The following is a 56,848-nucleotide window of genomic DNA, read 5'->3' as shown; positions in this document are numbered from 1 at the left end:
GATGGGGCGCTCGTGGCGGCTTGGCGTAGCCGCGGAGCCGGGCGGGACGTCGGGAGCGTGTGGCTGGCGCGTTGCGTTGAATGATGCAGCCGGAAAGCTGCCACCAGTTCTGCCAGTCGAGAGGCTTCATCTTGCAGCGACGCCGAGGCCGTGCTGGTCTCTTCCACCAGCGAGACGTTCTCTTGGGTGGCGGAGTCCATATCGGCGATGGCGGTGCTGATCTGGCTGATGCCGGACTCTTGCTCTTTGGCCGCCAGCGCCAGCTCTTGCATCATGTCGTTGACCCGCACGATAGCCTGGTTGATCTCCTCCATGCTTTCGCCATTTTTCAGCGTTTGATCGGCGCCATCGGCAATGCGCGAAGAGATATCCTCGATCATGGTGCGAATCTCCTTGGATGAGTTCGACGTTTTGGTGGCCAGCGAGCGTACTTCGCTGGCCACCACGGCAAAGCCGCGCCCGTGCTCGCCGGCTCGGGCGGCTTCTACCGAGGCATTCAATGCCAGAATGTTGGTCTGGAAAGCAATGGAGTCGATGACCTGAATGATTTCATTGACCTTTTGCGAGCTGCTTTCCAGGTCTCGCATGAGCAGGCTGGTCTGCTCGGACTCCTGCTTTCCATTCGCGGCTTTTTTCGAGGCGTCCTGGGTCAAGCGCTCTGCCTGCGAAGCGGTATCGGCGTTCTGGCGCACGATGGACGAAATTTCATCCATGCTGGCGGCGGTCTGCTGAAGGGCTGCGGCCTGCTGTTCGGTGCGTGAGGCAAGATCCTGGCTGCCTCCGGCGATTTGTCTGGAGCTGCTGGCCACGGCTTCACTGCTGTGAGAAAGCGTGCCTACCATGGTTTGCAATTGGCTCTGCATGTTCTGCATGGCGTTATAGAGCTGGCCAATTTCATTGTTGCCGCGAGACTCAATGGTATTGGTCAGGTCGCCTTTGGCGATACTGTCGCAGACAGCACCAGCCCGCTTTAGGGAACCGCTGATCAATTCGTCTCTGAGCGGCTAAAGCACTCAGGGCGGCATATTCACCGCGTCAACGGTCACTTTCTGGCCACGGAAGGTAGCCTTTTTACCCTGGCAGCCTGGTTATCCAGCTGCCAGGCCAGATTCAAGACACACTGGCCCCGTCAGCATGGCCCTGGCATCGTCCAGCCAGCACCAAATTGCCGAGGGCGAACAGGGTGAACAGCTGCGCCTGGTTCCTGGCCAGCCCCTTGTAGCGCACCTTCCGGTAGCCGAAGAGGTTCTTGATGACATGAAACGGGTGCTCGACCTTGGCGCGGATGCTGGCCTTGGCCTTCTCGAATTCCAGCAGCAGCGCTTTCATGGGACTGTCTTCCATCTTCTTGATGGGGCCGCGCTTGGCGGCAACACAGCAGCGGGAGTCCGGGGCATCCTTCTCTTCGTCCAGGTACTTCCACATGCCGGTGTAGCCCGCGTCGCCGTATACCCGCTTGTCATCCTCCCGGACCAGAGCGCCGGTCATGGTGACATCGGCGACGTTGGCCGACGTGGCGGCGACACTGTGGGTCAGTCCGGTGACCGCATCGACACCGATATGGGCCTTCATACCGAAGTAATACTGCTTGCCCTTCCGGGTCTGCTTCATCTCCGGATCGCGCTGCCTGGCCTTGTTCCTGGTGGAGGGGGCCGCCGCCACAATGGTGGCGTCGACGATGGTGCCCTCGCGCATGAACAGGCCCTGCTCGGCCAGGTGGGCGTTGATTTCCTCGAAGATCCGCTGGGTCAGGGCATGCTGCTCCAGCAGGTGACGGAAGCGCAGCAGCGTGGTCGCATCCGGCACACTCTCGATGGCCAGATCGATACCGATGAAGTCACGCATGGCCTGGCTGTCGTAGATGGCATCCTCCAGCGCTTCATCGGCCAGGGCATACCACTGCTGCAGAAAGTAAATGCGCAGCATGCGCTCCAGGCCAATGGGTGGTCGGCCTCGCTTGCCCGCTGAATTCGGGAAGTAGGACGGCGACAGTGCTGCGATCAGCCGTTGCCACGGCACCAGCTTCTCCATCCTGGCAAGAAACCGCTCGCGGCGGGTGACCTTCTTCTTGTTCTGGTGCTCAGCCTGGGCGAATGAGATCTGTTTCATCGGAGTGGCTCTGTCAGCGGGTGTTGGACGACAGGTCAGATTTTACCTCGTCGGTGGCTATGAGGCAGCTCCGACGGGATTTATGCAGCGTTTCCTTAGGGGACCAACGACCAGTTTATTCAGGCCTATCTGGATCGCGATGTAAATCATAATAGCCAGTAGGATAAGAATACTGCTCAGCACGGTAATGAACAGGCTGAAGCGTTCTGTCGTTGTAATCAGCTCATTCGCTGTGTTTTGGGCCAAGTCGTTAAATAGGCGGACTGTTTCAGTGATGGCATCGAACTGTTGATTGATACGGTCTCGATGCTCCGTAAGGGCATTGATATTTCCACTATTCAAATCGTTCCTGAAGTCAGTGTTAAGAATCTGATGAAATAAACTTTCAAATGAGCTTAATAAGGTATTGCGAGGATCGTCGGTGGGGATCTCGTTGCTCAGTAGCTCATTGAGGCGAGTGTCAGCCAAGGCCAGCGCATTTTGGGCCAAGCGCAATGACTCTTGAGCAGCCTGGCTGTCTCCAGTACGTGAGTACTCACCAAAGCGGGCCAGGCGAATACGTATTTCCATCAGGTTGACTTCGGTGCGGTTTATATAAGTAATTTGATGGGCCGCAATTTCATTTACATAGTTCAAGTTGCGTATGGCACTTCGCTCACCAATAATTCCTGCCGTGGCGATAATTAATAAGGCAATGAGTAGCGAAGCCAAGGCCCCCGCCATGGCAAATTTGACGGTCATGTTTTTGATCATTTCTTTTCCCTAAGGTAGTAGCTTGGTCAGGTTTGTATAGATTTTGTTGTTATTATGCGGGGGCGTGACTTTAGAGTTTGTTGTGTTGATAGTAAAGAGGTTGAGGTTGATTAAATTAAAATAAAAAGAGAGCCATGTGAGGCTCTCCTGAATTATAAATCGATACTTTAATGTCGCTGTTAGAATGCTTCCCATTCCGGCAAGTTTGAACGGTGAGCAGGTGGTGCCTGTGAAGGCTTGGCGGTTTGTTGTACCGGCAGAGAAAGCCCGCTGGTGTCGCGGCTTTCGCCCATGCGCTTTAGCTTGAACTCGCTGACCAGCTCGGCCAGTCGTGAGGCTTCGTCCTGCAATGAGGCGGAAGCAGTGCTGGTTTCTTCTACCAGTGAAACGTTCTCTTGAGTAGCAGAGTCCATTTGTGAAACGGCGGTACTGATTTGGCTAATGCCCGATTCCTGCTCTTTGGCTGCCAAGGCCAATTCCTGCATCATGTCGGTGACGCGCACAATCGCCTGATTGATCTCCTCCATGCTTTCGCCACTTTGCTGAGCTTGGCTTGCCCCCTCGGCGATACGCTGGGAGATATCCTCGATCATGGTACGAATTTCTTTCGAGGAGTTGGAGGTTTTGGTGGCCAGCGAACGTACCTCACTGGCCACCACCGCAAAGCCCCGGCCATGTTCACCTGCGCGCGCCGCTTCCACGGAGGCGTTCAGCGCCAGGATATTGGTCTGGAAGGCAATAGAGTCGATGACCTGAATGATCTCGTTGACACGCTGTGAGCTCTCCTCCAGACCGTTCATCAACTGACTGGTCTGCTGCGATTTGACCTGGCCCGTCTCGGCCTTTTTGGAGGCATCCTGCGTTAGCAGCTCGGCCTGGCTGGCGGTGTCGGCGTTCTGGCGCACGATGGAGGAAATTTCGTCCATGCTGGCGGCGGTTTGTTGCAAGGCGGCCGCCTGCTGCTCGGTGCGTGATGCCAGGTCCTGACTGCCGCTGGCAATTTGCTGTGAACTGCTGGCCACGGCGGAACTGCTCTGGTTCAGGGTGCCAATCATCTCTTCCAGACGCTCCTGCATGTCGTCCATGGCGCTATATAGTCGGCCGATCTCATTGCGCCCCCGGGCTTCGATATGGCTGGTCAGGTCGCCTTTGGCGATGTTTTCACAGATCTGGACCGCTCTTTGTAGCGGGTTGATCAGCAGTCGGTTCAGCGTTACCTGCATGGCGATATATAAGCCAATGGCGAACAGCAATAGCGTACCTACCACTATTGAAAAAATTTGCCCATCACGAACAGCATTGGCGTGTACTTGATTCCCTCTGTCAAGAGCGTAGCGATTGAAGGCTTCGATGGCATCGCTAAACGATGAGAATCTTTGGTTGATAGGGTCCAGTTGCTCCTCGATGGCTTCGAGTTGGCGATTGTGTAGGTCGTTGCGTAACGTATCAGTGATCACTGCGTGATAGGCATTCAGGATATTATCGATCAGCAAACGCCGCTCCGAGCCTTCGACCAGGGCGATATTGCCTAGTGATTCAATGCGCGCATCCGCTCTCGCAAGACTGTCGAGAGCTTCTCGCGTTGCCCGTTCGGCTCCTTCGTGTCTGAGATTACGGTGGTGTTGTACCATCCTCTCCAGGCGAACACGTACTTCCATCAGGTTGGTTTCTGCCCGATTGGCAGCGCTCGCCTGCTGAGCGCTGATTTGATTGATTTCATCTATTGTTTGTGCGGCTTCTCGTTCTTCTTTAATTCCCATGCCGCCTAGTAGCACAATCATACCGAGTAACACCAATAGCGCAGTCGCTATCATTTTCTTGACGGATATACTCTTCATCGAAAGCCTCCATTACTTCCCATACACCTGGGTTGGCATATTTACAGGAACCTTGGAGGTTAACAATTTTCTGTTAAATCAATTGTTAAAAAAAATTAGCCAATAGCTGTGTGTTGATTTAACTGGTTATGTTTTTTTGCGTGTATGATTGTCTGTTTTATGGGTTATAATTCGGTTATTATTTTTTAAATTTATTTTGTTTTTGTGTTTTATTTGTTTGGCATGGATGCTCCATGTAGCTTTTTGTTTCATCCGAACCTTGGTGTTAACTTTCGAATATCAGAAAGAGAGCCCTTGTCGGGCTCTCTTGATACCCACTAAAAACCATCAAAAAGTGAGAAAACCCAATAAGCTAAGGCTAGAAGGCTGCCCACTCAGCGGTGTCTGTGCGCGTCGCAGGATATGCAGGGGCGGGCGTTGGTGGTATCTGAAACGTTCGCTGTACCGACAGCGGGAGTCCGGTGTTGGCGTGGTGCTCGCTGGCGCGTTTGAGTTTGAACTCGCTGACCAGCTCGGCCAGTCGTGAGGCTTCGTCCTGCAATGAGGCGGAGGCAGTGCTGGTCTCTTCTACCAGAGAGACGTTCTCCTGAGTGGCGGAATCCATCTGCGAGACGGCGGTGCTGATCTGGCTGATGCCGGCTTCCTGCTCCTTGGCCGAGAGGGCCAGCTCCTGCATCATGTCGGTGACGCGCAGAATCGCCTGGTTGATTTCCTCCATGCTTTCGCCACTTTCCTGGGCCTGGTTGGCCCCTTCCACGATACGCTGGGAGATGTCCTCGATCATGGTGCGAATTTCTTTCGAGGAGTTGGAGGTTTTGGTGGCCAGCGAGCGCACTTCGCTGGCCACGACGGCAAAGCCACGACCATGTTCGCCTGCACGGGCTGCTTCCACGGAGGCATTCAACGCCAGGATATTGGTCTGGAAGGCGATGGAGTCGATCACTTGAATGATTTCATTGACCCGTTTGGAGCTTTCTTCCAGCCCATGCATCAACTGGCTGGTTTGCTGCGATTTATGCTGGCCCGTTTCGGCTTTGCGTGATGCGTCCTGGGTCAACAGCTCCGCCTGGCTGGCGGTGTCGGCATTCTGGCGCACGATGGAAGAGATCTCGTCCATGCTGGCGGCGGTTTGCTGGAGTGCCGCCGCCTGCTGCTCGGTGCGTGACGCCAGGTCCTGACTGCCACTGGCAATTTGCTGTGAACTGCTGGCCACGGCGGAACTGCTCTGGTTCAGCGTGCCAATCATCTCTTCCAGACGCTCCTGCATGTCGTCCATGGCGCTATACAGGCGGCCCATCTCATTGCGCCCGCGGGCTTCGATATGGCTGGTCAGGTCGCCCTTGGCAATGTTTTCACAAATCTGCACGGCCCGCTGTAAGGGTGATACCAGTTGACGGTTGATAGTCATCTGCATCACGACGTAGATGCCCAGTGCAAGCAGCGCTAAGACGGCGACGGTCACGCCCAGGATTTGACTATCTCTTAATGTTTTGCTGGTAACTTCGGCGCCTCGGTCGAGCGCATAGTGGTTGAAATCGCTGACAGCATTTCCAAACGCCACGAACCCATCGTTGACGGCTTCCTTGTAATTAATTAGCTCGCTGTAGTTGCCGTTGGCAAGATGGCTTCTGAACTGGGGGGACGTGAGATTATTGTAAGCTTCATTAATAGCGGTTAAATAGGAATAACGCTCTGTACCTGGAGTCGTGGTAACGTTATTCAGTCCTTCCATCCGCGCATCTGCAATGACCAGACTCTCTCGGGCATGGCCCAGAGCCGTCTCTACGCGGTCTTCCAGGCCATTGGCGTAGTGTTGCGACAGGCGCTCCAGGCGAACGCGCATCTCCATCAGGTTGGCTTCTGCTCGTGCCGCCGCGCTGGACTGTTGAGCACTGATTTGATTGATTTCTTCGAGACTGAAGGCGGCCTCTCGCTCTCCCTTATAGCCCAGGCCACCGACCAGTAACAGCATGGCGAGTAGTGCCACCAGCGCACCTGAGATCAATCGTTTGACCGATAGGTTTTGCATGTCCCTCTCCTTTTGTGCCCCAACGCCTGAAGTGACGTTAATATGGGTAGTCTCAAGATAGCAGTAGACTTGTTTGTTCTTATGTAAATTTAAATGCTTGTGTTAAACGTTTGAAAACTATAGGTGGCTGTCTATCGCGGTTTTTGTTTCTTTTGGTAATTTTTAAAGGTTATTGTTCTTGAGACCCTGGTGGTTGCTGTCGCCAATGCAGATCACGCATCGCTGGCCAATGTCATTGCGCCCAGGGTCTCAAACGTTTCGTGTTGTTTTCCATTACCTGGCCTACGCTAACTAGTAAGCCTTCCGTGTGAAAAATTGTGTCATCCCGCTCCTTGGGAAGTGTCCTGGATATGGTGCGATCATTTAATAAAAACAATAGGTTGGCGGTATGATTTCGGGTGGCTGCTTAAATGGAAAAACCTCCCAAACAATCGAGGTGTCCCATGCTGCTCCAAAGTCGTTATGAGTTTCCTTCTGCCAAGGTCATTCGCGCCTTGCTCCAGCATACCCATGAGCTCTCCATTCACGCTGATGACATGCCGAACCCCCTGATCGCCGCCGTCTCGGAATTGGATCTCCTGACGGGAAGATTGGTGCTGGAAGCCGAGTACGCAGGCCAGCATATCGAGCGCTATCTTGGGCAGGGCTGTGTCAATCTCGATATCGAAGCCGTGAAAGGGCAGTACCTGCTGGAACGCGAGGCCTACAGCCTCTCCAATGTGGCTGCCAAGTTGCTCAAGACCGATCGAGCTCATTACCGTTTCGAGTGCCAGCTACCTGAGTCGGTGTTCATTCATGATCACCGAGGTGCCATGCGCATACCGTTCATTCTGGGCATGCAGGCGCGCGTCAATCTCGAAGTTTATCCCCATCAGCTCAGTATCGATGGGCGTGTGCGCAACCTGTCGGTGGGCGGGTGTCTGGTCGATACGCGTCTGACGGATTGTCTGGCGTTGAGCGTCGATCAGGAGATTCCTGGTGTCACCCTCGAGTTTCCCAATGGCGAAAGTTTTTTTGCAGAAGGGTGTGTTCGTCACATTCGCCCTTTTGGGCATCATGGCCATGCGGCGATAGGGATTCAATTCGTGCGGCTTTCGGCAGCCCAGTCGGAGGCCTTGTTTCGATACGTGACCGAAGCCGAACACGAAGCTGGTTACCGCACAGGGGCAAACGACAAGATGGATTACCATTCGACGCTGTTCATTGCCGGTGCCAAAGAGAAGAAAATTCAGCAGCGTGAGGCCCTGGAGCGAGACAAACGCTCACGCCAGACGCCCATGGAAAAAGGCGTGCTCGACGTATCGCATCATATGCAGGTGGGGCTGATGTATACCAAGACGCATGATGCATTCCCCGGTGAGGTGCTTTACGACTGCGTTGACACCCTGCGTTATCTGATCGAGTTGGACCGCAAGGCTCTGATGTTTGCGCTTGCCTGTTTGAGAGATGAACCCGAATGGGTGCGCCATGCGGTACAAGCGGCTTGCCAGTTGGCCGATATGCTGTTGACCAGAGACCCTTATGACCCCCAGATTCGCGAAGCGATGCTGGGCACTTTGATACATGACATGGGCAAGCCGCTATTGGTGGGGCCTCAGTTGCCCTCGTTGAAAGTACACATGAATCCTGTACAGAAGGAGATTCTGCGCGGGCATGTGTCGGCACTGCGCCAGAGGCTCATGGAGCTCGACTGGAGCCCCAGTCCGGTGTGTCAGGAGATTATCGACAATGCCAACGAGCGTCTGGATGGTTCCGGCTACCCGAAGGGTAAACGCGGCGATCAGTTATCCGAGTTGATTCGCCTGCTCAGTGTCATCAAGGCCGTCAACAAACTGACCCACGGTCGCAATGGCATACCGCCCAGAACGCCTCTGGACGCCTATCGCATGATTTATGAAGCGGACAGGGCGTACGATAAAACCATTCTGGTGGAGTATATTCAGGCCTACGGCCTGTATCCCATCGGCAGTCTGGCGAAGTTCTCGGGGGGCTTTCTGGCGTGGATCATGGACATCGATGGCAAAGGTATGCCCACCCAGGTTCAGGTCGTCAAGAACCTGCGTTTCCCCGATACCAATATGCATACCGTGATGGGGAAGGAGGACATGCTGCAAATAGGCAAGCTGGAAGGCGTGGTTCACCCCCGTGAATACGGGATAGAGCTCAAATCGTAAGCATCCACCCGAAGTTGTACTAGGCATCTTTCACCAGCCGCTTGTGCATGACGTAGGTGTCCACCAGTCCCAGCGACGGATGGCGAAACGCCTGGGGTACGGTGCCGACAATGGCAAACCCCAGCCGCTGCCACAGGGCGACTGCGACGTGATTGCTGGCCACGACGGCATTGAACTGCATCGCCTCGAAGCCAGCGTCACCGGCCAGTACCTGAGAGTGTTCGCACATGGCGCGGGCCACGCCTTTGCCGCGTGCATGGGGTGTCACCATATAGCCGCAGTTGCAGACATGCTTGCCGGGGCCTGCGGCATTGGCCTTGAGGTAATAAGCCCCCAGCAGTTGACCTTGCTCGTCCTTGACGGCCAGGCTGTGCAGCGGCAGCGTACACCATAGGTGGTAGGCATCATCAAAGGTGATGTCGGGGTCTATCGCGTACGTTTCCTGTGCCGCTACAATACTCTGGAACGTTGGCCAGAACAGGGCGAAATCGTCGCGGGTCATCGGGGTAAATGCAAAACGCTGCATGAGTATTCCTGCATACAAGACATGGCATACGCTAGCATAAGCGGATGCCTGAAAGCGTCAACCGAAAGATGGGGAGCCGTCACATGACCCTCGAGAGTGCCCTGACCTATTTCGTGGCGATCTTCGTCTTCGCCATTACTCCTGGCCCCGGTATCTTTGCGCTGCTGGCCAAGGGGATGTCCCAAGGCGTGCGCGCCTGCTGGCCGCTGGCTGTGGGCATGACCGTGAGTGATGTCATCTATCTGATGCTGGCCTTCTATGGGCTGGCTGCCTTGGCAGAAAACTGGGGTGAAGCCTTCACCGTGTTGCGCTATGTGGGCGCGGCTTACCTGTTTTATCTGGGCTGGAAAATGTGGACGGCCAGCGTCACGCCCCCGCGCCTGGAAGGCGGTACGCCCGTGGCGGCCACATCCGCTCGTGAGGCCCTCAAGGGGCTTACCCAAGGGGTCCTGATCTCGGCCTCCAACCCGAAGGTCATCCTGTTTTATCGCGTTTCTACCCGCCTTCATTGACCTGACCACGCTGAACCATGGCGACATGCTGCTGGTGGTTGGGCTTACCCTAGTGGGCTTGATGATGGGGCTGATGCTGGTGGCGTCGTTTGCCTCGTCGGCACGGCGCTTTTTCCAGTCCGAACGCGCCCAGAAGGGCACCAACCGCACAGCAGGTTCCTTGATGCTGGCGGCAGGTGCTTTCTTGATTGCCAAAGGCTGAAGGTCACCAGGTGAACGTGTCAGGCGTCCTTGACGACTGACGCGACGATCTCATAACTGCGCAGGCGGTCCGCGTGCTGATAGAAGTCACTGTTGATCATCAGCTCGTTGGCCTCGGTACGTGCCTGGAAGTCGGCCAGCTGCTCCTTGACCGTTTCAGGGCCACCGATGATGGCCGCGCCAAGAAACTGGGCGACCTGGGCGCGCTCCATGGGGCTCCAGTCCAGATGATCGACCGGGGGTTGTGACTGCGTCGGACGGCCGCGAATCAAATTGAGAAACTTCTGCTGGGCAGTCGTGGCCAGATAGTGGGCCAGGTCGTCGCTGTCGGCCGCTATCACGGGTAATCCTACCATGGCATAGGGTTCCGCCAGATGCTCGGAGGGCTGGAATTGGTCGCGGTACAGGCGCAGCGCTTCGAAGAGATAGCCCGGCGCAAACTGCGCAGCAAAGGCGAAGGGGAGCCCTAGCCTGGCGGCCAATTGGGCGCTGTAGCCACTGGACCCGAGCAGCCAGATGGGCACATGGGTGCCCTGGCCCGGCACGGCCTTGACGGTTTGCTGGGGCTGGGCTTCGCCCAGGTAGCGGCGCAGCTCTTCCAGCTGTTCTGGAAAGTCATCGACACCTGACTGGGCGTGCCGCCGCAGGGCACGCATGGTCGCGCCATCCGAGCCAGGGGCACGGCCCAGCCCCAGGTCGATCCGGCCGGGGTAGAGCGTCTCCAGGGTGCCGAACTGCTCGGCCACCACCAGTGGAGGGTGGTTGGGCAGCATGATGCCGCCGCTGCCAACGCGAATGGTGGACGTTTGCCCTGCCACGTGGCCAATCAGCACGGCCGTGGCAGCGCTGGCGATACCCGCAATATTGTGATGCTCGGCCAGCCAGTAGCGCTGGTAGCCCAGCCGCTCCGTGTGCTGGGCCAGGGCCACGCTGTCTTGAAAGGTCTCGGCGACACTGCCGCCTTGACGAATGGGCGCCAGGTCCAGAACAGACAGCGCAGTGTGGGCAAGTTGGCTCATGGTGACACCTGTTTAAACGGTCATGGTCAAGCGGCTTGATTTATTAGCACGCTTTCGAATACACCGTTTATGCGGGTGCCCCTGGCAAATTGCAAGGGGCCAGACGGCCATCAATGGCGTTGGCGCTTGTCATCTTTACGCTGCAGCATCGCGGAAAGGTCGAGAATCGACTGGGCCATGTCGGCCATGCTACGGCTCTGGTCCATGGAGGTCTTGCGTAGAAAGCGGTACGCCTCCTCTTCGCTCATGCCCTGGTGGGCCATGATCAGCCCCTTGGCACGCTCGATCAGCTTTCGTTCTCGCAGGGCCTTGCGGGTATTTTCCAGCTCGTCGCTCAAGCCCTGCAATCGGCTGGACTGAGCTTGCGCCAGCTCGATCAGCGACCGGCTGAGCGGCGAGTGAAGCGCGCTGGCCGTCAGGTCGCCCAAGGGGTGCGAAGGTGCCAGCATGAGCAGCTGTTCGCAGGGGGCAGGCAGCGGATGGCCCGGGGTGCTGGTGGCGTGTTCCAGGGCCCTGCGGGCCTCGGCGATTTTGAGATGGCACAGGGCGGTCAGCTGCGTGTTGAGCGTATCTTCCACCGCCTTGATGGTATCCAGCCGCAGCGTGGTGAGTTCGTACCAGGTTTCGCCCAGCGAGTCGCTGACGCCCATGGGCGCGTTGGCATGCTGGCAGGCGATATCGCGAAGCTCGCGGATGCCCGCCAAGGTCCTGGGCGAAAGCGCCTGCTGCCAAGCGGCCAACGCCTCGGCGGTGGCAAATTCGGCAAAGGTGTCGAAACAGCGCTGCTGCGCGGCCATCAGCTGGTTAAGCAGTTCACGGTGCGCGTCATCGAAGTGCCCCAGCGTAAACCCAAAGGCGCCGCAGGCGCGCTCTTGCCCGGCCAGCTCCTTGCCCTGCATCAGGTGGAAGATAGCTACCAGTGCCCGCGTAATATCGGGGTCTATGGCGGTGTCGGCGGCTTCGAAAACGATGGCCAGCAACCCGCTGATCAAGTGGTTGAACGCCTGCGTGGCCGCATCAGGCGAAATCGTGAACTGATCGATGGCGCGGCGCAGCGCCGGAAGTTCATCCAGGGCTTGCCACACACCCGCTATGCGGCGAAGCAGCCTGGCGGCTGCCTGTGAGCGAACTTCCTGGCCCAGCGCTTCCAGCCGCTGGCGCATGGCCGCCTCGGCACTTTGGCTATGTTCGAGGTAGGTGGCGCGGCGTGCCTTGAAGCGCTTCCCCTGGGAAGCCAGATAAATGGTCGAAGCGCCCCGTTCGCGCTGTAGAACGTGGATGAACTGACTGATATCGCTGACGATATCGGCGGTGGTGGCCAAATGATGAAGGTTGTCGATATCACAGCGCAGCGCGGTCAAGAGTAGCTGTTGGGCAGAAGACATAGTAGTTCCTTGTTACTCGCCGCCTGAAAAGACGGCGCCTCACTGGATGACCAGAGACGCGCCTGCTTAACTGCTAGCGTAAAGAGAGAGCGCCCTGTTCATGACGATCACCGGCGGCCTCACGGTAGGCCTTGGCTTCCTCGGCCTCGGTGGCATCACTGAAGCGTACCACCAACACGCAAGAAGCCAGCAGCAGTACGGTAATGCCCAGATAAAAGAGCCCTTGCTGGTAGCTGAGGCTTTCATTACGAAACAAGAACGCGGCGGAGACGGCACCAATGTTGCCCCCAGCGCCAACGATGCCTGCCACGGCTCCCAGCGCTTTCTTGTTGATGAAGGGGACGACCCCGTAAGTGGCACCTTCCGCCATCTGCACGAACAGGCTGAACACCAGCATGATGCCAATCGCCATGCTGAGCACGTGCATCTGCGAAAACGCAATCAGCGCGATGCCTTCGCAGATCAGAGCAATGAAGAGCCAGCGCACACGCCCCTTGAGGCCCGCCTGTTTGGCGAACAGATCGGAAAAGACGCCGCCCAGGGTGCGGGCAAAGATATTCATCAGCCCGAACAGGCCCGCAATGAGCCCTGCCGTGGCCAGAGTGAGATCAAAGGTATCGAAAAAATAGATGGCGGCGATGTTGTTGATGGTCAGCTCTACCCCGAAGCAGAGCCCGTACACTACAAACAGCGCCCAGACACGAATATCCTTGGCGGCAGCCATGAAGCTCTGCGCTGCGCCATACTCGCCGCTGGCTTCCGGTAGCTCGCCGCGGGCGCGCAGCTCGCTGAAATTGCCATCCGGTGCATCCTGGGTAAAGTACCAATAAGCGATACCCGTCAAAAACAGCACGACCCCTGGCACCAGCATGGCAAGCCGCCACCCCAGCGCTTCGTTGACGCCCAGCATGAGTATTCCGGAGAAGATGAGCGGCATCAGGATTTGCGTCGTACCGCCCCCCAGGTTGCCCCATCCGGCGCTGGTGGCGTTGGCGGTGCCCACCACATTGGGGGCGAACATCATGGTGGTGTGGTACTGGGTAATGACGAACGAGGCGCCAATGGCACCAATGGCCAGACGAGCCAGCAGAAAGGTTTCAAAGCTGTTGGCCAGGCTGATCCCCATGACGGGAATGGAGCCCAACAGCAGCAGTCCCGTATAGGTCTTGCGCGGCCCGATGCGGTCGCAGAGCACCCCGATCAGTAGCCTGACCACCACGGTGATCGCCACGGAAGCAATGATGGTGTTGCCGATTTGGGTTTGCGTCAGAGACAGGTCTTCACGTACGACAGCCATCAGCGGGGCGATGCCGAACCAGCCAAAAAAACAGATATGAAAGGCAAACCAGGACATGTGGAATGCCCGCATCTGTGGCGTGGAGAAATCGAGCAGCCGAATACGATTGGCTTTGTGGCGGATGTTCATGGGTGGCCTCGGGTAGCATGGAACGAGTTCGTCAACGCACAACGCCAAGGGCACTGCACAGAGACGGGAACACGCCTTCATCGTTGAAGGTCAGGTTCGACGCACTCGTACCCGGCTGGGCCTGGTCCACGCCTATAATACTGGAAATCACCAAGCAAATAATTCGCCACTAGCCATTTTTTAAATATAAAACATTGATTTAATGAATAACGATGGGGGCGCTGGGGGTGTGGTGCCAAGGGGAGTGAGCAGGGGCGCACTCGATTGGGGCAGTAGCGCCGAGTCGAGTGCGCCAAGTTGGCGCAATATCAGAGGGTGCCTGCTCTTGAAGGACTAGCCATGCAGGTACACGGCGTCGATATCCAGCGTCGAGCGCTCACCAATCGCCTCGAAGTGCTCGTTGAGCCACAGCTCTGCAGCCGCTTTGCCCTGGTCGAACAGGTGGCACAGGAACGGCCATTCGGCATTGAGCTTACTGGATACCGACAGGCTCTCCAGTGCCTTGTCGCCACTGATGCGATGAAACAGAGCCTGCTGGTAGCAGTTTTCGATGCCTTGCTCCTCCAGTGCATGCTTGAGCAAGGCAATCATGCGAACTTCCTTGATCAGCGCAGCGTTGAAGGTGATCTCGTTCAGCCGGTTCATGATGGCCGAGGCCGTGGTGGGCAGCTCATCGCGGCGGATGGGGTTGATTTGTACCAGCAGTATGTCGCGCGCGCTGCACTCTTCTATCAAGGGAAACAGTGCGGGGTTACCCATGTAGCCGCCATCCCAAAAGGCTTCGCCGTCTATTTCGACGGCCTGAAACATGAACGGCAGGCATGCCGACGCCATGACGGCATCGACGCTCATCTCTTCACGACGAAACACGCGTTGCTTGCCGGTACGGACATTGGTCGCCGCGACGAAGAGTTTCAGCTGGTCGCACTGGCGCACGCGGTCGAAGTCGATATGCGACGCCACGATGTCTCGCAAGGGGTTCAGGTTCAGTGGGTTGAGCTGATAAGGGGAAACCAGGCGAGTCATCAGGTCCATGGCGACATAGCCCGGTGAATGATCCAAGCTCCAGTTGCCGGTCAGTACGTCCATGGGGGAGCGGCGGATGGGGCTCGCCATGCCCGCCCGGCTGACGGCTTTCCAGAAATCCCGCAACGCTTGCCGAGCCGTCTCCTTGCCGCCGCGAGTCAGCGCGTCGGCCATGACGACGCCGTTCATGGCCCCCGCGCTGGTGCCGCTGATGCCCTCGATGTCGATTCGGTCATCTTCCAGCAGGCGGTCCAGCACGCCCCATGTGTAAGCGCCGTGGGCTCCGCCGCCTTGAAGCGCCAGGTCGAGTTTTTTTGCTGATGCCATGTGATCCTTCCCAAAGTGGCTAATAACGTGCCCTTAAGCATGGCATAAATGAGCACGTTCGGTAGCCTGGGTAGGCACACGGGTATGGTGGCGGTGCTGGCGGTGATCACTATCACGCCATTATCTCATCTGCGCGAGCTGCAGATGGTCATCCTGGCCACAGCGCAGGAAGGAAGAGGTCGCTAGCCACTCTTCATCGGGGTAGTAGGCAAACACGTACTGCTCTTCCTTGAGGCTGTCGATAAGCGGGTAGGTGATGTCTTCGCGAACGGCAGGGCAGCCATGGCTACGCCCCAGTCGCCCCGTCTGGGCGATGAACTCTTCGCTTACATACTCCGCCCCATGAATCACGATGGCGCGTTGGAAAGCGAGGTCGTTCACCTCTGGCTCCAGACCCTCCAGACGCAGTGAGTAGCCATTGCGCCCGTAATAGCTGTTCATGGTGCGAAACAGTCCAATGCTGGATTGAAAGCTTTCGGGGACGTTCGAAAACACCTCAGCCACGGCATCACCCGACCCTCGGCCATGGGACACCAGCTCTTCGAACAGCAAGGCGTGCTGGTGCAGGTCGAAGACCCATAAGCGAGGCTCCGTGGAGGGCAGCGAGTAGTCGATGACCGCCAGGCGCTCGGCGTAGGGGTCGGCACAAGCGATGGCTTGCGCGGCCAGGCGGAGCGCCTCACCGGAGGCGCCAGGCGCCAGTTGTTGTAACTGATGATGAAGGGGCGACACGCCGATGGGAGGCTGGGAAGAGACCTGGGCGTAAAAGCTGGCAGCCTGGAGTGGAGAGGCGCCAAGCCACAGGCTCGTGGCGGTCATCAGGGTCAATAATCGGGGGATATCGGAGCGAAAACGAGTATACAAGGGTGAGAGCATCGAGTGTCATCCTGCCAAAGGTGCGATAAGTCCCCACTAGAAATGACCATGAACAGGCGCAAGCAGCTATGCTGAAGTAAAGTGTCAGGCTATTCGGTCGGTAACGGGAACTGCCGATATCATTGGGCATCAGCGCCATACAGCGCTGCATCATAACGCAAGGAGAGGCGATGAACGATCATCCGCGACTAAGACAATGGGCGATAGGCGCCCTGCTTGGCCTTGTCCTGCCCGGCCCCTTGTTGGCGGTGGCTGCGGAGCCTGCTCCTCCTGGCATGCAACAAGCCTTGTCACAGCAGGTCGAGCGGGCAGGGGAGTCACTGCCGGTGGCAGCGTTTTATCAGCTCAATGGCGGGCAACCGGTTTGGCAGGATGAAGCCCGTGTGAAGGCCCTGGTGGAGGGGTTGAATGGTCTGCTGGATGATGGCCTGAGCCCCGAAGATTACCGCGCGACGACGCTGCTGGAAGAGTACCGGGTTAGCCGCGCATGGGATGCTGCCGCCCAGGCACGCTTCGATGTCGATGCCACTCGGGCCCTGCTGCTGGCGCTGGAGCATCTATCGTCAGGCAAGGTCAATCCTCGTCAGGTGGAACCTGGCTGGGACGCTTCACGCCCAGAGCGCAGTTACGCGCTGCCTCGTGTGCTGAGCGCCGTGGAGCGTCACGATGTGGAATCGGCGCTGGCCATGGCCCGGCCCAGCTCACCCGAGTATGCCCAGTTGCGCCAGGCATTGAGTGCCTACCGTCAATTGGCCGAGCAAGGCAGCGTTCCTTACCTGCCCGGTAGAGAAGCCTCGCTGCGGCCTGGCGACCGCGACGCTGATGTGGTCACGCTGCGCCAACGGCTGACCCTATGGGGTGCCTCGGGGCTGTTGGGTGCCGACAGCAGCGCCTATCCAATGATTGGCGTACAGGGGGCGCCGCGCGACCAGCAGCTGTTCGATGACACCCTGGTACAAGCAGTGAAGCATTTTCAACGCCGCCACCAGTTGCAGGAAGATGGCATCGTCGGGGAGCGCACCCGGCTGGCGCTGAACATGCCGGTGGCTTCACGGGTCGACCAGCTACGGGTCAACCTGGAGCGTGCGCGCTGGATACGCCCCGCCTTGCAGCGTGAGCCTCGGGTGTGGGTCGATATTGCGGGCTACCGGCTGCATTACGTGCGTCCTGATGGCCAGCAGTGGGATGCACGAGTGGTCGTTGGCACGCCGCGGCGTGAAACGCCGGTCATTCACTCCACGATCAGCCACCTGACCATCAACCCCAGCTGGACCATACCGCCTACCATCATGCGGGAAGACGTGTTGCCACGGGTACGTGAGGATATCGGTTATCTGGCCCAGCAGAACATTCAGGTGTTGAGCCCCTCAGGGGAAATGCTGGATGAGCAGAGCATCGATTGGCAGCGCCCTGGAGGCGTCATGCTGCGTCAGGTGGCGGGGAGCCGTAACCCTCTCGGGAGGGTCGTGGTACGCTTTCCCAATAACGACATGATTTACTTGCACGACACCCCGGCGCGTGGATTATTTCAGCGGGAGCAACGGGCCTTGAGCTCCGGCTGCGTTAGGGTGGAGGGCGTGGCGGAGTTCGCTCAGATGCTGCTACAGGATAGCGGCAGCCGTCATCAGCTCAATGCGCTGATGAACAGTGGGCGCAGCGATCAGAACGTCAACCTGCCCCAGCGTATTCCCGTAGCACTGCACTACCTCACCGCGTGGCCCAATGCCCAGGGGGAGGTAGTTTTTCGAGATGATATCTACCGCCGAGACCCGGCGCTGCTATCGGCGCTATCCGCACGCGACGCCTGATCCCCCTTCCACGTATGCTACATAAGCGACAGGCCGCCCCTTGGGGCGGCCTGTCGAACGGCGTATCCCGATGAGTTATTGAACGGTGTCGCTATCGTCGTCACTGCTCCGGTTGCTAGCCACGCTGATGGTGCCCGTCTCGCCACTCTCCAGTGCTGCCAATACCGGTTCTGCCTGGCGCTGGAAGGCGATCAGGGTATCGCCACTCAGGCTGGTGTTTTCAGGCAGCTCGACGGTCATGGCGTTGACCGGCGTATTGTTGACGATGACCTCATAATGCAGGTGAGGGCCGGTACTGCGGCCCGTATTGCCGGAAAGGGCAATGCGCTCACCCATGTCGACACGCTGGCCCTGGCTCACCATCGGCTGCGAAAGGTGCAGGTAGCGCGTGCGGTAGCCGTTATCATGGCGAATCACGATATAGCGTCCTGCCGCGTGGTGATTGCCCACGCGCTCCACGCGGCCATTGGCCGGCGCGATGATCGGCGTGCCGATCGGCATAGCCCAGTCGGTGCCGTTATGCGGGCTGACCCGCCCTGTCACCGGGTGAAGGCGGCGCGGGTTGAAATTAGAGCTCAGGCGGTAGTTGCCTTCGAACGGGCGACGGGCAAAGGCCGGGTCCAGGCTGTTGCCTTCCGGGGTGTAGAAGTTGTCGTCAGAGGGGTTGCGCACCACGGTCAGATCCATGCGCTCGCCGTCGTATTTGACCGCCAGAACCCGTGAGTCCAGCGTTTCACCATCGATCATGTCAGACTCGACCAACACCTGAAACTGATCCCCCCGACGGCTGTCGCGACGGAAATCGAGTTTCTTCTCCAACAGGCGCGTCAGCTCGGTGACCGAGCTGCTGCCCAAGCCGGTGGCCTGGGCGGAGCGGGCAAAGCTACCACTCACGCTACCGGCATAAAGCCGCTGTACCGGCTCGCCCTGGCGTTCGATGGTGGTGATGGCAAAGTGGTCGTTGTCACGCTCCAGCAAAATGCCGTCGCGGGTGTTGCGCATCATGCGCAGCGATAGCAGCCGGCCATCTTCGTCCAATTGGTAATCGAAGCTGTTGCCTGCGCGCCAGTTGGTCAGCAGGCGCTGATCGGGCATGTTGTCCAGTAACGCCAGCACCTCACTGTAGCCCAAGCCAAGCTCGTTCTGGGCAACCACGGCAAAGGTATCACCAGACTCGACGATATGCGTCTGCCACTCGGGAACGAAGGGCTCTTCAGCAGCCAGTTCGAGCTCGAGAAACGAAATATCGTCGAACAGCTCGATATCGTAATCTTCGTAGGAAGTGGCATCAGCAATGTCGACGGTGGGGTCGGTATTGAGCATGCCGCTTGCAATCGTGCCCACGATCACGGCCATGTGCAGCGCGCCGTCATCAAGCGCGACGGCCAGGGGGGGCACGCTGGCCATGGAGGCTTCGGCGCTGGTGATCACGTCGAGGTCGACGATCTCGGTCGCCGCCAATTCGCTAAGGGGAATATGGTCACGGGTGGCGTCGAGGGCGCGGGAGGCGCGGTCGATCGCTTCAGCCACTGGTGTGCGCTCTTGCCGCAGCGAAGGGACACCTGGGGCAGAGTCATTGGGGAGTGGTACGAGCACGCTCTCCAGCGGTGTATGAGATTGATTCAGGTCGTTATACGTCGTCACCAGCTTTTGTGCGCCCAGCACAGTGACCATGGTGGCCACTGGTAATAGTAACAATTTATGCGTGCGGGGCAGCGAATGGAGGATTCGCAACATGGGTAAATGGACCGCCGAATTTGTGAAGTAAACGTAACAAGAAAGTGAGCAAACTCGGGAACCATACCCCAAGGAAATAGGGGTGAATAGACTGTATGTTTATCCATAAAATATACTTCCGCTGAAATATGCAAATATTCGCAATGAGAACCGCTCTCGAACACCGTTCGCTAACAAAAGTAACGATCTTGACGTCGCTCATTGGTGGCTGCGTGATGTGAGTGGGCGGTTAACCGTGGACGACAATGAATTGTTCAGAAGAGGGCGTGTAAGATCTGTCTAGTTAAAAAGGCGTTTTAAGCACTTGGCACCCAAAATGAGCGCTTGAAACGCACGTTTTGCGCTGGTCAGTAAGCACCGCCGCTCAAGAAGCGATTGGAACCCACATGAGCAGGGTTTTTCTGGTCATTGCTAATATTTTGAATGTGTTTTTTTGTTTCCTTATGTTTGTTTTTTGAAATCTTGGGCGTTTCTGTGCGTTCCTGTATTGGCCTCTGTATTAGCCCTTGGTGCAAAATTTGCTGTCAGGCCACGTACTCTCGACGTTTTACTGGCATCCTATGGGTTGTTTTTTCGAAGGTGAAGCGGTTTGTTTCGCTGTTTAGCGTCGAGGAAATCGAAATGTCTCGGGTAACACTTGCACAGTGGCAGATGCTCGCCGCCGTGGTCGACCACGGTGGCTTTGCAAGGGCGGCAGAGGCGATCCATAAAAGTCCCTCTACGCTCAACCATGCGGTACATAAATTGGAAGAACAGTTGGGTATCCAGGTACTGGAGCCCGTGGGGCGTCAGGTACGACTGACGGAAGCCGGTGAGCTGTTGCTGCGCCGTGCGCGTCAACTGATCGAGAGTGCGGCGTCGCTGGAGGACGTGGCCTCGCGCTTGGCCGCGGGCCTGGAGGCTGAAATCGTCGTCGCTATCGATCAAATCTTTCCTGCGGCGGCTCAGGCCAGGGCGCTGGAGCGCTTTTCGGAAACCTATCCCCAGGTGCGCGTACAGCTGCATGAGAGTGTGCTTAATGGCGGCACCGAAATGCTTTATGACGGGCGTGCCGACCTGGTGGTCACGGCCATTGAGGCCCAGGGGTTTCTTGGTGAGCCGCTGGTCAATGTGCACTTTGTGGCGGTCGCTCATCCACGCCACCCGCTGCATCAATTAGGGCGCGCGTTGGATCTGCGTGACCTGGCCCAGCATCGCCAACTGGTGGTGCGTGACTCGGCGTTGCGCCAATCGACCAATGCAGGCTGGCTAAAGGCTGAGCAGCGCTGGACGGTCAGCCATGTGGGCACCTCATTGGACATGCTCAAGCGTGGTCTGGGGTTCGCCTGGATACCTGAAACCCGTATCCTCGACGAGCTGGCCAGTGGAGCGCTGAAGCCGCTGCCGCTGAGCGCAGGAGGCGTGCGGGAAGTACCGGTACAGCTTATATTTCGTGACCGTGACCGGGCTGGCCCTGCGGCTCATGCCATGGCCGCTGCGTTGCGGCAGTCCGTCAAGGAGACGTGCAGCCAACATTCGATTCCCTCGAATGAAAGTCGGTAAAACATCCGCTTGAGCCCTCTCTCGGCGAGCGTATCCTGTAAACAGGCTATTTCACACGTTCGCAACGGGAGAAGCATCATGGGGTTATTGGTCAACGGCGAGTGGGTCGATCAGTGGTACGACACCAAAAAGCACGGTGGGGAGTTTGTCCGTGAGTCGGCACAGCTGCGTGATTGGGTAGGGGAACCTGCCGACAGCGGAAGCGTGTTGGAGGGCGATGCCCAGCGTTATCCTGCCGAGGCAGATCGTTACCACCTTTATATCTCTCTGGCATGCCCTTGGGCGCACCGCGTGTTGATCATGCGTCAACTGAAAGGTCTGGAGCCCTTGATCGGCGTCTCCCATGTCAGCCCGCTCATGCTGGACAAGGGGTGGACCTATTACCAGGACGAGGGTTCCAGCGGCGACCCGATCAATCACGTTGAGTTTCACCACCAGCTCTATACCATGACCGACCCGCAGTACACGGGGCGAGTGACGGTGCCGGTGCTGTGGGACAAGCAGCGTAGTGCCATCGTCAACAATGAGTCGGCTGAACTCCTGCGCATCTTCAACCATGCCTTTGACGAGCTGACCGGCAATACGCTGGATTTCTATCCCTCCGACCTGCGTGATGTCATCGATGAGGTCAACGCCGATGTGTACGACCACATCAACAACGGGGTTTACAAGTCGGGCTTTGCCACTGAGCAGAAGGTGTACGAGAAGCATGTCACTGCGCTGTTCGACGCGCTGGAGCGCATGGAGAAGCGCCTGGGAGAGCAGCGTTACCTGGCGGGAGAATGGCTGACCGAAGCCGATATTCGTCTGTTTACCACGCTGGTGCGTTTCGACGCGGTCTACTACGGCCACTTCAAGTGCAATTTCAAACGCATCGAGGATTATCCCAACCTGTCCAACTACGTGCGTGAGCTCTATCAGTGGCCGGGCATTGCCGACACCGTCAACCTGGACCACATCAAGCGCCACTACTATTACAGTCACGACACCATCAACCCGACCCGTATCGTCCCTGCCGGGCCAGCGTTGGACTTTCAGCGCCCGCATGACCGTGAACGTCTACCGGGGCAAGGAGTGCGCCGTCGCTGAGTCAATGCGGCCATCCATGAAAATGGCCACCCGGTTGGGTGGCCATTGCGTACCTGTGTGTCGCTAAACAGCAAACGTATCAGTCGGAGCTGACGGCGTCACGGGCGGACTGCCAGGCACTTTGCGCGCCATCACGCGTGGTTTCCCAGGCATCGCGTGCGCCTGCCTTGGTTTGTTCCCACCAGTCGTGGTTGTAAGTAGGAAAGGCTTCCACTTCTTCGGACGTGGCTTGGAGCATGATCCGGTGCTCGGTATCGCCATCCGCTTCGGTGTGGGTTTCCAGCGTGAAGTGGTCGGTGCCGACAACGATTTCACGTCCGCCCAGCCCCAGTACAGAGCCGCTCTCTATGACCAGTGCAGTAATGCGCATCTCCTCATCGAAGAGAATGTTTTCCACCTCACCGATCTCTTCGCCGGAACCGCCCGCGAAGTAGACATCAGCATCCAGAATGTCTTCGGCTGAATACATACCCTGTGGCTCGGTCTGTGCGTGGGCGCCCATTGCCATGCTGCCCAGAAGTACCGTGCCGATAGCCGTTGTCAGTAGTGATTTACGCATAGCTTCTCTCCATGTTGCTATTGAATCAGCCAAATAGGCATCTATTGGAAAATGGATACGCATTGGCCTGCCTGTACAGCGCCAATGCCGAAACGATCAGAGGCCGTTGGCCCACTCGTCTGCACGGCGCTCGGCTTCTTCACGGGCCAGCCCGTATTTCTGCTGAAGCTTGCCCACGAGCTGGTCTTTCTTGCCGCCGATTTGCGTCAACTCATCGTCGGTCAATTCGCCCCAGCTGGAACGCGCCTTGCCTTTTACTTCGGTCCATTTGCCTTCGATCTGATCCCAGTTCATAGGCATCACTCCTTGAAGTTCGTGAACAACGTGAGGCACCTCTCAGGTTAGACCAATAGTGAACAAGTGCAAGTTTCAGGATGATATCGGTTAAAGTAAAAAAGCTGGTCAGCTCACCAGTGGGGTGGTAGGATGCGCGCTCCTCGCATGTGTTGACCCCTCCATCACGACGGCAAGCGTTGATTCGGTCGCCTCATGGCACCAAGCCGAAACGTTTGCAGGAACATCCCCTCGACTGGATGTTCATTGCTGTGAAGATGGCGCGCCTCCAGCATTTCACCAGACGGGTGAAATCGGCGCAGTAAGGTCGCCACAGCGGTTGGCCCGCAGCGTGCGGTACTGCCAGCCGAATGCCAGGTGCGACCGGCGTCTCCGACTCCACTGATGACGATATCCGCTATGCGGAGCCTTGTTTTTTGCTGCACACCGTGACGTGCGGCATATGACAGAGTCAGAGACGCTTACGATGTTTTTTGCCGGTGATGCCGGCCTACCAAGGTGTGATTAATGACCTCGATTTCTGTCACCTCGCCGAGCTTCGGTGATCTGGCTCTTTTGCCTGCCGTTCTGTCTGCTGTAGAAGCGCAGGGCTACGAAACTCCTTCGCCCATCCAGGCGCAGACCATTCCAGCCCTGCTGGAAGGTCGCGATATGCTGGGTCAGGCACAAACGGGTACCGGTAAAACGGCTGCCTTTGCACTGCCGCTGCTGTCGCGTCTCGACATGCAGCGTCGCGAGCCCCAGGTACTGGTGCTGGCGCCTACCCGCGAACTTGCTCAGCAGGTTGCGGTTTCCTTTAGCAAGTATGGTCAAAACCTGCAGGGGCTCGAAGTGGCTACCCTGTGTGGTGGTCAAGAGTACCGTGAGCAGCTGGGCGCCTTGAAGCGCGGCGCTCAGGTCGTGGTCGGTACGCCCGGTCGTATCATCGACCACCTGGATCGCGGCAGCCTGAAGCTGGACGGTTTGTCTGCGCTGGTGCTGGACGAAGCCGACGAAATGCTGCGCATGGGCTTTATCGACGACGTAAAACGCGTGGTTGCCGATACCCCGAAAGATGCCCAGCGCGTGTTCTTCTCGGCCACGCTGCCGTCTGAAATCGAGCGCATCGTCAATCGCTATCTGGTCAACCCGGTCAAGGTGGCGATCGAATCGCGCACCACGACGGGAGAAAACATCGAACAGCGCCTGGTGCGTGTGGACGGTGGTGCCAAGCTGGAAGCGCTGGCGCGTATTCTGGAAGTGGAGCCGGTGGATGCGGCCATCGTGTTCGTACGTACACGTGCTGCCTGTACCACGCTGGTAGAGCAGCTGACGGCGCGCGGTGTCAACGCCGCTGGCCTGTCGGGTGACCTGGACCAGAGCCTGCGTGAGCGCACCATCACTCGCCTGAAGCGTGGCAAGGTCGATGTCCTGATCGCGACCGACGTCGCCGCTCGTGGTCTGGACGTTCCGCGTATCACCCACGTGGTGAACTACGACCTTCCCCAGGACGCCGAAGCCTATACGCACCGTATCGGTCGTACTGGCCGTGCGGGCCGCAGCGGTATCGCGATCACCTTCGCGGGCTTCCGTGAAGGCCGCAAGGTAGGCTGGATGGAGCAGGCAACGGGTCAGAAAATGACCGAAATGCCGCTGCCTGACGAAGCCGCTATCCGTGCGCACCGTGATGAAGTATTCCACCATCGCGTCGTGGCAGCCCTGACCAAGGGTGCCGAAGAGCAGCGCGCGCTGGTCGAGCGTCTGGTGGAAGAAGGTCACGACGCCGTCGAGCTGGCCTGTGCCTTTGCTGCCATGGCCCGTGCTGACGAAGCGCCGATTGGCCGTCTGCAAGCACCGCGCAAAGAGCGTGCTCCGCGTGAGGGTGCGCCCGGCAAACCTGCTGGTGCTCGCCGCGAGCGCTCCAGTGCGCCCAGCGAAGGCATGACCCGCTACCGTGTATCGGTAGGCCATAAAGATGGCGTCAAGCCTGGCCAGTTGGTTGGCGCGTTGGCCAACGAAGGCGGTATCGAAGGTGCCCGTATTGGCCGCATCGATATTCGCAACGCCTTCTCGGTGGTCGAGCTGCCCAGCGGCCTGCCGTCTACCATTCTGGCCAAGATGGCACGTGCCCGTGTGGCCGGTCGCCCGCTGGAAATCAGCGAAGACCGTGCGCCCGAGCGTGCACCGCGCCGTCGTCGTGACGATGGCGATGCGCCGGTTCGCCGTCGCGAACGTGCGTAAACGCCTGCCGGGCGACTGATGTCGCCCTGGCTACCATCCCCCCATGCCAAGGGCATGGGGGGATTTTTTTTTTGGCCATCCTGAACGTCATATCGCGGCGCGACCAAAAGCGCGCTACAGCATCGCAAACGCACACTACAGCATCGCGATGAACCGGGTCAGCAGGCGCGTGGCGTCGGGGGTCTCCGCGACGTCTTGCAGCAGTTGATCCGGGTCTTCGCCCTGGTCGCGCAAGGCAGCGCGCTGGCGTTCGATATAAGCGCGCATCACCGGCGGTGAAAACTCGGGATGGAACTGGACGCTCCACTGGCGTGGCCCATAGCGCAGCGCCTGGTGGGCATCGTGGCAATTGTGCGCCAGGATGCTGGTGCCGGGGGGAAGCTGCATGACCGCCTGGGCATGGGTCAAGTGGGCCACGAAACACTCCGGGAGTTGCCCGAACAGCGGGTCCTGGCGGCCTGCCTGGGTCAGGCGTACGCTGCGTGTGCCGGATTCACGCCCCGCCGGGTGGTAATCACTCACACCGCCAAACGCAGCGGCCATCAGCTGGTGGCCGTAGCATACGCCCAGCAGCGGCAGGTCGTCCGCCAGTGCCTGCTGTAACCAGGGCTTCAGCGCCTCGCTCCAGGGGAGCTGCTCACTGACCATGCTGTGGGAGCCGGTAATGATGGCTGCCACGATATCCTCCGGCGGCTGGCTGGTGAGGCGTGCATCCCATACGTCGAGGGTCAGGTGGTCGGGCAGGGCGTCCTGCACCTGGTCGATGAACAGCTGTTCGAAATCCCCGTGCTGGTCCACCACTTCGGGGAAGGCGTCGCCGGTTTTGATAATGACTACAGAGGCCATGGTGTTCTCGCTAGCGTGTCGCGATGGATGAGGGATAGCCGAATCAGGGAGTTCCACGGTAAGCTGGGCCACTGATCGTCATTCCCCTTTTACCATACATTAGGAGCTTGATATGCAACAGATTACGCGGGCAGGTCAACCCATGGATGTGGCGGGCACCTTACCGGCGGGGGGGCAGGATGCACCGGCCATGACGCTCACCAACGGCAGCCTGGAAGACGTCACCCTGGCGACCTATGCAGGCAAGCGCAAGGTGCTGAACATCATCCCCAGCGTCGATACGCCCACCTGTGCAACGTCCACGCGACGCTTCAATGAGCTGGCCTCGTCGCTGGACAACACCGTGGTACTGGTGGTGTCTGCCGACCTGCCGTTTGCGGCCAAGCGTTTTTGCGGTGCCGAAGGGCTGGACAACGTGGAGACGCTCTCGACGTTCCGCCACCGCGAATTTCAGCAGGACTGGGGCGTGGCGCTATGCAACAGCAACATGGAAGGGCTCTGCGCCCGTGCCGTGGTGGTGCTGGATGCCGAGGATCGGGTGCTGCACAGCGAGCTGGTCAGCGAGTTGAAGAACGAGCCTGATTACGACACGGCGCTGGCGGCGCTGAAAGGCTAGCGGGACGCCTTGGCTGCCTCCACCAGCGCACGTATCAAACGCTGCTGGGGGCGGTTGAAGATCAGCCACTCCGGGTGCCATTGAACGCCTATCAGGAACGCATGCTCCGTGGACTCGATGCCCTGCACCAGCCCATCGCGGTCACGCGCCACGATCCGAATGCCCTTGCCTGCCCGGTTGACCGCCTGATGATGAAGGCTGTTCACACGACACCAGGTCACCCCCAACAAACGATAGAGCTGGCTGTCGCCCACGATGTCGACGGTTTTGCGGGGCAGTACCGTGCGGCGCCGCTTCAAGCCTTCGTGGGTGGTGTAGATGTCGGGGTCCAGGCTGCCGCCCAGATGCACGTTGATCAGCTGCGCACCTCGGCAGATGCCCAGTACAGGCGTATGGCGGGGTATGAAGCGCTTCAACAGGTCGAGTTCCAGCTCGTCACGGGCCGGGTCCAGGCGCACGTCCAGCTGCACTTCGCCGCCGTACAGGTGGGCTTGAATGTCGTCTCCGCCGCCAATGATCAGGCCGTCCAGGTGCTCCGGCAACGGGCGAGAAGGAGAAAGGCGTAGCGGCCTGCCGCCGTGTCGCCAGACGGCAAACCAGTCGAAGCACCAGGCAAGCTGGCTTTTGTAATCCGAGGTCGTGATGCCGATCAGGGGTCTAGACATGGCCAAACAGTCTGCGCTTGAGGCGCTGCCACCAGGGTTGGCGCTGTTCGGCCATGTACGCCTGGCAGCGGGCGTGAAGGTTGTCCTGATCGTGGGCCAGCTTCTCTACCTCCACCCAGCGGTTCCACTCCATCACGCTGCCCCAGCCCGGCTGCGACAGCTGCGCATTGGGCAACCGGTAATGAAAAGTGGGCCGTGGCTTGGTCAACTGGCCGTGCAGTAGCGGATGAGGGTGCTCTGGGCGCTGGTGGGCAAACAGCGGCAGCAGGTCCAGCTCGCGGTTACGGGTAGGGTTATCGGCCAGGTAGTCGTCGATGAAGGTGTCGAGGTCCGGCTGGTAACGCAGATCCAGAACCTTACGGGCGTACTCCTTGGGAAACGGGTTGGCGTGCGGCAGCACTTCGCGGGTGATATCCACCTTAATTTCTTCACGCAGCCAATTGGCCAGCAGCAGGTAGGCGCGTAGCATGGCGAGCAGGTAATCGACCTCGCCGCGCTCGATCTCTGGGTTCAGGTGCAGGCCGAAGCCGTACAGCAGGCTGGCATCGGTGCCTTTGGCGCCTTTTTCCCGCAAGGTGTCGAACAGAGTGTCCAGCGCTTCGAGCTCTTCCCAGGGGATGGGAGGGCAGACGATTTCGGTGGGCACCAGGCCGGTCACCATGTCACCGATCAGTTCACGGGTCTTTTGGTGGAATTCCAGCCGCCGCTGCTGTTGGCGGGCCCACTCGCTGTCACTGTCCTGCTGTGCGTCCAACAACGTCTGGTCTGGATGGGCGTATTGAGTATCCAGTTCGATCTCGAACATTCCCCAGCGTGTGTCGGCCACCTGTAGCCGATGGGGGCTGACCACGTTAAGCTCACCACCAAACAGTGCCTGCACCACCTCGGCCGTCTCGCGAGGGGGAAGCCCGGCAAACTCGATTTCGACGCCTACGCGTCGGGTCTGGCCGTCCGGGTTCAAGCGTTGGGGAGGAGCCTGCAGCGTCATCTCGATGTCCTGGAGGTGAACGTTTGTAGGTTTAGCCTATCATAATCACACGCTTAGGCTGAGCACGAGAAAAGACACGATTCAACAGTCACTTTCCACGGGAGTCACGCGTGCGACAGCACTGGATAACCAGCATCGTTCTAGGGGCGCTACTCAGCCTGATGATCAGCGTCACCGCACACGCCCAGAGCGTCTCGCTTCCCACGCTGGGGGGCAGTAGTGGCAGCCAAGAGCAGCCGGACGTCACCAGCGAAAATTTCCAGCGCTCCTTGAGCGACGTCATTGGCATGCTCGAAAGCGAGGATCAGCGCCGTGCGCTGCTGGACTCGCTGCGTGAGCTGCAGCTGAGTACCGAGGCCGTGGAAGACGACGGCGTGGTGCGCCAAGGGCTGCTGGGCGCCTTGGCTGATACGCTTTCCGACATCGGTGAACAGGCCCAGGCCGGGGATTCGCCCATCGACGAGTGGTCACGGCAACTGGTCCAGGGCGTCGAGGATCTGCGTGCTCTGAATGCCGGGGCCGAGCAGCGGGATGCTGTCCGAGCCGTGGCAGAAGGTACCCTGCTGGCCGTTATCTGGAGTGGCCTGCTGGTGGCGATGATTGCCTTTGGTCGCGTCGTGGCCAAGCGGCATCATTGGCCGCTGGACCTGCCCCGGGACCCCAAGGCCTGGCTGTTGGCGGTCCACTTCTTGCGGCGCATGCTGCCCTGGGCGCTGGCTTTCGTCATTACACTAGGAGTCGGCCAGCTGCTGCCTTACAGCCCCGGCCGCGCCCTGGTGCTGGTGGTGGCCTATATCTGCCTGTGTGGTCGAGCGCTGTCGGTGGTGTTCGAAACGGTGATAGCGTTCTTCAGTCGCGGGCACCGTTTTACCGCCGTGCAAGTATTACAGCACAAGGCGTTGCGGGGGCTGTTCGTCATCGGCGCGCTGATTGCCTTGGGCGACGCCGTCAACTCTACCCGCCTGATGGAGCTGCTGGGGACCGATCTGTCGGGGCTGGTGTCCGTGCTGGCCAACATGCTGGCAGCGCTGCTGTCGGCGCGTTTCATTTTCAAGTTTCAGCGTCCCATTCGTCATCTCATCTGTAATCGGCCTTACAAACAGCGCCGTGACGCCAGCACGGCCGTGGAGTTGGTTCGCGCGCTGGGCGGGCTATGGCACATTCCTGCCCTGCTGATGGTGGGCGGCTCGCTGCTGGCGATGTTCGTTACCGTGGGCGACGTGGGGACCGCGCTGGCTCGTTCGATCGTGTCGGCTAGCCTGCTGGTGTTGACCCTGGTGATTACCGGGCTGCTGCGTCGTCAGGAAGAGCGTTTGGGCAAGCGGCGCCATCGCCGCCGCTTTAGCCAATATCGCAAGCGACTGGAGCGCTTTGGCTTCGTACTGGCGCATCTGAGCGTCTGGATGGTTTTTGCCGAGCTTTCGATGCAGGTGTGGGGCGGTTCGCTGTTTGGTTTGGGGCAACAGGGAGTGGCCAGTGCGCGTATTGGTCAGGCGCTGGTCAGCCTGGGGGCCACTGTGCTGTTGGCATGGCTGGTGTGGATTTTTGCCGATACCGCCATTCAGCGGGCGCTGACCTCCTCCGCGCGGTCACGGGGTCGGCGCGTCAACCAGGCCCGCGCGCAAACCATCACGCCGATGATCCGTAACGTGATTTTTGTCACCATCCTGATCATTGCGGTGATTGCTGGCTTGGCCAACCTTGGGGTCAACGTCACGCCGCTGCTGGCCGGTGCCGGTGTGATCGGCCTGGCGGTGGGGTTTGGCGCGCAAACCCTGGTGCAGGATTTGATCACCGGCATCTTCATCCTCATCGAGGACTCCCTGGCGGTGGATGACTTCGTCACCATCAATACGTACATGGGCACCGTCGAAGGGCTGACGCTGCGGACGGTCAAGCTGCGCGACCTGGACGGCGTGCTACACATCATTACCTTTAGCCGTATCGAATCGATCCACAACATGTCGCGCCAGTTCGGTATCGCCTTGATGCGGATTCGCATTCCCTATGACATGAAAATCGATGACGCCATCACGCTGATGCAGGAAACGGCTCAGGAGTTGCGCAAGGACCCGATGATGCGTCACTACATCTGGTCGCCGCTGGAGATGCAGGGGGTACAGGCCTTCGAAGATGGCTGCCCGATATTACGGATGCGCTTTCGTACCGCCCCCGAAATGCAGTGGGACGTGTCACGCGCCTTTAATCTGCTGCTGAAGCAGCGCATGGAAGCCCAGGAAATCGACTTGGGTGTACCGCGGCTCAGCGTGCGTATGGAGGCGCGCTCTGAGGCCCGTGGCGACGAGCCCCATGGCACCGACATGACGCTGCAGCATCGCCAGCAGGGTGACGTCGATTCGCCCCAGCATGCCCCTGAACCACCCAGGCCTGCGCCCAGGCCCACCGAGGCCGAAATCCGCCGTGACGAGCGGCAGCGCCCTGAAGGCTCAACGACTGCGCCGCCGCTATCTCAATCCCAGCCCAAGCCCCAGACTTAGGGCAATGCCAATGGCCAGCCCCAAGCCTGTGCCCAGCGCAAATAGCGTGACCAGCAGCCAGGGGCCGCGCAGCCCTCGCCAGCGGTTATATAGCGAGACGGCGTGGCTGACTCGGTCGACCAGTTCGTCATGGCGTGAAATGGCGTGGTCAGGGGGCAGCGAGAAGTCATTGGCCACGTCACCTTGCCAGTGTGCTCCGTGGGTCAATCCAAGGCGCGCGCGCAGGCGGCCGATGTCGCTCAAGGTACCGTGCAGCGCATCGTAGGTTTCACGGTGCGGGGGTACCGTCAGCACCGAGGTGGCGTCCTGGCGCAGTGCGCTGTTGGGGCAGCGCGCCACGGCGGTGTCGATCTGCTGCTCATTGGCATTGGGGGGCAGACTCAGGCGTTGATAAAGGTCGCGCATAATCCGGCGTTAGTCTCGTAGCAGTGAGCACAGTGAAAAAGCATGGTGACAGGCTATTGGTCGGCAGGCTTGCCGATCCATCATGCCTGGTAAGTTTGCATCAGATAATCATACGCGTTTTTGATGCGCTGAAAACGTGCCGAGGCCAGCGCCACCTGATGTTCGCTTTCCGAATAGAAGCGGTCGGGGTGATGCAGCTGCGCCATGCGTCGATAGGCCTTGCGCACCTCTGTCTTGCTGGCGCCGGGCGTCAGCCCCAGCACGGCCAGTGCCCGGGTGGTACGGTTGGGTGGCGGGGGAGGATGAGGGGCGCGCTGATAACGTTCGCGGCGGGCCTGTTCCGCCCGGGCTTGCTCCTGCTGTCGGCGGGCGTGTTCACGACGCGCCTGTTCGGCGCGAGCCTGCTCCTGGCGCTGTTGCTCTGCACGTGCGTGCTCCTTGGCTTGCTCGGCACGCTGCCTGGCCTGGCGCGCTTCCTCCTTACGCTGCTGTTTTTGCTGTTGACGCTGGGCGCGTGCGTGCTGCTTGTCGGCCTTGGCGCGCTGCTGCTGTTCGGCCTGTGCCTGGGCGGCTTGGGCTCGCTCGGCGGCCTGGGCTTCCTGCTCGGCCTTGTGGGCGTAATACGCCGGGTCGTGCACCTGCCAATAGGCATCGCGGCTGGGGTCTTCCGGGGCTCGCAGCGGCTTGCCGGTCAGTTCCTGAAACAGGGTGTTCAGGGTCGTGGGCACCACGTTCAGCAGGTCGGCCAGAAAGCGCAGAATATAGTGGTTGGCCAGTGACAGCTCGCCATCGTCGGTGGCCACCGTGATGGCCTGGTGCATTACGCTGAGGCTACGCTCCCTGGAGCACTCCTTGCGCACGACTTCGGCGGCCAATTGAATGGCGTGAAGGTCCTGGCTATGGGCAATGCTCATGATCGGCCCCAGTTCGTGCCCATGGCGAAACTGCGCGCTGACCTGGGCCAGCCGACGTCGGCGTTGCCCCTCGGAAACGTGCTGACGATGCACGAGCACCCAGCCAAGCAGCAGTAGCGTGGCCGTATCCACTTGGCTTCGGCTTTTTAGCAGCAGCAGCTCAAAGGGTGAAAAACGGGCGATGGGCATCCCTGGGCTCCAAGGCGAAGAAGTAAAGCGCTGATCCATGCCATGCGCTGCATGGCGCGGTCTTCACGGCACAGTCTTCATGGTACAGTCCTGATGGCGCAGCCTTGATGGTATGGCTCTTTGGTATCAAGGTGCGCTGGCAGACGACGCTCTGCCAGCCGTACTCGCGAGCTCATCATGGTATATCATCGAGTCTGGCATGAAAGCAGGAGATAAGTGAGGGTGATCAACGTTGAACGTAAAAATAGCTTCCAACTGCGCTTGTCTCGACGGCTGAAGGAAGAGACCTCACATACGCTGGATGTGTACTTGTTCGTGCCCCAGGAGCTGGGGCTGAGTACGCACATCATCTCCGAAGAAGTATTTTATCACGCTGCCATCAACGTCTCGCGCACTTACTACAGCGACGAGTACCATCTGCCGCTGGTGCATAGCCGCCTGGCCAGCCGTAACCAGCTGGGCAGCGACTCCTACCGCTTGAGCCTCAGTCTCTACGCCTACCAGTACGTGGTGGCGCTGGAGCGCACCACCCAGGGCATGCTCTCCACGGCCCGTAAACTGCGTCGCCTGCAGGGTGAGGAGAAGAGCAGCACCCACGACAAGGCGAACGAGCTTTATGACCAGCTGGTCGAGATGAGCGACCTGAGCGACGGCATACTCAAGCGCTTGCGGCGTAACCCGCCCACCGATGAACGGCTCTATAAATACTTTGCCAATATCGACAACTATCTTTCCTGGTTCACCGAGCAGCAGCTGTTGGCGCTGGTGGCCCACATGCCCAAGGGCGGGAAATTCAGCGAGGTCAAACGACGCCTGGTGACTATCTGCCACCGTGAAGGCGAGTACCGCGAGCAGCAGGAGTACAACGCCGAGCGCGTACGCGATGACCCCACTCGCATGTCCAACAAGATGCGCCTGCTGCGACGGCTGATCGAGTACCCGATCACGCTCAAGCAGCGCTCGCTGGAGCTGGGTAGCGGCGAACAGAAAGCCGTCAAGGCCCTGGCCACCGCGGTGGTCATGGCCTTCGTGTCGTTGGGGGTACTGCACCTGCGCGACGTGATTGGCGACATCACCGCACTGTTCGTGCTGGCCATGGCGCTGCTCTACGCCATGCGCGAAGTGTTCAAGGACGACCTGCGCAATACCCTATGGCGATGGCTGAGAAGAGGCCGACCCAAGTGGCGGCGACAATACATCGACCCTACCCACAATGCGCTGGTCGGTCGGCAGCTCGAATGGTTCGACTACAAGCGCTATACCGCCCTCGACCAGGACATACAGCAGATGCGGCGGCGCACGGTGGCCCAGCGCGAAGAGGTGGTCATGCACTATCGCTCCAGCTCGCGCATGTCCCCCACACGCTTCTTGAGCGGCTATGAGCATACCCGCGAAACCCTGAGCATAGACCTCTCCATGCTGACCCGCCTGATGAGCAAGGATAAGCACCATATCTATCGCCTGAAAGAGGGGCAGGCGGTGCGGGAAAGTGTCGAGCGCCGCCACCTGTTCAACCTGGTGGTGCGCGAAACGGGCAGCGAAGATGCCCCTTACCTGGCGCGCTGGAAAGTCGTGGTCAGCCGCTCGGGCATTGTGGATGTCGAGCGCGTCGCCGAGAACCGCCCCGACGAAGCCCCGGTCTGAAAAGCAATAGAACCTGACGCCAGCGCGTCGGTGGTGTTCGACTAAAATCCAATAAGTAAACGTTTACTCTTTTTGAGTAAACGTTTACTTTTCTCCTCAGCGCTCACGCTCGTGAGCAAGCACCTCTCAACGCTGAGGAGAACGACATGACACTCCGAGTCACCGTATGGGGCGAAAACGTCCACGAACAAACCAACGACGTAGTGGCGCGTATTTACCCCACCGGCATGCACCAGTGCATCGCCGACGGGTTGAATGAAGCGGAAGCGCTAACGGCCACGGCGGTCACGCTGCAAGACCCGGCGCAGGGGCTTGACGAAGAGACGCTGGAGAATACCGACGTGCTGCTGTGGTGGGGCCACGCCGCCCACGGCGACGTGCTGGAAGAGACCGTCGACCGCGTGCAAACGCGCGTGCTGCAGGGCATGGGCTTGATCGTGCTGCACTCCGGCCACTACTCGAAAATCTTCAAACGCTTGATGGGCACTACCTGCTCACTGAAATGGCGGGAAGCCGGTGAGCGTGAGCGGCTCTGGGTGGTGAATCCTGGACACCCCATCGTGCAAGGGCTCGGGGATTACATCGAACTGCCCCATACCGAAATGTACGGCGAACCCTTTGCGGTGCCCAACCCGGACGAGGTGATTTTCATCAGTGCCTTCGAAGGCGGCGAAGTGTTCCGTTCCGGCCTGACCTACAAGCGTGGCAACGGCAAGATTTTCTACTTCCGTCCCGGCCACGAAACCTACCCGATCTACTACGACGAGCAGGTAAAGCGGGTGCTCAAGAACGCCGTCGTCTGGGCACAGCCGGAAGGCTCCCGGTGGATCGACAGCTGCCCCAACGTCCCCGCCGACCAGGCGCCCAACCCGGTCGAGATCAAGGGCGAAAGCTTGCACAAACCCGGTGAGGAGGGCTTCAAATGATCCGTATCGCGATGATTGGCGCGGGCAGCATGGCGGGGGAGCACGCCAAGCACTATGGCCGACTCGAAGGTGTCGAAGTGGTTGCCGTATGCGACCGTGATTTCCCCAAGGCGCAGGCCTTCGCCGAGCGCCATGGCATTGCCGATGTGTACCAGTCGCTGGACGACATGCTGGCCCGCGACGATATCCACGCGGTGAGCAATGTCACTCCGGATGGCGTGCACAAGGCCACGTCGCTGGCGGCCATTGCGGCGGGTAAACACATCCTGTGTGAAAAGCCCCTGGCCACCAATGCCGAGGATGCCCATGAGATGGTCGCTGCCGCCCAGGCCGCCAAGGTCATCAACATGGTCAACCTGAGCTACCGTGACGCCCCCGCCATTCAGCACGCCCGAGCGCTGATTACCGGCGGCGCCATCGGCACCGTTCGCCACGTGGATGCCAGCTATCGCCAGAGCTGGCTGGTGAGCAACGCCTGGGGGCGCTGGGATGAGGATAGCCAGTGGCTCTGGCGGCTCTCGGAAGCCCACGGCAGCAAAGGCGTACTGGGCGATGTGGGCGTGCATATCGTCGATTTTGCCAGCTTCCCGGTGGGCGATATCACTCGCGTCAACTGCGAACTCACCTGCTTCGACAAAGCCCCGGACAACCGCATCGGCGACTACCTGCTGGATGCCAACGACACGGCGCTGATGCGCGTGCGCTTTGCCAACGGCGCCATGGGCACGATTCAGGCAACCCGCTGGGCAACCGGGCACCACAACTCGCTGACGCTGAGCGTTCACGGCGACAAGGGGGCGATCCGCGTGGATCTAGACGCCTCCAAGGATGAAGTTCAGGTGTGCCTGAACGATGACGTGCATCCCGCTCGCTGGAGCACCGTCAAGGCGCCGCCCACGCCCAGCATCTACCAGCGCTTTATCGAGAGCATTCGCACTGGGGAGAACGACCAGCCCGACTTTGCCCGGGGCGCGGCCATTCAAACCGTGCTGGATGCCTGTTTCGTTTCCAGCCTGGAGGACCGCAGCCTGGCAATTGCCAGTTGATCAGCAGATTTCATCTGACCGCCGAAGCCCAGCAGAAAGCCCACGCCATCGAGTTTGGCCGTAACCCCACGTGCCCGGTACTGTATGAGGATGACGAGGTGCTGGCCGTGCAGCAGCTGGAGGGAGAACTCTCGCGCCTGGCAAGACGCGGCTGGTAACGCAAGGGCTTGGCTGGCACGTGGTTGCTTGCGCAGGGGGCGGCGATTTTCCGCCCCGCTTTTTGTACAATCAAGCCCCCCAACGGCGGCTGAGGCCAGGCATGAAACAGCACACATCGAGCGCACCGGCGGCGACCATCCGCGAAATTGCCCGGCGTGCCGAGGTATCCATCGCATCGGTCAGCCGAGCCTTGAACGGCAAGCCCGGGCTGAGCGACGCGCTGCGCGAGCGGATTCTGACCATCAGCCGTGAGCTGGCCTATCAACCCAGCGCCGCCGCCCGCCAACTGATCAGCGGTAAGGCAGCGGTGGTGGGGATCTCCCTTGGGCGACAGGATATCGAGCTGCGGCCCTACTACATTCTGCTCTACCAGCACCTGACCGTGGCCCTGCACCAGCAAGGCATGGTGCCGGTGTTTTTTCACCACGATCAGACCCATGAGCTGCCCGAGCGGGCAGGAGCCGCGATCTTGCTGGGCGAAACGGCAGAAGATGCCAGGCCAGGCCTTCTGCAGGCAGCGGGCGTTCCCTTCGTACGAATTGGCAACGCAGGAGACGGCTTTTCGGTGGCCCCGGACGATGTCTCGGGCATTTACCAGATGACGCAGCACCTGATCGAGCAGGGGCGAACGCGAATCGCGTTTGTGGGGGGGGGGCTGGACGTGCCGCGGCCTCTCAGCCGCCTTTCCGGGTATCAGCGTGCCGTCACCGAAGCGGGGCTCAGCGAGCAGTTGATCAGCCTGCCGCATCGGCTGACCTCGGACTCCCTGACCAGCTATCGCCAGCTCAACCGCCTGCTCAAGGAGCGCCCAGACGCACTCTTGCCCTTCGACGCGCTGGTCTGTGCCACCGACGAGCTGGCGCTGGGCTGCGTGGCTGCTCTGGAAGACAGCGGTATTCGTGTGCCCAGCGAGGTAGCCGTCACCGGCTTTGACGACCTGCCCACTCTGGCCACGGGGTTGACCACGGTACGCCAGGACATTGCCGCCATTGCGGCAATGAGCGTGGAGCTGCTGGGCGATGCGTTGGCAGGAAAAGCGCCCCGGCACGTGTCGCTGCCGGTGGCGCTAGTGCTGCGGGAAACGGCTTAACGCCCCGGCAGCTGCTCCGGCCCAAAAGCGTCGGGCAGCAGGCTGTCCATGGTGTAGGTTTTCAACACCTCGCCCTGTTTGGAGAGCACCATGATTTGCGTGCTGGGGGTGGCGAATTCGCGGATGCGCTGGCGGCAGTCGCCGCAGGGCGTGCAGAGGTGCTCGCCGGGGCCCATCACGTAGACCCTGGCCAGCTCGCGCTGGCCAGCGGTAATCATGGCAGAAATCGCCGAGGCTTCGGCACACAGCCCTTTGTAGTGGGCGACTTCCACGTTGCTACCGGCAAACTGCTGGCCGTCGGGGCACTCCATCACCGCCGCCACGGGGTGGTTGGAGTAGGGCGCGTAGGCGTTGCCCAGGGTGGTCAGCAGCGTGTCGACCAATGCCTGATCCGCGTGGCTCATGGCGCTATTCTCTCTCTGTGTTCAGGATGTCTATGGGCTCAAGACGCCGGGCATTACGCCTTGGCGGCGTCATCGCGCAGAACGGTGTCGAGGGCAATCACCATCATATCGTTGAAGGTGGTTTGGCGGTCGGCACTGGAGAGCGAGTCACCTTTCAGAATGTGGTCGGAGACGGTGCAGATGGTCAGTGCACGGGCACCAAACTCGGCGGCCACGCCATACAGGCCTGCGGCTTCCATCTCGACGCCGACGATGCCGTAGCGCTTCATCAGCTCGGCCATGTCGGTCTGCGGGTTGTAGAACAGGTCCGCCGAGAAGATGTTGCCGACTTTCACGGCGACGTTCTGCGCTTTGGCGGCTGCCACTGCGTGGCTGGCCAGCTCGAAGTCGGCAATGGCGGCCAGGTCGTGGTCATTGAAGCGCATGCGGTTCACTTTGGAGTCGGTGCTGGCACCCAGCCCGATCACCACGTCGCGCACGTTGACATCGTCACGTACCGCGCCGCAGGAGCCCACGCGGATGATCGACTTCACGCCGTAATCGGTAATCAGCTCTTTGGCGTAAATGGACACGGAGGGGATGCCCATACCGTGGCCCATGACGGAAATCTCGCGGCCTTTGTAGGTGCCGGTGTAGCCGAACATGCTGCGCACGTCGTTGACCTGGCGCACGTTCTCCAGGTAGGTGTCGGCGATGTACTTGGCGCGCAGCGGGTCGCCAGGCATCAGGACGGTATCGGCGAAATCGCCCATTTCGGCATTAATATGCGGTGTAGCCATGTCACGCTCCCATATAATTTAACGGTCTGAATCAGCCCTTCGCGGGGGCGCTGTGAACCCTTCCCTGGGCGCTACTTTCGCCATCTGACCGCCATGGATGGCGGAAATGCCGGAATTGTTGGGAACATTTTCCGGCCTTGGCGAAAGACCCCCGCTACGGGCTGATTCAGACCTTGCTCGATTTTTTGCTAGAGGTTGGTTATTTGCCTTTAAGCAGCGTCAGGTAAAAAGCTCTCGCCGTCGGCCATGGCGTCTACGGCGAAGAACGCCGCAAGGGTTTGGCCAATGTCGGCAAAGGTGCCGCGCTCGCCCAGTGGGCCGGGGGCGAAGCCTGCGCCGCGTACCATGATCGGCACGTATTCGCGGGTGTGCTCGGTGCCTTCCCAACTGGGGTCGCAGCCGTGGTCGGCAGTGAGCAGCAGCAGGTCGTCGTCATCGAGGGCTGCCAGCAGCTCCGGCAGGCGGGCGTCGAAGTGCTCCAGCGCGGCGGCGTAGCCCGGTACGTCCCGGCGATGGCCGTAGACCGAATCGAAATCCACGAAGTTGGTCATGATCATGGTCGGGCGGTCGCTGGTCTCGTTGGCGGTGCGCGCGACTTCCGCCAGGGTGGCATCCATCAACGCGTCGTGGCCGCTGGCCTTGATCTTGTGGGTAATGCCGCAGTGGGCGTAGATGTCGGCGATCTTGCCAATCGACACCACTTCGCCCCCGGCATCGGCGAGCTTTTGCAGCACGGTGGGGCTGGGCGGCTCGACGCTGTAGTCGCGGCGGTTGCCGGTGCGCGCAAAGCTTGCGCGGTCTTCGCCAATGAACGGCCGAGCGATGACGCGGCCAATGTTGTAGGGCTCCAGCAGTTCGCGGACGGTTTCGCACAGCGCGTAGAGGCGTTCCAGGCCGAAGTGCTCTTCATGGGCGGCAATCTGGAACACGGAGTCGGCCGAGGTGTACACGATCGGTTTGCCGGTGGCGATATGCTCTTCGCCCAGGCGAGCGATGATCTCGGTGCCTGAGGCGTGGCAGTTGCCGATCACGCCGGTCAGCTCGGCCTCCCGAATGATGGCGTCCAGCAGTTCGAGTGGGAAACTGTCGGTTTTATCGAGGAAGTAGCCCCAGTCGAAACGCACCGGCACACCGGCAATCTCCCAGTGGCCGGAAGGGGTGTCCTTGCCGCTGGAGATCTCTTTGGCGTGGGCGTAAGCGCCCGTCAGTTGGTCGGGCAAACTGACGCCTTCCGCCACGCTGCCAGTGGCGTCGCGGTGGGCGTGGAACAGGCCTAGCGCGGCCATGTTGGGCAGCGACAATGGGCCGGAGCGCTCGGCGGTGTCGGCTTCGCCACGGGCACAAGCGGCGGCGATGTGGCCCAGAGTATCTGACCCCTGGTCGCCAAAGGTGGCGGCATCGGGGGCGCTACCGATCCCGAAAGAGTCGAGTACCAGGACGATGGCGCGGCGCATCAGGCTTCTCCTCGGAAGGTCTCTTGCAACAGGGTGTCGGCGGTGGCGTCGGCATCGCCAATGGTGACCGCCGCACGAAGCTGAGCAGCGGCACGGGCCGCGGCCACTTCCGTGCGGGCGTGGACGATGGCCAGCGGGCGCTGGCTGTCGACACGGTCGCCGATTTCGACGATGTCGCTAAAGCCCACGCTATGATCGACGTTGGCGTCGTTACGCAGGCGGCCGCCGCCCAGCTCCACCACGCTCATGCCCACGGCGCGGGTATCGAAACGCTGCACGATACCGCTCTGCTCGGGGTAGACCGCTTGAACGACCGGGGCGGTGGCCAGGTAGCTGTCAGAGCGCTCCATGAAGTCGGCGGGGCCGCCCAGTTCGCGCACCATACGGGCGAAGACTTCCGCCGCCGCGCCGGAGGTCAGTGCTTTGTCCAGCTTGGCGAGGGCTTCTTCGCGATGGTTCACCAGCTTGCCCGCGATGAGCATTTCAACGGCCAGTTCGCGGGTGACCTGCATCACGCGGCTGTTGGCTCGCTCGCCGCGCAGCAGCGCCAGGGTTTCGACGATTTCTACCGCGTTACCGGCACACGGGGCCAGAGGCTGGCTCATGTCGGTGAGCAGGGCGGTGGTGGGTGTGCCTGCCTGGGTGGCCACGTTGGCGATGCTTTTGGCCAGTTCGCGGGACTTTTCCGGGGTGGGCATGAACGCGCCGCTGCCCACTTTGACGTCCATTACCAGGGCGTCCAGACCAGAGGCCAGCTTTTTGCCCAGAATCGAGGCCGTGATCAGCGGGATGGATTCCACGGTGGCGGTGACATCACGCACGCCGTAGATGCGCTTGTCGGCCGGGGCGAGGTTGCCGGTTTGACCGATGATCGCCACGCCGGTGGATTTCACCACCTCACTGAAGCGTTCGGGGGCGGGGTAGGGGTCGTAGCCGGGGATGGATTCCAGCTTGTCCAGGGTACCGCCGGTGTGGCCCAGGCCACGGCCGGAAATCATCGGCACGAAGGCGCCGCAGGCCGCGACCCACGGGCCCAGCACCAGCGACACCAGATCGCCCACTCCGCCGGTGGAGTGCTTGTCCACAATCGGGCCGGGCAGGTTGAGCGAATCCCACTGCATCACGTGGCCAGAATCGCGCGTCGCGGTGGTCAGCGCCACGACTTCTTCGCGGCTCATGCCATTCAAAAAGACCGACATGGTGAAGGCGCCGATCTGCGCATCGCTGATGCGGTCATCGGCGATGCCCTGCACGAACGCCTTGATCTCTTCAGCGGGCAGCGGCTGGCCGTCGCGCTTCAGGCGAATCAGTTCTTGAGGGAGCAGCGCGTGGTGAGAAGCGTTGGACGACATTTAGTAGCCTCCGTTGTTGGTGGAGAGCAGCGCCGCGTCAGCGCCACCGTCGAGTGTGTTCAACAAGTTGCCCAGCAGGCTGGAGGCACCAAACCGGAAGTGTGCCGGGGTGACCCACTGCGGCCCCATGATGTCGGCTGCCAGCGCCAGGTACTCAGCGGCTTCTTCTGCGCTGCGTACGCCGCCGGCGGCTTTGAAGCCAACGTCTTTGCCGCTGGCCTTGATGGCCTTGAGCATGATCTCGGCGGCTTCCAGCGTGGCATTGACCGGCACTTTTCCGGTCGAGGTCTTGATGAAATCCGCGCCGCCTTCGATGGCCAGCTCACTGGCACGTTGGATCAGCGCAGGGTCCTTGAGTTCGCCGGACTCGATGATGACTTTCAGCAATGCCTGGCCACCACAGACGGCCTTGCACATTTCCACCAGCTCGCGGCCAGTCTCTTCATCGCCTGCCATCAAGGCGCGGTAGGGGAACACCACGTCGACTTCATGGGCACCCGATGCCACGGCTTCGCGGGTTTCACGGGCCGCGCCCATGATGTCATCGCCCCCATGGGGGAAGTTGGTGACCGTGGCGATCTTGACCTGATCATCCAGCTTGTGGGCGCCCAGCGCGCGGGCTGCCGTGACGATGAACGAGGGGTAAACGCACACCGCTGCCGGGTGGCCGTAGGGGGTCTTGACCTGCTGGCACAGCGCTTCGATCACGCTGTCGGTGTCGCTGTCGTTCAGGCTGGTGAGGTCCATTAACGTCAGGGCGTGACGGGCGGCCTGGATAAGCGGGGGGGAAGTGGTGGCAGTCATGAAGTTCTCATCAATCGGTAAAAGACAAAACGGGCACTGCGTACTAAAGCAGCGCCCGTTGCGTTATCGCGTACTCGCTGCGTCAGGCGGTGAGGCTGCTCAACGCCAGGAAGAAACCGGCAATCGAGGCAGACATCAGGTTGGAGAGCGTGCCTGCCAGCACGGCTTTCACACCAAACCGAGCAATCTCCTTGCGGCGGGTCGGGGCAATGCTGCCCAGGCCACCGAGCAGAACGGCAATCGACGACAGGTTGGCAAAACCACACAAGGCAAATGACAGGATGGCCATGGTGTGGGGCGTCATCAGTTGACCCGTGGCAGCCACCACCTGTTCCCCTTCAATGTAGGGGGCCAGGTTGATAAAGGCCACGAACTCGTTGACCACCAGTTTCTGGCCGATGAACGAGCCCGCCAGGGTGGCTTCTTCCCAGGGCACGCCCAGCAGGAAGGCCAGCGGGGCAAACAGCCAACCCAGAATCAGCTCCAGGCTCAATGCCTCGAAACCGAACCAGCCGCCCACGCCGCCCAGAATACCGTTGACCAGCGCGATCAGGGCGATGAAGGCCAGCAGCATGGCACCCACGTTGGCTGCCAGCTTCATGCCCGACGTAGCACCGGCGGCGGCGGCATCCAGCACGTTGGCGGGCTTGTCGTCCTGCTCTTTCAGCTCTTCATCGACCTTGGAAACGCTGTCGCTATCTTCCACGTTCTGGGTTTCCGGCATGATCAGCTTGGCGAACAGCAGGCCGCCAGGTGCCGCCATGAACGAGGCCGCCACCAGATACTCCATGGGAATGCCCAGCGCGGCATAGCCCGCCAGCACCGAACCCGCCACGGAAGCCAGGCCACCACACATCACCGCAAACAGCTGCGAAGGGGTCATGCGGGCAATGAACGGGCGCACCACCAGCGGTGCCTCGGTCTGGCCCACGAAGATGTTGGCCGTGGCCGAAAGCGACTCGGTGCGCGAGGTGCCCAGTGCCTTCTGCAACGCGCCACCCAGAATCCGGATGACCCACTGCATGATGCCGACATAATAGAGCACGGCAATCAGCGAGGAGAAAAAGATGATGACCGGCAGGACTTTGATGGCGAAGACGAAACCGACGTTGTCCACGTCAGCCAGCCCGCCAAACAAAAAGCCGATGCCGTCGTTGGCGTAGACCAGCACCTGGCTGACGCCTGCCGAAATGGCCTGCAGAACGGCCTGGCCAAACGGTACGTAGAGCACGAACGCACCGATACCCGCCTGGATCGCGAAGGCACCCAGCACGGTACGCAGGCGAATCGCCTTGCGGTCATAGGAGAAAACAAGCGCAATGGCCACCAGAGTGACCATGCCAACCAGGCTCATGATGAGGGTCATGGGAGTACCTTCGGAGCGTGAGAAGTGGGAGCGATTACAGCAAGTTTAGCTTGACTGAGTAAATCATCGCGTTCTGATAGGCGTCGGGTGTACCCAGCTTGTTCTCTGAGTAGCGATACTGCACGCCGGTGGTGATCAAGTCAGACGGGTGCCACCAAAGGCTCAATGCACCGTTGGTACCCACGCTCCCTGCGGTACCGTTGACGAAGTTCTGGGAAAGGTAGTCGCTGTCGCGACCGAAGGTCTGCTCGTGCCAGTTGGTCACGCTGAAATTCTGGTCCAGCGCGGTGAAGTCGTAGCCCGCGACCCAGCCTGCCATGTAGCCATTCATGCCCGTGTAACCATCACTTTGCACCCTGGCAGCACCGATGAAGGGCTTGAACCATAGGCCGTTGGCGAACGTCGTGCGGTAGCCCAGGCCGAGAATCTGATCCTGCTCGCGGGCATTGAAACCGTAGTCGCGGAAGTCATAAACGTGGGCGTAAAGCGACAGCGGGCTGTCGCCCAGGTAAATGTGCGAGGTCACTTTGCCTGCGGTGCGGAAGTTGTCCTTACCGCCACTGGCTTCGTCGAACTGGTCGTTGGTCGGGTTCTCGAAATCGAAGAAGCCGTAGAACTCGCCCCAGCTAAAGCCGACGCCGCCTTCGATTTCAACGAACGTGAAGTCGCTCTTGGCGGCATTGCTCGCCGTGCGCGCTTCGGTACCGTTGGACCAGTCCAGGTAGTTCAGGGAAACATTGGCAAATGACCAGTGCGGGGTCATTGGGCCACTTGCTGCATCATTGGCAACGGCCGGAGCAGCGGCCAGCGCACCAGCCATGAAAACGCCAGCGCCAAGCGTGACGAGCGAAGAAACGTAAGAGGGGGATAAAGCAGTCATGAAAGCCTCAACAAGGGTTATTACGGTGCCACGAGAGGTGGCATACCGACGTTGTGGGTCGTGCAGGCTGGCGTTGATGTTAAAATTATAACATCGAGTGTTATTTTTTTAACGTTGATTTGCAAGTATTGTCACATCAACGCTGCCAGGGTGTTTCATGCGCCTCATGGCGGCAAACAGAGTGGTAGGGGAGTGGAAATTCGCGGGGCGCTGGCTCAGCATAAGCGTTACCTGAGCGCTGAAACCCGATAACAAGATGAATCACAAGGAGATGCCTGTGAATGACCGGAGTGCCCAGCGCCTGGCTATGCTGCAAGAAGCCCTGGCAAGCGGGGGAACCCTGCACCTGCGCGATGCCGCCGAGCTGTGCGGAGTGTCGGAAATGACCATTCGCCGAGACCTCGCCACGCAGCCATCTCCCTTGAGCCTGCTGGGGGGGCGGCTGGTGATGGCCAGCTACCCCGGCGTGACGCCGGTCTACGACCTTACCGAGCAGCAGGCCAGCCACTATCATGTCAAACATCGCCTGTGCCAGCGTGCCGCCAGTTTCATCGATGAAGGCGACACGCTGTTCATCGACTGTGGCTCTACGCTGATTCCCTTGCTGGGCCAACTGAGCCACTTCCGCGAGCTGACCGTGGTGACCTACGCGCTGAACGTGGCCAACACGGTTGCCGCGCTGCCCAACGTGCGGCTGGTGCTGCTGGGGGGGCTGTTTCACGCCTCGTCGCAGTCTTTCGGCAGCGATGGCATGCGGGGTGCCATCGAACGGCTGGGCATCAACAAGGCGCTGATTTCAGCGGCAGGAGTAGACTGGGAGCGCGGAGTGAGCTGTTTTCACTTCCACGAAGTGGCTCCCAAACAAGCGGCGATTGCTACCGCCATGCAGCGGTTGCTGGTGGTCGATGCCAGCAAGTTCGGCGTCGTACGGCCCGCCTATTTTGCCTCGCTGGCCGATTTCGACGTGGTGATCACCGACGACGAGCGCGCCCCTGGCCTGCTGGAAAACCATCCCGCCAGCTCCCTCAGCATCAGCGTTGCCTAACACATTTGGCCGCCCCTGGGGTGCGGCAAAGCGCCTCTTTCTGATTGACGGAGATCAATGGAAAATACTTTAGTCTTAATTTATACACGCAACGTGTGGTTAAGACTCGCTACCTACCCCTCCCGGTAGCGCATACCTTTCCCGGAGCACGTCAACCCTCGACGGTTTTGGGAAATGTATGGGGTAATAGTTAGCTTGCTACTTAGCTGGCTAGTTAGCCAGCCAGCAGCAGGCTGTATCAGCCACTCTCTCACGAGACTACACCCATGCAATTACCTACCCTTTGGCGCAGACGAGGCATTCTTGTGCTCGTTGTGCTGTGCCTGCTGTTGGCGGGCTGCAGTTCTGCATTGCTGGACCCAAAGGGGCAGATTGGCGTCGAGCAGCGCTCGCTGATTCTGACCTCCTTTGGGCTGATGCTGATTGTGGTGATCCCGGTGATCGTCATGACGCTGCTGTTTGGCTGGCGTTACCGGCGCAGCAACAGCGTTGCCAAGTACCTGCCTGACTGGGCCCACTCCAATGCCATCGAGGCAGCGGTGTGGAGCGTGCCTTGCGTGATCATCGCCGTTCTCGCCTTTCTTACCTGGCAAACCTCGCACTCCCTGGACCCCCACAAGCCCATCGAAAGCAGCGTAGCGCCCATGGAAATACAGGCGGTGGCGCTGGACTGGAAATGGCTGTTCATCTACCCCGAGCAGGGCATTGCCAGTGTCAATGAAGTGGCCTTCCCGGTGGATACGCCGGTGCGCTTCAGGGTCAGCTCTGGTTCGGTGATGAATGCGTTCTTCATTCCCCACCTGGGCAGCCAGATCTACGCCATGGCGGGCATGGACAACGACGTGCACCTGATCGCCGATGAAGTGGGCGTCTACCCAGGCCGTTCCACCAATTACAGCGGAGCCGGTTTCTCCGGCATGACCTTCGACGCCCACGTGACCTCGCCCGCCGACTTCGATGCCTGGGTGGCCAACGTGCGTGAAGCAGACCAGACCCTGACCTACCCCGAAGGCTACAACGCCCTGGCGACCCCCAGTGAATACCACCCGGTCGAACACTACTCGTCAGTGGCACCCGCCCTGTACGAAACGATTCTGACCAGCTTCCACGGGGGTGGTGAAGGCCACGGCGGCCATGGTGGCCACAGTGACCATGCGGCACATAGCGACGCCGTAGGTGAAGCCCACGACAGCCATGGCGAAAGCGGTGAGCTCGAGAGTGCCCAGGTGGCCTCCCATCACGCTGCCTATGGCCACGTTACCAATCAGCACGCTAGCGATGAGCACGCCATGGGCGGCCATCCTGACAGCGTAGAAGCCGGGGGTTAAACATGTTTGGAAAATTGACGCTCGACGCCATTCCGTATCACGAACCGATCATCATGGTCGTGGCGGTGTTCATGGCGATTGGCGGTGCGGCGCTGCTTGGCGCGCTCACCTATTACCGCAAGTGGGGCTGGCTGTGGAACGAGTGGTTTACCTCCGTCGACCACAAGAAGCTCGGTATCATGTATTTTGTGGTGGCCCTGGTCATGCTGCTGCGTGGCTTTGCCGATGCCATCATGATGCGTACCCAACTGGCCATGGCGGCCGGGGGTGCCGCAGGTTATCTCCCTCCTGAACATTACGATCAGATCTTTACCGCCCACGGCGTGATCATGATCTTCTTCGTTGCGATGCCCATGGTCATCGGCCTGATGAACCTGGTGGTGCCACTCCAGATCGGCGCCCGCGACGTGGCTTTTCCGTTTCTCAACAATTTGAGCTTCTGGCTGTTTGCGGTCTCTGCGGTGCTGGTGAACATTTCACTGGTGGTGGGGGAGTTCGCCAAGACCGGCTGGCTCGCGTATGCGCCTTTATCGGGGATAGAGTTCAGCCCTGGGGTGGGGGTCGATTACTGGATATGGGCCTTGCAGATATCCGGGATAGGCACGACGCTCACCGGCATCAACTTCTTCGTCACGATCCTGAAAATGCGCACCAAAGGCATGACGCTGTTCCGCATGCCGATCTTCACCTGGACATCGCTGTGCGCCAATATCCTGATCATTGCCTCGTTTCCCATTCTGACCGCGACCATTGCCCTGCTGACGCTGGATCGCTACTTCGGCATGCACTTCTTCACCAATGATTTTGGCGGCAACATGATGATGTACGTCAACCTCATCTGGGCCTGGGGCCACCCGGAAGTGTACATTCTGATCCTGCCCGCCTTTGGCGTGTTCTCGGAAGTCATCGCGACCTTCGCCCGTAAGCGCCTGTTCGGTTACAAGACCATGGTGTGGGCCACCGTGGCCATCACGCTGCTGTCGTTCATCGTCTGGTTGCACCACTTCTTCACCATGGGCGCCGGGGCCAACGTCAACGCCTTCTTCGGCATCATGACCATGATCATTGCCATCCCCACCGGGGTGAAAGTGTTCAACTGGCTGTTCACCATCTTCCGTGGCAGCCTGGAGCTGACCTCGCCGGTGCTATGGACCCTGGGGTTCATCATCACCTTTACCCTGGGCGGCATGACCGGCGTGATGCTGGCGCTGCCAGCAGCCAACTTCGTCCTGCACAACAGCCTGTTCGTGATTGCCCACTTCCACAACGTCATCATCGGCGGCGTGGTGTTCGGCATGATGGCGGGCCTGACCTACTGGTTCCCCAAAGCGTTCGGCTTCACGCTGAGCGAAAAGTGGGGCAAGCGTTCGTTCTGGTGCTGGTTCATCGGTTTCTACGTCGCCTTCATGCCGCTTTACGTGCTGAGCTTCTTCGGTGCCGTGCGTCGCATGCAGTCTTACGCCAACCCCGAATGGCAGCCCTGGATGATTCTGGCCTGGGTGGGTGCCGTGATCATCATGATGGGCATTGCCTGCACCGTGATTCAGTTCTGGGTCAGCGTGCGCGACCGCAAGCTCAATGCCGACCTGACTGGCGATCCCTGGGATGGCCGTACGCTGGAGTGGTCCACGTCTTCCCCCGCGCCGTTCTACAACTTTGCCCGTTTGCCGGAAGTGGGCGACATCGACAGCTTCTGGTCGCAAAAACAGCGCAGTAACGAACAGCTCGAAGACGCGCCCTACACCGATATCCATATGCCCCGTAATACCGTAGCCGGCCCGGTGATCAGCCTGTTCGCACTGGTGCTGGGTTTTGCGCTGGTGTGGCACATCTGGTGGCTGGCGGGCGTCGGTGCGCTGGGCGTGGTGGTGAGTTTCCTCGCCCGTGTGTTCAACGATGACATCGACTACTACGTGCCCGCTGCCGAAGTGGAGCGTATCGAGCGTGAACATCAGCGCCGCAAAACTTCGGCACCCAGCAGTGCTGTCGATAGCGAACAAACCAACTATGTGGAGGCGCGAGCGTAATGGCCACGGATACCTTGCATCACGGGGCCACTGCAGAGCCCCACGAACATCACGATGCCGCAGGCACCAAGGTCTTCGGCTTCTGGGTCTACCTGATGAGCGATCTGGTGATCTTCGGGTCACTGTTTGCCACTTATGCCGTGCTCATGAAGGGCACGGCGGGGGGGCCTACGGCTGCCGATATTTTCGAGCTGCCGTTCGTGCTGGTCGAAACCTTTCTGCTGCTGTTCAGCAGTTTCACTTTTGGCATGGGCGTTTTGGCCATGAATGCCGAGCGGGTGGGTCAGGTCAAGGCGTGGCTGGCGGTCACCTTTGCCCTGGGGGCTGCCTTCGTCGGCATGGAAGTGTATGAGTTTCATCACCTGATTCATCAAGGGTATGGGCCAGACCAGAGCGCGTTTCTGTCGTCGTTCTTTACCCTGGTGGGCACCCACGGCCTGCATGTCACGGTGGGGCTGGTATGGATTCTGGTGATGCTGGTGCAGCTTTCCACCAAAGGCCTGACGCCCATGACGCGCCCGCGTATCCTGTGCCTCAGCCTGTTCTGGCACTTCCTGGATATCGTGTGGATCTGTGTGTTCTCGTTCGTCTACCTGATGGGGGTGCTTTGACATGAGCCAATCGTCATCACATTCAGCAGCGCATTCAACGACTTCCCATGGAAGCGTTAAATCGTATGTTGTCGGGCTTCTGCTATCTTTAGTGCTAACCGTGATTCCGTTTGCGGTTGTCATGAGCGGTGCGCTAAGCACCGCCGCGACGGTGGTGGTCATCGCTGTAACAGCCGTGCTGCAGATTCTGGTCCAGCTGGTCATGTTCATGCATATGAATACCAAAGCCGACGAGGGGTGGAATCTGATGTCCTTCGTTTTCACACTGACGATACTCGTCCTGGTGGTAGGGGGCTCTTTATGGATCATGCAGCATCTGCATCTCAACATGATGATCGGCTGAACGTGGCACCGAGCCGCTGGCGAGACCTGCTGGCGCTCACCAAGCCGGGCATCATTGGCGGTAACTTGATCGCCACGCTGGGGGGCTATTTTCTAGCCGCCCACGGCACCTTCGATGTCGTCACGTTTGCCTCGGTGATGCTGGGCATTGCGCTGGTGATTGCCTCGGGCTGTGCCTGCAACAACGTCATCGACCGGGATATCGATGCACTGATGGCGCGTACGCGCCATCGCCCGCTCGCCAAGGGGCGTATCTCGATTACCCAGGCACTGGGTATTTCGGCGCTGCTGGGCGTGGCGGGGGTCGTGTGCCTGGCGTTGGGCACCAATGGCTTGACGGTGGCGCTGGCGGTGATTGGCTGGGGCGTGTATGTCGGGGTCTACAGCCTCTACATGAAGCGCCACTCCGAGTACGGTACGCTGGTGGGCAGCCTTTCCGGGGCCATGCCCCCGGTGGTGGGCTACTGTGCCGTCACGGGGCAGTTCGATAGCGGTGCGCTGATGCTACTGGTGATTTTCTGCCTGTGGCAGATGCCGCACTCCTATGCCATTGCGATTTTCCGCTATGCGGATTATCAGCGGGCATCAATCCCGGTACTGCCGGTGGTGCACGGGATCAAAATGGCCAAGCATCACATCCTGGGCTATATCGTGGCGTTTATTCCCGCCTCGCTGGCGCTGGTCCTGGCCAGTCAGGCGGGGATGGGGTATCTGTGTGTGGCGCTGGTCATGGGCGGCTACTGGCTCTACCTGGCACTACGCGGCTATCGGTTAGATGACGATGTTCGCTGGGCCAGGAAAGTGTTTGGCGTCTCGATCCTGACGATCACCGCGATGAGTTTGGTGATGGTGCTGGAAGCCATGGTGCCCATGTGGGTGTAATGCCTAACAACGATTGAACCTGACGCAAAACCTGAAACGCCCCGAACAGTGAACTGTTCGGGGCGTTCTTTTTAGCGTGGCTTTCAGCGGATACGTATACAGGGCTCGGCGAGTGCCTAGCCTTGCCGCTGGCTGGCTTGGATTGCGGTGAGGGCGATGGTGTAGACGATGTCATCCACCAGTGCCCCGCGGGACAGGTCGTTCACCGGCTTGTTCAAACCTTGCAGCATCGGGCCCACGCTGACCACTCGGGCGCTACGCTGAACGGCCTTGTAGGTCGTGTTGCCGGTATTGAGGTCGGGGAACACGAACACGGTGGCCTTGCCCGCCACGGGGGAGTCGGGAGCTTTCTGCTTGCCCACGCTTTCGATGGCGGCGGCGTCGTACTGCAGCGGGCCGTCGATGGCCAGGTGCGGCGCGCGCTCCTTGGCGATGCGGGTCGCTTCGCGGACTTTATCCACGTCGGCGCCGGTGCCGGAGTCGCCGGTGGAGTAGCTGATCATCGCCACCCGGGGCTCGATACCGAAGGCCTCGGCAGAGCGCGCGCTCTGCAGGGCGATTTCCGCCAGGGTTTCGGCGTCCGGGTCCGGGTTCACCGCGCAGTCGCCGTACACCACCACTTGCTCGGGCAGCAGCATGAAGAAGATCGACGAGACCTGGTTGTACTCCGGGGCCGTCTTGATCAGCTGAAACGCCGGGCGAACCGTGTTGGCGGTGGTGTGTACCGCGCCCGACACCAGGCCGTCCACCTCATCCAGCTGCAGCATCATGGTGCCCAGCACCACGTTGTCCTGAAGTTGCGCTTCGGCGGTCAGCTCGTTGAGCTTGCCTCGGCGGCGTTCGACCATGGGGCCGATATAGTTGGCGCGGGTGCTTTCCGGGTCGATGATGGTCAGCGTGTCGGGCAGCGTCAGGCCACGGTGGTGGGCCACGCTTTCGATGTCCTCCCGCTTGCCCAGCAGAACGCAGTCGGCAATACCACGGCGCTGGCAGATGATGGCGGCTTCGATGGTGCGCGGCTCGTCGCCTTCCGGCAGCACGATGCGCTTTTTGGCCTGTTGGGCCAGCTTCACCAACTGATGGCGGAACGCCGACGGCGACAGGCGGCGGGGGTAGCCACGGCTCAGTTTGGCTTTCAGCCACTCCAGGTCCATGTGTGCCGCCACGTAGCGTGCCACCTGCTCGGCGCGCTCGAAGTCGTCCATGGGAATTTCGCTGCTGAGCTGGCTGAGGTTCTGGGCCGTGGTCAGGCTGTCGGTTTCCACCGCCAGCACCGGCAGGCCGGTCTTCAGCGCCGGGCGACACATCTCGATCATGCCGTCGTTGGGAAGGAACCCGTTGGTGAGCAGCACGCCCGCCAGCTGGGTGCCGTTCATGGTGGCCAGCGCCGAGGCCAGCACCACGTCGTCACGGTCGCCGGAAGCCACCACCAGGCTGCCGGGCGTGAAAATATGCAGTGCGTTGGCGGCGCGGCGGGCACACAGGCTGGTCGACAGCACGCGGCGCTGTGCGGCGTCGCCTTCGTTGAGCACCTTGGCGTTCAGTGCCCGCGCGACGTCCAGCGTGCGCGGGGCGCTCAGGGTCTTGCTGTAGGGCACCACACCAATCAGGTGGAAGCGGTCGGTGGCTAGCGCCGGGGAGTAGCGGCGCAGCTCGTTGAGTACCGGCTCTTCCAGCTGCGGCTTGATGGTGCCGGGGGCGGCGGAAAGGTCGTCCTCCTGCCCATAGGGCAGGTTCTTCATGCGCATCAGAATGCCGCCCAGGGTGCGGCTGGAGCTGACGCCGCCAAAGCTGCGGGCGTGCATGTCCAGCTCTTCCGCCAGGTGCTGGGGCTCGTTCAAGTCGCCGGTGCCCACCAGGATGATGCGGGCGTTCAGGGCATGCGCCAACTGCGCGTTGGTCTGGGTCGCGTAGGTGGTGTGCTGGGTCGGCACGACGCCTTCCACCACCACCAGGTCCAGAGCGCTGCCGTCGCGGTACGCCTGCTGGGTGACCTGCTCGTAAAGCTCGACGACGTTTTCCATCAGCTCGTCGGTCTGGTCGTCGCGCAGCAGCCGCTCCAGGCGTGCCTGGGAAATAGGCGAGGGCGGGCGCTGGTTCAGCGTCCGCGAGACCAGCGCCGTCGAGCGGTCAAGGCCCGGGCCGTTCAGCTCGTTCTGCATGAACGGCTTCAGAAAGCCAGCTTTCAGGCCAATGGTATCCAGCGCTTGAATCAGGCCCAGACAGGCCGAGGTCAAGCCTGCCCCCATGCTGGTGGGGACAAGCAGAATGGCTTGGGGTTGCTCGGAAGAGCTGTTCATTCAAGGGGTCTCCACACAGTAGCGGGTTTCCATGGCAATGCGGCCCTCTTCATCGGTGGGGATCACCCACACTTCAGGGCCGTTATGGCTCGCGGTGTCCAATTTGCCTTCTTTGCCGCGAATGGTCGCTTCGTTGGCGGCTTCGTCCATACTGAAACCGAAGTGGGGCAGCAGCGCCAGCACTTCACGACGTACGATAGACGAGTTTTCGCCAATACCGCCAGTGAAGATCACGCCGTCTAACCTGGGTAATGCACAGGACAGCGCCGCCAGCGACTTGGCGATGCGGTAGCAGAACACGTCCAGCGCCAGCTTGGCACCGGGGTGGCCAGCCACGGCCTGGTCTTCCACTTCACGCATGTCGTTGGTCAGGCCGGAAAGGCCCAGTAGGCCGCTTTGCTTGTTCAGGACGTTATCGATCTCTTCCACCGACCAGCCCAGTTGGCGATGCAGGTGGGCATGCAGGCCGGGGTCGACGTCACCGCTGCGGGTGCCCATTACCAGGCCTTCCAGCGGGGTAAGGCCCATGCTGGTATCCAGGCTCTGGTTGTTCCACACGGCGCTGGTGGAGCAGCCGTTGCCCAGGTGGGCGGTCAGCCAGCCGCCTGCACCACGGCTGCTCAGTTCCCCGGCGCGCTGGCTGACGAACGCATGGCTGGTGCCGTGAAAGCCGTAGCGGCGAATGCCATGTTCGGTGTACAGCGCTTCCGGCAGCGCGTAGCGGTAAGCGCGGGGCGGCAGTGTCTGATGGAAGGCAGTGTCGAAGACGGCCACCTGGGGCAGCTCGGGAAACACCTTGCGCGTGGCGGCAATACCCGCCAGATTGGCAGGGTTGTGCAACGGGGCCAGGGCTGCGGTGGTTTCGATGGCGGCAATCACGCTGTCGTCGATCAGCGCCGCTTGGGTGAAGTGCTCTCCTCCATGCACGATACGGTGGCCCACGGCACCGGGAACGCGGCCTTCCAGGCGCTCCAGAATGGCGCTTAGCGCTTCGCCGTGGTCGGCGCCGGGCAGCGGCTGGGTGAAGCTCTCACCGGCGCTGTTCTTGCCTTTCAGGCGAGCGTCGCTGCTGCCCAGACGTTCTGCCAAACCGGCTAGACGCGGTGCCTGAGGGTCTGAATCGATCAAAGCGTATTTAATGGAAGAAGAGCCACAGTTGATAACCAGCACCGGTGCGTTCATAACAACCTTTGTAAAGTAGTCAGGAGGAAAGGGGGATAGACTTTAGTTTAACATGCAGAGACTGAGAAAATCAGCGAAGAATTTAGTTAGCCTTCTATGTAAAATGTCGTCATCCTGTTCCTTATATAACCTAACGTGAGCCGTTTTGTTCCTATGTCGTCGATTTCCAGCCCCGCGCTTTTGCCCCGTCATCTCGCCATTCTGCTGATGATGTGTGTGGCCACCATGTTCGCCGCCAACCACGTGTCGGCGCGGCTGGCCTTCGATAACGGTACGGGGCTGCTGCTGGCGGTATTGATGCGTTCAGGGGTGGCCTGCGTGATCCTGCTGAGCCTGTTCGTGCTGCAGAAAAAGCGCTTCTGGCTGCCGCCCGGTGCCTGGCGTTGGCAGTTGGTGGTGGGGCTGTTGATCACCCTGCAAAGCGTCAGCCTGTATTCTGCCGTGGCTCGCCTGCCGGTGGTCATTGCCCTGCTGCTGGTCAATACCTTTCCCATTCAACTGGCGCTGCTTAGCTGGGCGCTGGGTGGCCCCAGGCCTTCGCTGCGCAGCTGTCTGATCATGGGCACCATACTGATTGGCCTGCTGGTGGTGCTGGATATTCCCAGCTGGTTGGCCAACGCCGATGCCATGGGTCCCGAGTGGTTGGCAGGCATTGGCTTTGGGCTGCTGGCCGCCTTTGCGTTTGCCTGTGCGCTGTGGATCACTGAGCACCGCCTGGCAGGCGTAGGCAGTACCCTGCGTAGCCTGCTCACCATGCAGACCGTATTCGTGGCCATGATTCTTGGCGGGCTACTGGGGGCAGTGCCTGGCGGCATGAGCCTGCCCGACAACAGTAGCGGCTGGGCAGGGCTCATCATGCTGGCACTGCTTTACGGCAGTGCGTTTTCGGTGCTGTTCATCTTCGTGCCCCGCCTGGACATGGCGCGCAACGCCCCCGTGATGAACTTCGAGCCAGTGGCTTCGCTGCTGATCGGCTACCTGGTGCTGGGACAAATGCTCAGCCCCAGCCAGCTGCTGGGCGGCGCGGTAGTGGTGGGGGGCATCGTGGTGCTCAGCCTGTCGAAAGGCCGCTAGGCTACGCCACCGGGCGCCGAAAAAAGGAAATTATATGCAAAGCGTGGGGCAGCATTTGCGTTATCTCGGGGGTTGAGCCACACTTGCTCAGCGTAAGGAAACACTGTTTTTTAACTGAGGTGAACCCCATGAAAACGTCCGTTCTTTCCCTTGCCTCTGCGGCACTGCTGGTAGGCGCCGGTACTTTTGCGGCATCAGCTCAGGCCCAACAATCTTTCCAATACCCACAAGGATACGTGGGTGGCGATGCCATGTTCTGGAGCCTGGACCCCGACCGCGGCTCCTCCCGCGACGATGTCGGCCTGCGCCTGCGCGGTGGTGCTCAGTTCAACGAGTTTTTCGCCCTGGAAGGCCACCTGGGCACAGGCGGCTCTGATGGCAACGTAGAGCTCGATTACCTGGTGGGCGCTTATGCCAAAGGTATCCTGCCCGTCTCGCCGGATGTCCGCCTCTACGGCTTGGCCGGTGTCACTGAGGTCGATTTCGACCGTGACCGTGAAAGCGGCTTCTCCTATGGCGCTGGCGCGGAAGTAGATATTGCCCATAACTTGTCACTGGGCGCCGACTACATGCGCTACCTGGACAAATCTGCCTATAACTTCGATGCCGCCAGCGTTGGCCTACGCTACCGTTTCTAAGGTCATCGTTTCTAAGGTCATCGTTTCTAAGGTCATCGCTTTCAGGTAACGACCTGACAAGATCGTTTCAAGGGAATACCGCCCCGCTGATCTGCCGATACAGGCAGACAGCGGGGCTTTTTGTTGGTGGATAGCCACTTTGCTGAGTATGGGCACAGTTTTTCAGAGTTTCGGCCAAATGCTGCACCTGCGTAGATGGTAAGGTCAAAAAAAGACAACAACGAAAATGGCCAGCGAACAACCTATAACGCTCCATTGCAGAGGAAACATCATGAATAAAATCAGTAAATTGGCTTTGGTCGTAGGCCTTAACGCAGGGTTGGTGATGACGGCCGGAGCGGCCGAGATGAACTGGCGCATGGCGACCCCATGGAGTGGTGGCCCTTGGCTCGAACGCGACGCCCAGATGTTTGCAGATCGCGTCAGTGAGCTTTCCAACGGCGAGATCGCCATCGAAGTGTATCCTGGCGGTACTCTGGGAAGCGCCTTGCGCGTCACCAATACGGTCAAGTCCGGCGTGGCTCAAATTAGCCATAACTACATCAACTATGACTACGGCACTGACCCCACGACGGCGCTGTTGGCCGGACACTCCAGTGGCCTGACGCCGGAAGAGTTCATGCTGTGGATGTATGAAGGGGGCGGGGTAGAGCTTTACGAAGAGTACCGCAGAGACGTCTTCGATGTCGTGGCCTTCCCCTGCGCCATCCTGGGAACCGAAATTTTCCTTCACTCGAACAAGCCTGTGCGTACCCTTGAGGATTTCCAGGGCCTACGCCTGAGAACCTCTGGCGCCTGGGCCGAGATCGCCTCCAGGCTGGGTGCTTCCACGGTGGTCATGGCCGGTAGCGATATCTACAGCTCCCTGGAGCGTGGCGTGATCGATGCTGCCGAGTGGGGTAGCCCGGAGATGAACCGGCCGACGGGTTTCCAGGAAGTTGCCC

General features: G+C 60.0%; 51 protein-coding genes (2 of these 51 cut by a window edge). 23 read left to right on the top strand and 28 right to left on the bottom strand.

What is annotated here, in order from left to right; all coding sequences use genetic code 11:
* The 5 genes from HSS18214_RS17965 to HSS18214_RS0107670 form a co-directional block, all read right to left on the bottom strand.
* Positions 1-989, bottom strand: the 5' portion of a protein-coding gene (locus HSS18214_RS17965) for a methyl-accepting chemotaxis protein (protein WP_016914711.1). Its footprint begins 49 nt before the window's first position; 989 of the gene's 1,038 nt are visible here — the first part of the coding sequence; its start codon is at positions 987-989; its stop codon lies beyond the left edge, outside the window.
* Positions 990-1,110: 121 nt separating this feature from the next.
* The gene (locus HSS18214_RS0107685; protein ID WP_016914710.1) at positions 1,111-2,109 is read right to left on the bottom strand and encodes an IS5 family transposase; all 999 of its coding nucleotides are present in this window, start codon (positions 2,107-2,109) and stop codon (positions 1,111-1,113) included.
* 57 nt (positions 2,110-2,166) lie between these two features.
* On the bottom strand, positions 2,167-2,862 hold the full coding sequence (locus HSS18214_RS0107680) for a Tar ligand binding domain-containing protein (protein ID WP_016914709.1): 696 nt from the start codon (positions 2,860-2,862) through the stop codon (positions 2,167-2,169).
* 179 nt (positions 2,863-3,041) lie between these two features.
* Positions 3,042-4,700, bottom strand: a complete 1,659-nt coding sequence (locus HSS18214_RS0107675) for a methyl-accepting chemotaxis protein (RefSeq protein ID WP_026001805.1) — start codon at positions 4,698-4,700, stop codon at positions 3,042-3,044.
* Positions 4,701-5,058: 358 nt separating this feature from the next.
* The gene (locus HSS18214_RS0107670; protein WP_016914707.1) at positions 5,059-6,729 is read right to left on the bottom strand and encodes a methyl-accepting chemotaxis protein; all 1,671 of its coding nucleotides are present in this window, start codon (positions 6,727-6,729) and stop codon (positions 5,059-5,061) included.
* 443 nt (positions 6,730-7,172) lie between these two features.
* On the opposite strand from HSS18214_RS0107670, the gene HSS18214_RS0107665 reads away from it, so the two are divergent.
* Positions 7,173-8,903 carry an HD domain-containing phosphohydrolase gene (locus HSS18214_RS0107665; RefSeq protein ID WP_016914706.1) on the top strand — a complete coding sequence of 577 codons (1,731 nt, stop codon included), beginning with the start codon at positions 7,173-7,175 and terminating at the stop codon, positions 8,901-8,903.
* A 19-nt stretch (positions 8,904-8,922) separates the two neighbouring features.
* On the opposite strand, the gene HSS18214_RS0107660 is transcribed toward HSS18214_RS0107665, so the two are convergent.
* Entirely contained in the window at positions 8,923-9,429 is a 507-nt protein-coding gene (locus HSS18214_RS0107660; RefSeq protein WP_016914705.1) for a GNAT family N-acetyltransferase, read from the bottom strand.
* Positions 9,430-9,512: 83 nt separating this feature from the next.
* On the opposite strand from HSS18214_RS0107660, the gene HSS18214_RS17960 reads away from it, so the two are divergent.
* Positions 9,513-9,941, top strand: a complete 429-nt coding sequence (locus HSS18214_RS17960; protein ID WP_337459487.1) for a LysE family translocator — start codon at positions 9,513-9,515, stop codon at positions 9,939-9,941.
* A 25-nt stretch (positions 9,942-9,966) separates the two neighbouring features.
* Positions 9,967-10,143, top strand: coding sequence for a hypothetical protein (locus HSS18214_RS19730; RefSeq protein ID WP_287808621.1), 177 nt, complete (start codon positions 9,967-9,969; stop codon positions 10,141-10,143).
* Between the two features lie 19 nt (positions 10,144-10,162).
* Here HSS18214_RS19730 and HSS18214_RS0107650 read toward each other — a convergent pair whose 3' ends face one another.
* The 5 genes from HSS18214_RS0107650 to HSS18214_RS0107630 all read right to left on the bottom strand — a co-directional run bounded on the left by HSS18214_RS0107650 (position 10,163) and on the right by HSS18214_RS0107630 (position 16,201).
* Positions 10,163-11,161, bottom strand: coding sequence for an LLM class flavin-dependent oxidoreductase (locus tag HSS18214_RS0107650; RefSeq protein ID WP_016914704.1), 999 nt, complete (start codon positions 11,159-11,161; stop codon positions 10,163-10,165).
* Positions 11,162-11,271: 110 nt separating this feature from the next.
* Entirely contained in the window at positions 11,272-12,546 is a 1,275-nt protein-coding gene (locus HSS18214_RS0107645; protein ID WP_016914703.1) for a nitrate regulatory protein, read from the bottom strand.
* Between the two features lie 73 nt (positions 12,547-12,619).
* Positions 12,620-13,972 (bottom strand): NarK family nitrate/nitrite MFS transporter, encoded by a 1,353-nt coding sequence (locus HSS18214_RS0107640; RefSeq protein ID WP_016914702.1) that lies wholly within the window; start codon positions 13,970-13,972, stop codon positions 12,620-12,622.
* 333 nt (positions 13,973-14,305) lie between these two features.
* Positions 14,306-15,325: a patatin-like phospholipase family protein gene (locus HSS18214_RS0107635; RefSeq protein ID WP_016914701.1), complete on the bottom strand. Its 1,020-nt coding sequence runs from the start codon at positions 15,323-15,325 to the stop codon at positions 14,306-14,308.
* Between the two features lie 120 nt (positions 15,326-15,445).
* A complete protein-coding gene (locus HSS18214_RS0107630; protein WP_016914700.1) occupies positions 15,446-16,201 on the bottom strand; it encodes a murein L,D-transpeptidase catalytic domain family protein in 756 nt (251 codons plus the stop codon).
* 170 nt (positions 16,202-16,371) lie between these two features.
* On the opposite strand from HSS18214_RS0107630, the gene HSS18214_RS0107625 reads away from it, so the two are divergent.
* Complete coding sequence (locus tag HSS18214_RS0107625; RefSeq protein WP_016914699.1) at positions 16,372-18,009, top strand: L,D-transpeptidase family protein; 1,638 nt, start codon at positions 16,372-16,374, stop codon at positions 18,007-18,009.
* Between the two features lie 75 nt (positions 18,010-18,084).
* Here HSS18214_RS0107625 and HSS18214_RS0107620 read toward each other — a convergent pair whose 3' ends face one another.
* Positions 18,085-19,746 carry a peptidoglycan DD-metalloendopeptidase family protein gene (locus HSS18214_RS0107620; protein WP_026001804.1) on the bottom strand — a complete coding sequence of 554 codons (1,662 nt, stop codon included), beginning with the start codon at positions 19,744-19,746 and terminating at the stop codon, positions 18,085-18,087.
* Between the two features lie 621 nt (positions 19,747-20,367).
* Here HSS18214_RS0107620 and HSS18214_RS0107615 point away from each other — a divergent pair.
* Both HSS18214_RS0107615 and HSS18214_RS0107610 read left to right on the top strand, forming a co-directional pair.
* Positions 20,368-21,288 carry a LysR family transcriptional regulator gene (locus HSS18214_RS0107615; RefSeq protein WP_016914697.1) on the top strand — a complete coding sequence of 307 codons (921 nt, stop codon included), beginning with the start codon at positions 20,368-20,370 and terminating at the stop codon, positions 21,286-21,288.
* Between the two features lie 78 nt (positions 21,289-21,366).
* A complete protein-coding gene (locus tag HSS18214_RS0107610; RefSeq protein WP_016914696.1) occupies positions 21,367-22,377 on the top strand; it encodes a glutathione S-transferase family protein in 1,011 nt (336 codons plus the stop codon).
* A gap of 79 nt (positions 22,378-22,456) precedes the next feature.
* Here the strand turns inward: HSS18214_RS0107610 and HSS18214_RS0107605 are convergent, their stop codons facing one another.
* Positions 22,457-22,936: a PRC-barrel domain-containing protein gene (locus tag HSS18214_RS0107605; RefSeq protein WP_016914695.1), complete on the bottom strand. Its 480-nt coding sequence runs from the start codon at positions 22,934-22,936 to the stop codon at positions 22,457-22,459.
* Positions 22,937-23,032: 96 nt separating this feature from the next.
* On the bottom strand, positions 23,033-23,230 hold the full coding sequence (locus HSS18214_RS0107600) for a CsbD family protein (RefSeq protein WP_016914694.1): 198 nt from the start codon (positions 23,228-23,230) through the stop codon (positions 23,033-23,035).
* 507 nt (positions 23,231-23,737) lie between these two features.
* Between HSS18214_RS0107600 and HSS18214_RS0107595 the strand changes: the two genes are divergently transcribed.
* Entirely contained in the window at positions 23,738-25,450 is a 1,713-nt protein-coding gene (locus tag HSS18214_RS0107595) for a DEAD/DEAH box helicase (protein WP_016914693.1), read from the top strand.
* 135 nt (positions 25,451-25,585) lie between these two features.
* On the opposite strand, the gene HSS18214_RS0107590 is transcribed toward HSS18214_RS0107595, so the two are convergent.
* Positions 25,586-26,296 carry a glutamine amidotransferase gene (locus HSS18214_RS0107590; protein WP_016914692.1) on the bottom strand — a complete coding sequence of 237 codons (711 nt, stop codon included), beginning with the start codon at positions 26,294-26,296 and terminating at the stop codon, positions 25,586-25,588.
* Positions 26,297-26,408: 112 nt separating this feature from the next.
* Between HSS18214_RS0107590 and tpx the strand changes: the two genes are divergently transcribed.
* A complete protein-coding gene (tpx, locus tag HSS18214_RS0107585) occupies positions 26,409-26,912 on the top strand; it encodes a thiol peroxidase (RefSeq protein WP_016914691.1) in 504 nt (167 codons plus the stop codon).
* Here tpx and HSS18214_RS0107580 read toward each other — a convergent pair.
* The gene (locus HSS18214_RS0107580; RefSeq protein WP_026001803.1) at positions 26,909-27,577 is read right to left on the bottom strand and encodes a gamma-glutamyl-gamma-aminobutyrate hydrolase family protein; all 669 of its coding nucleotides are present in this window, start codon (positions 27,575-27,577) and stop codon (positions 26,909-26,911) included. The two genes, tpx and HSS18214_RS0107580, sit on opposite strands and share 4 nt — an antisense overlap.
* On the bottom strand, positions 27,570-28,565 hold the full coding sequence (locus tag HSS18214_RS0107575) for an amidoligase family protein (RefSeq protein WP_016914689.1): 996 nt from the start codon (positions 28,563-28,565) through the stop codon (positions 27,570-27,572). The genes HSS18214_RS0107580 and HSS18214_RS0107575 overlap by 8 nt, the downstream gene beginning before the upstream one ends.
* Positions 28,566-28,675: 110 nt before the next feature.
* Between HSS18214_RS0107575 and HSS18214_RS0107570 the strand changes: the two genes are divergently transcribed.
* On the top strand, positions 28,676-31,063 hold the full coding sequence (locus tag HSS18214_RS0107570; protein ID WP_026001802.1) for a mechanosensitive ion channel family protein: 2,388 nt from the start codon (positions 28,676-28,678) through the stop codon (positions 31,061-31,063).
* Here HSS18214_RS0107570 and HSS18214_RS0107565 read toward each other — a convergent pair.
* The gene (locus HSS18214_RS0107565) at positions 31,031-31,468 is read right to left on the bottom strand and encodes a hypothetical protein (protein WP_016914687.1); all 438 of its coding nucleotides are present in this window, start codon (positions 31,466-31,468) and stop codon (positions 31,031-31,033) included. The two genes, HSS18214_RS0107570 and HSS18214_RS0107565, sit on opposite strands and share 33 nt — an antisense overlap.
* A gap of 80 nt (positions 31,469-31,548) precedes the next feature.
* Positions 31,549-32,571, bottom strand: coding sequence for a J domain-containing protein (locus HSS18214_RS0107560; protein ID WP_016914686.1), 1,023 nt, complete (start codon positions 32,569-32,571; stop codon positions 31,549-31,551).
* A 222-nt stretch (positions 32,572-32,793) separates the two neighbouring features.
* Here HSS18214_RS0107560 and HSS18214_RS0107555 point away from each other — a divergent pair, with 222 nt between their 5' ends.
* The 5 genes from HSS18214_RS0107555 to HSS18214_RS0107535 all read left to right on the top strand — a co-directional run bounded on the left by HSS18214_RS0107555 (position 32,794) and on the right by HSS18214_RS0107535 (position 37,436).
* Positions 32,794-34,215 (top strand): hypothetical protein, encoded by a 1,422-nt coding sequence (locus HSS18214_RS0107555; RefSeq protein WP_016914685.1) that lies wholly within the window; start codon positions 32,794-32,796, stop codon positions 34,213-34,215.
* Between the two features lie 146 nt (positions 34,216-34,361).
* On the top strand, positions 34,362-35,141 hold the full coding sequence (locus tag HSS18214_RS0107550; RefSeq protein WP_016914684.1) for a ThuA domain-containing protein: 780 nt from the start codon (positions 34,362-34,364) through the stop codon (positions 35,139-35,141).
* Positions 35,138-36,187, top strand: coding sequence for a Gfo/Idh/MocA family protein (locus HSS18214_RS0107545; RefSeq protein ID WP_016914683.1), 1,050 nt, complete (start codon positions 35,138-35,140; stop codon positions 36,185-36,187). Before HSS18214_RS0107550 ends, HSS18214_RS0107545 begins: the two co-directional genes overlap by 4 nt.
* Entirely contained in the window at positions 36,184-36,345 is a 162-nt protein-coding gene (locus HSS18214_RS19240; RefSeq protein ID WP_016914682.1) for a hypothetical protein, read from the top strand. Before HSS18214_RS0107545 ends, HSS18214_RS19240 begins: the two co-directional genes overlap by 4 nt.
* Before the next feature lie 101 nt (positions 36,346-36,446).
* The gene (locus HSS18214_RS0107535; RefSeq protein ID WP_016914681.1) at positions 36,447-37,436 is read left to right on the top strand and encodes a LacI family DNA-binding transcriptional regulator; all 990 of its coding nucleotides are present in this window, start codon (positions 36,447-36,449) and stop codon (positions 37,434-37,436) included.
* Here HSS18214_RS0107535 and cdd read toward each other — a convergent pair.
* The 7 genes from cdd to HSS18214_RS0107500 form a co-directional block, all read right to left on the bottom strand.
* On the bottom strand, positions 37,433-37,840 hold the full coding sequence (gene cdd, locus HSS18214_RS0107530) for a cytidine deaminase (RefSeq protein ID WP_016914680.1): 408 nt from the start codon (positions 37,838-37,840) through the stop codon (positions 37,433-37,435). The genes HSS18214_RS0107535 and cdd overlap by 4 nt on opposite strands.
* Positions 37,841-37,893: 53 nt before the next feature.
* Positions 37,894-38,619 (bottom strand): purine-nucleoside phosphorylase, encoded by a 726-nt coding sequence (gene deoD / locus HSS18214_RS0107525; protein ID WP_016914679.1) that lies wholly within the window; start codon positions 38,617-38,619, stop codon positions 37,894-37,896.
* A 209-nt stretch (positions 38,620-38,828) separates the two neighbouring features.
* A complete protein-coding gene (locus HSS18214_RS0107520; protein WP_016914678.1) occupies positions 38,829-40,073 on the bottom strand; it encodes a phosphopentomutase in 1,245 nt (414 codons plus the stop codon).
* Positions 40,073-41,425 carry a thymidine phosphorylase gene (gene deoA / locus HSS18214_RS0107515; protein WP_016914677.1) on the bottom strand — a complete coding sequence of 451 codons (1,353 nt, stop codon included), beginning with the start codon at positions 41,423-41,425 and terminating at the stop codon, positions 40,073-40,075. Before deoA ends, HSS18214_RS0107520 begins: the two co-directional genes overlap by 1 nt.
* Positions 41,426-42,229 carry a deoxyribose-phosphate aldolase gene (gene deoC, locus HSS18214_RS0107510; RefSeq protein ID WP_016914676.1) on the bottom strand — a complete coding sequence of 268 codons (804 nt, stop codon included), beginning with the start codon at positions 42,227-42,229 and terminating at the stop codon, positions 41,426-41,428.
* Between the two features lie 82 nt (positions 42,230-42,311).
* Positions 42,312-43,595, bottom strand: coding sequence for a NupC/NupG family nucleoside CNT transporter (locus HSS18214_RS0107505; protein WP_016914675.1), 1,284 nt, complete (start codon positions 43,593-43,595; stop codon positions 42,312-42,314).
* Between the two features lie 34 nt (positions 43,596-43,629).
* Positions 43,630-44,475 (bottom strand): outer membrane protein OmpK, encoded by an 846-nt coding sequence (locus HSS18214_RS0107500; RefSeq protein ID WP_026001801.1) that lies wholly within the window; start codon positions 44,473-44,475, stop codon positions 43,630-43,632.
* Between the two features lie 277 nt (positions 44,476-44,752).
* Between HSS18214_RS0107500 and HSS18214_RS0107495 the strand changes: the two genes are divergently transcribed.
* The 6 genes from HSS18214_RS0107495 (at position 44,753) to cyoE (ending at position 50,710) form a co-directional block, all read left to right on the top strand.
* Positions 44,753-45,520, top strand: a complete 768-nt coding sequence (locus HSS18214_RS0107495; RefSeq protein ID WP_016914673.1) for a DeoR/GlpR family DNA-binding transcription regulator — start codon at positions 44,753-44,755, stop codon at positions 45,518-45,520.
* Positions 45,521-45,786: 266 nt separating this feature from the next.
* Positions 45,787-46,848 (top strand): ubiquinol oxidase subunit II, encoded by a 1,062-nt coding sequence (gene cyoA / locus HSS18214_RS0107490; protein WP_026001800.1) that lies wholly within the window; start codon positions 45,787-45,789, stop codon positions 46,846-46,848.
* A gap of 2 nt (positions 46,849-46,850) precedes the next feature.
* The gene (cyoB, locus tag HSS18214_RS0107485; protein WP_016914671.1) at positions 46,851-48,875 is read left to right on the top strand and encodes a cytochrome o ubiquinol oxidase subunit I; all 2,025 of its coding nucleotides are present in this window, start codon (positions 46,851-46,853) and stop codon (positions 48,873-48,875) included.
* Complete coding sequence (gene cyoC / locus HSS18214_RS0107480; protein WP_016914670.1) at positions 48,875-49,486, top strand: cytochrome o ubiquinol oxidase subunit III; 612 nt, start codon at positions 48,875-48,877, stop codon at positions 49,484-49,486. The genes cyoB and cyoC overlap by 1 nt, the downstream gene beginning before the upstream one ends.
* A gap of 1 nt (position 49,487) precedes the next feature.
* Positions 49,488-49,829, top strand: coding sequence for a cytochrome o ubiquinol oxidase subunit IV (gene cyoD / locus HSS18214_RS0107475; RefSeq protein WP_026001799.1), 342 nt, complete (start codon positions 49,488-49,490; stop codon positions 49,827-49,829).
* Positions 49,787-50,710: a heme o synthase gene (cyoE, locus tag HSS18214_RS0107470; RefSeq protein WP_026001798.1), complete on the top strand. Its 924-nt coding sequence runs from the start codon at positions 49,787-49,789 to the stop codon at positions 50,708-50,710. Before cyoD ends, cyoE begins: the two co-directional genes overlap by 43 nt.
* 116 nt (positions 50,711-50,826) lie before the next feature.
* On the opposite strand, the gene pta is transcribed toward cyoE, so the two are convergent.
* Positions 50,827-53,010: a phosphate acetyltransferase gene (gene pta / locus HSS18214_RS0107465; protein ID WP_016914667.1), complete on the bottom strand. Its 2,184-nt coding sequence runs from the start codon at positions 53,008-53,010 to the stop codon at positions 50,827-50,829.
* On the bottom strand, positions 53,011-54,192 hold the full coding sequence (locus HSS18214_RS0107460) for an acetate/propionate family kinase (protein WP_016914666.1): 1,182 nt from the start codon (positions 54,190-54,192) through the stop codon (positions 53,011-53,013).
* A gap of 153 nt (positions 54,193-54,345) precedes the next feature.
* On the opposite strand from HSS18214_RS0107460, the gene HSS18214_RS0107455 reads away from it, so the two are divergent.
* The 3 genes from HSS18214_RS0107455 to dctP form a co-directional block, all read left to right on the top strand.
* Positions 54,346-55,266, top strand: coding sequence for an EamA family transporter (locus HSS18214_RS0107455; RefSeq protein WP_016914665.1), 921 nt, complete (start codon positions 54,346-54,348; stop codon positions 55,264-55,266).
* Positions 55,267-55,394: 128 nt separating this feature from the next.
* Positions 55,395-55,904 carry a porin family protein gene (locus tag HSS18214_RS0107450; protein ID WP_026001797.1) on the top strand — a complete coding sequence of 170 codons (510 nt, stop codon included), beginning with the start codon at positions 55,395-55,397 and terminating at the stop codon, positions 55,902-55,904.
* A 271-nt stretch (positions 55,905-56,175) separates the two neighbouring features.
* A protein-coding gene (dctP, locus tag HSS18214_RS0107445) for a TRAP transporter substrate-binding protein DctP (RefSeq protein ID WP_016914663.1) crosses the window boundary here: on the top strand, positions 56,176-56,848 show its 5' portion. The gene runs 380 nt beyond the window's last position; only the first 673 of its 1,053 coding nucleotides appear in the window; the start codon lies at positions 56,176-56,178; the stop codon falls past the right edge of the window.

It is taken from the genome of Vreelandella stevensii S18214 (genome assembly GCF_000275725.1).
Classification (GTDB): domain Bacteria; phylum Pseudomonadota; class Gammaproteobacteria; order Pseudomonadales; family Halomonadaceae; genus Vreelandella; species Vreelandella stevensii.
Note: the sequence above shows the minus strand (reverse complement) of the source record. Positions and strands in the feature narration are given on the sequence as shown.

Bases quoted from the DNA above. Each gene is read 5' to 3' on its own strand.
- HSS18214_RS0107685 (WP_016914710.1), bottom strand. From the start codon at position 2,109: ATGAAACAGATCTCATTCGCCCAGGCTGAGCACCAGAACAAGAAGAAG.
- HSS18214_RS0107680 (WP_016914709.1), bottom strand. From the start codon at position 2,862: ATGATCAAAAACATGACCGTCAAATTTGCCATGGCGGGGGCCTTGGCT.
- HSS18214_RS0107675 (WP_026001805.1), bottom strand. From the start codon at position 4,700: ATGAAGAGTATATCCGTCAAGAAAATGATAGCGACTGCGCTATTGGTG.
- HSS18214_RS0107670 (WP_016914707.1), bottom strand. From the start codon at position 6,729: ATGCAAAACCTATCGGTCAAACGATTGATCTCAGGTGCGCTGGTGGCA.
- HSS18214_RS0107665 (WP_016914706.1), top strand. From the start codon at position 7,173: ATGCTGCTCCAAAGTCGTTATGAGTTTCCTTCTGCCAAGGTCATTCGC.
- HSS18214_RS0107660 (WP_016914705.1), bottom strand. From the start codon at position 9,429: ATGCAGCGTTTTGCATTTACCCCGATGACCCGCGACGATTTCGCCCTG.
- HSS18214_RS17960 (WP_337459487.1), top strand. From the start codon at position 9,513: ATGACCCTCGAGAGTGCCCTGACCTATTTCGTGGCGATCTTCGTCTTC.
- HSS18214_RS19730 (WP_287808621.1), top strand. From the start codon at position 9,967: ATGCTGCTGGTGGTTGGGCTTACCCTAGTGGGCTTGATGATGGGGCTG.
- HSS18214_RS0107650 (WP_016914704.1), bottom strand. From the start codon at position 11,161: ATGAGCCAACTTGCCCACACTGCGCTGTCTGTTCTGGACCTGGCGCCC.
- HSS18214_RS0107645 (WP_016914703.1), bottom strand. From the start codon at position 12,546: ATGTCTTCTGCCCAACAGCTACTCTTGACCGCGCTGCGCTGTGATATC.
- HSS18214_RS0107640 (WP_016914702.1), bottom strand. From the start codon at position 13,972: ATGAACATCCGCCACAAAGCCAATCGTATTCGGCTGCTCGATTTCTCC.
- HSS18214_RS0107635 (WP_016914701.1), bottom strand. From the start codon at position 15,325: ATGGCATCAGCAAAAAAACTCGACCTGGCGCTTCAAGGCGGCGGAGCC.
- HSS18214_RS0107630 (WP_016914700.1), bottom strand. From the start codon at position 16,201: ATGCTCTCACCCTTGTATACTCGTTTTCGCTCCGATATCCCCCGATTA.
- HSS18214_RS0107625 (WP_016914699.1), top strand. From the start codon at position 16,372: ATGAACGATCATCCGCGACTAAGACAATGGGCGATAGGCGCCCTGCTT.
- HSS18214_RS0107620 (WP_026001804.1), bottom strand. From the start codon at position 19,746: ATGTTGCGAATCCTCCATTCGCTGCCCCGCACGCATAAATTGTTACTA.
- HSS18214_RS0107615 (WP_016914697.1), top strand. From the start codon at position 20,368: ATGTCTCGGGTAACACTTGCACAGTGGCAGATGCTCGCCGCCGTGGTC.
- HSS18214_RS0107610 (WP_016914696.1), top strand. From the start codon at position 21,367: ATGGGGTTATTGGTCAACGGCGAGTGGGTCGATCAGTGGTACGACACC.
- HSS18214_RS0107605 (WP_016914695.1), bottom strand. From the start codon at position 22,936: ATGCGTAAATCACTACTGACAACGGCTATCGGCACGGTACTTCTGGGC.
- HSS18214_RS0107600 (WP_016914694.1), bottom strand. From the start codon at position 23,230: ATGAACTGGGATCAGATCGAAGGCAAATGGACCGAAGTAAAAGGCAAG.
- HSS18214_RS0107595 (WP_016914693.1), top strand. From the start codon at position 23,738: ATGACCTCGATTTCTGTCACCTCGCCGAGCTTCGGTGATCTGGCTCTT.
- HSS18214_RS0107590 (WP_016914692.1), bottom strand. From the start codon at position 26,296: ATGGCCTCTGTAGTCATTATCAAAACCGGCGACGCCTTCCCCGAAGTG.
- tpx (WP_016914691.1), top strand. From the start codon at position 26,409: ATGCAACAGATTACGCGGGCAGGTCAACCCATGGATGTGGCGGGCACC.
- HSS18214_RS0107580 (WP_026001803.1), bottom strand. From the start codon at position 27,577: ATGTCTAGACCCCTGATCGGCATCACGACCTCGGATTACAAAAGCCAG.
- HSS18214_RS0107575 (WP_016914689.1), bottom strand. From the start codon at position 28,565: ATGACGCTGCAGGCTCCTCCCCAACGCTTGAACCCGGACGGCCAGACC.
- HSS18214_RS0107565 (WP_016914687.1), bottom strand. From the start codon at position 31,468: ATGCGCGACCTTTATCAACGCCTGAGTCTGCCCCCCAATGCCAATGAG.
- HSS18214_RS0107560 (WP_016914686.1), bottom strand. From the start codon at position 32,571: ATGCCCATCGCCCGTTTTTCACCCTTTGAGCTGCTGCTGCTAAAAAGC.
- HSS18214_RS0107550 (WP_016914684.1), top strand. From the start codon at position 34,362: ATGACACTCCGAGTCACCGTATGGGGCGAAAACGTCCACGAACAAACC.
- HSS18214_RS0107545 (WP_016914683.1), top strand. From the start codon at position 35,138: ATGATCCGTATCGCGATGATTGGCGCGGGCAGCATGGCGGGGGAGCAC.
- HSS18214_RS0107535 (WP_016914681.1), top strand. From the start codon at position 36,447: ATGAAACAGCACACATCGAGCGCACCGGCGGCGACCATCCGCGAAATT.
- cdd (WP_016914680.1), bottom strand. From the start codon at position 37,840: ATGAGCCACGCGGATCAGGCATTGGTCGACACGCTGCTGACCACCCTG.
- deoD (WP_016914679.1), bottom strand. From the start codon at position 38,619: ATGGCTACACCGCATATTAATGCCGAAATGGGCGATTTCGCCGATACC.
- HSS18214_RS0107520 (WP_016914678.1), bottom strand. From the start codon at position 40,073: ATGCGCCGCGCCATCGTCCTGGTACTCGACTCTTTCGGGATCGGTAGC.
- deoA (WP_016914677.1), bottom strand. From the start codon at position 41,425: ATGTCGTCCAACGCTTCTCACCACGCGCTGCTCCCTCAAGAACTGATT.
- deoC (WP_016914676.1), bottom strand. From the start codon at position 42,229: ATGACTGCCACCACTTCCCCCCCGCTTATCCAGGCCGCCCGTCACGCC.
- HSS18214_RS0107505 (WP_016914675.1), bottom strand. From the start codon at position 43,595: ATGACCCTCATCATGAGCCTGGTTGGCATGGTCACTCTGGTGGCCATT.
- HSS18214_RS0107500 (WP_026001801.1), bottom strand. From the start codon at position 44,475: ATGACTGCTTTATCCCCCTCTTACGTTTCTTCGCTCGTCACGCTTGGC.
- cyoA (WP_026001800.1), top strand. From the start codon at position 45,787: ATGCAATTACCTACCCTTTGGCGCAGACGAGGCATTCTTGTGCTCGTT.
- cyoB (WP_016914671.1), top strand. From the start codon at position 46,851: ATGTTTGGAAAATTGACGCTCGACGCCATTCCGTATCACGAACCGATC.
- cyoC (WP_016914670.1), top strand. From the start codon at position 48,875: ATGGCCACGGATACCTTGCATCACGGGGCCACTGCAGAGCCCCACGAA.
- cyoD (WP_026001799.1), top strand. From the start codon at position 49,488: ATGAGCCAATCGTCATCACATTCAGCAGCGCATTCAACGACTTCCCAT.
- cyoE (WP_026001798.1), top strand. From the start codon at position 49,787: ATGGATCATGCAGCATCTGCATCTCAACATGATGATCGGCTGAACGTG.
- pta (WP_016914667.1), bottom strand. From the start codon at position 53,010: ATGAACAGCTCTTCCGAGCAACCCCAAGCCATTCTGCTTGTCCCCACC.
- HSS18214_RS0107460 (WP_016914666.1), bottom strand. From the start codon at position 54,192: ATGAACGCACCGGTGCTGGTTATCAACTGTGGCTCTTCTTCCATTAAA.
- HSS18214_RS0107455 (WP_016914665.1), top strand. From the start codon at position 54,346: ATGTCGTCGATTTCCAGCCCCGCGCTTTTGCCCCGTCATCTCGCCATT.
- HSS18214_RS0107450 (WP_026001797.1), top strand. From the start codon at position 55,395: ATGAAAACGTCCGTTCTTTCCCTTGCCTCTGCGGCACTGCTGGTAGGC.